Raw genomic sequence first — 57,671 nt, 5'->3', positions numbered from 1 at the left:
CATAGCCCCAGGCGCGGTACATCCCTTCGCTGTTGAACGGCAGGGCCACGTTGCCTTCACGATCCACCGCGATGAGTCCACCCTCACCGCCCAGCGCGGGCAACTTTTCCATCACCACACGCTCGCAGGCCTCACTCAGGCTGAGCCCGCCGTAATCCATCAGGGCGGTAATGTCGTACGCCGCAAGGGTGCGAATAAACACTTCGCCGGTCCCAGTGCAGGAGACCGCCGCCGTGGCATTATTGGCATAGCACCCGGCGCCCGGCAACGGACTGTCGCCCACCCGCCCCGGTAACTTGTTGGTCATACCGCCGGTTGAGGTGGCCGCCGCCAGATTACCGGCTTTATCCAGTGCCACCGCGCCAACCGTGCCCATTTTGGTGGTTTCATCGAGCGGTGCAGAATGATCCAGCTGCGTCATGCCCGCCGTACGGGCTGCCAGCAGCTGCTGGTAGCGCTCGTCAGTGGAAAAAAGATCCGGTGATACCCGCTCCATCCCGTGTTCGAAGGCAAAGTTTTCCGCCCCGACGCCCGTCAGTAGCACATGAGGACTCTCCTCCATCACCCGTCGCGCCGCCAGAATCGGGTTGCGCAGATGACTCACGCCCGCCACGGCCCCTGCTTTCAGGGTGACGCCATCCATCACGCAGGCATCCAACTCGTGCGTCTCGTCACGCGTATACACGGACCCTATCCCCGCATTGAACAGCGGACACTCTTCCAGCAGACGCACCGCTTCGGTCACCACATCCAGCGCGCTTTCGCCCGCCTCCAGCATTCGCTGGCCCGTTTCAACAATGGCGTAGAGCGCATCAATGTAGCGCTTCTCCTGCTCAGGAGTGAGCTGTGCACGGGTAATAGCCCCGGCGCCGCCATGAATTGCGATTACCGCATTAACCATTTCGCCTCACCTGTCAGCCTGCATGGCGGCTTTTTCTATAAATATCATTATCGTTGATGATTCTTCAGATAATTTTTGAATATAGAAAGACGCAACTGCGATGTAAAGGGTACTCATGGTGGGTCATACAGTTAGCCGCACTTTTCTGCCATAATGAGCGCTTTCGTTGTTACTGTGCTGGAGCCCACCATGGATTTTACCGCCGGACTGATGCCGCTTGAGACGGCACTCACGCAGATGCTTGATCGACTTTCCCCGCTGCACGACGTTGAGACGCTGCCGTTAGCGCACTGCTTTGGCCGTATTGCCGCGCGCGATATTGTCTCTCCGCTTAACGTGCCGGGGTTTGATAACTCCGCGATGGACGGTTACGCGGTACGCCTGGCGGATCTCCAGACGGGTCAGGCGCTGCCTGTCGCGGGTAAAGCCTTTGCCGGTCAACCATTTGCCGGTGAATGGCCTGCGGGCACCTGCGTGCGCATCATGACCGGCGCGCCAGTCCCCGCAGGCTGCGATGCGGTGGTGATGCAGGAAGAGACCGAACAGACCGTTGACGGCGTGCGCTTTACCGCCAGCGTCAGAGCAGGCCAGAACATCCGCCGTACCGGCGAAGATATTGCTCTTGACGCAACGGTATTCGCTGCGGGGCAGAAGCTGACGGTGGGTGAACTGCCGGTACTGGCCTCGCTCGGTATCGCGGACATTGAGGTGATCCGTCAGGTGCGCGTGGCGCTCTTTTCTACCGGTGACGAACTGCAGCTTCCGGGCCAGCCGCTGCAGGACGGGCAGATTTACGACACCAACCGTCTGGCGGTACACCTGATGCTGGAGCAACTGGGGTGTGAGGTGATTAACCTTGGCATCATTCCTGATGACCCGGAAAAACTGCGCGCCGCCTTTATTGAGGCAGACAACGCGGCCGACGTGGTGATCAGCTCCGGCGGTGTTTCGGTGGGTGAAGCGGATTACACCAAAACCATCCTGGAAGAGCTGGGTGAAATCGCCTTCTGGAAGCTGGCCATCAAGCCGGGCAAACCGTTCGCTTTTGGCAAGCTTAAGCACAGCTGGTTCTGCGGCCTGCCGGGTAACCCGGTCTCTGCCGCCCTGACCTTCTACCAGCTGGTGATCCCGCTGCTGGCGAAGCTTTCGGGTAACCGTGCCAGTCCGCTGCCGGTACGCCAGCGCGTGCGTGCTGCTACGCGCCTTAAGAAATCCCCCGGTCGTCTCGATTTCCAGCGCGGTATTCTGACGCGCAACGCGGAGGGCGAGCTGGAAGTGAGCACCACCGGCCATCAGGGCTCGCACATTTTCAGCTCCTTCAGCCAGGGTAACTGCTTTATCGTGCTGGAGCGCGAGCGTGGCAATGTGGAAGCTGGCGAATGGGTTGAGGTGGAGCGCTTTAACCACCTGTTCGGAGGCTGAGATGGCGGCGGAACTGAGCGATGAAGAGATGATGCGCTATAACCGCCAGATTGTGCTGCGCGGTTTTGATTTTGATGGTCAGGAAGCACTCAAGGCGGCCAGTGTGCTGGTCGTCGGCCTGGGCGGTCTGGGCTGCGCCGCCGCGCAATACCTCGCCGCGGCGGGCGTGGGCAAGATGACGCTGCTGGACTTTGATACCGTGTCGGTGTCAAACCTGCAGCGCCAGACGCTGCACAGCGATGCGACACTTGGCCAGCCGAAGGTGGACTCTGCCCACGCAGCGTTAACGCGTATCAACCCCCACGTTCAGTTCACCCCGATTAACGCGATGCTGGATGACGAGGCGTTATACGCGCAGATCGCAAAGCACGATCTGGTGCTGGACTGTACCGATAACGTTGCCATCCGCAACCAGCTAAACGCAGGCTGTTTTACCCACAAAACGCCGCTGGTTTCTGGCGCGGCAATCCGCATGGAAGGACAGATCAGCGTCTTTACCTATGCTGAAGGCGAACCGTGCTATCGCTGTCTGAGCCGCCTGTTTGGCGAGAATGCGCTCACCTGCGTCGAGGCGGGCGTAATGGCGCCGTTAGTCGGCGTGATCGGGTCACTGCAGGCGATGGAAGCGATCAAAGTGCTGACCCGTTACGGTACGCCAGCGGCGGGGAAAATTGTGATGTATGACGCAATGACCTGCCAGTTCCGCGAGATGAAGCTGATGCGTAATCCGGGGTGTGAGGTGTGCAGCGGTTAAACCTCGTTGCGGCCTGATGCCCTCACCCCGGCCCTCTCCCCACAGGGAGAGGGAGATAACGCGTCAGAGAGCCGTCCGTCCAAACGCCCCCTGCCAGTCCTGCTCAAACTTCACGATCGCCGCATCCACCGCCGGAGAGGTAATGAACTGCTGCGCCACGTCCAGCGGCAGCGTAATGGACTCACAGCCGGCCAGCAGGCAATCCAGCGCCTGACGCGGGGTTTTGAAGCTCGCCGCCAGCACTTTTGATTGCGGAGCATGCAGCGTCAGCAACTGCTGTAATTCCACAACGGTCTGGATCCCGTCTCCGCCCTGCGCATCCACGCGGTTAACGTAAGGCGCGACATACTCTGCCCCCGCCAGCGCGGACAACATCCCCTGTGCAGCACCATATACTGCGGTCCCCAGCGTCGGGATCCCTTCTGCTTTCAGCATTTTGATCGCCGCCAGCCCTTCCGCCGTCACCGGCACTTTCACCACCAGGTCGTTAATGATGGTACGCAGCTTACGCGCATCGTCCACCATGCCTTCGGCGGTGGTGGCCATCACCTGCGCGAACAGACGGCCTTTGCCACCCAGCGCGTCGTGCAGTTCTGGCAGCAGAACCTCAAGCGGCGTTTTGCCTGCCGCCACAATGCTGGGGTTGGTGGTTACGCCCGCCAGCGGGAAGATGCGTGCGAGCTTTTTCACTGCCGCAACGTCAGAAGTGTCGAGATAAAGTTCCATGATGTCGCCCTCAATTTTAGCCTGCACTTACCCTATCACGACAAAACCTGCTCAGGAGTTGACCTGCATCAAGATAACTTTCATTCGAAAGTAATTTAATATTCATATGCAAGATGAGAGGCAAAATCATGATCTTCAATATTCAGCGTTACTCTACCCACGATGGCCCCGGGATCCGTACCGTGGTGTTCCTGAAAGGCTGCTCGCTGGGCTGTCGCTGGTGCCAGAACCCGGAAAGCCGGGCCCGCACGCGGGACGTGCTGTTTGATGCACGTCTTTGCCTGGACGGCTGCGATCTGTGCCAGCAGGCGGCACCGGGCTGTATCGAACGTGCGCTGAACGGGCTGGTCATCCACCGTGAGAAACTAGACGAACAGACGCTTAACGCCCTTACCGACTGCTGCCCGACGCAGGCGCTCACCGTGTGTGGTGAAGAACGTCAGGTGGAGGAGATCATGGCGACCGTCCTGCGCGACAAGCCGTTTTACGACCGCAGCGGCGGCGGAATCACCCTCTCCGGCGGCGAGCCGTTTATGAACCCCGATCTGGCACTGGCGCTGTTTAAAGCCAGCCATGAACAGGGTATTCATACCGCCGTCGAAACCTGCCTTCACGTGCCGTGGCACTATATCGCGCCTTCACTACCGTATATCGATCTGTTCCTCGCCGACCTGAAGCATGTGGATGCAGAGGTGTTCAAACAGTGGACGGACGGCTCGGCAAAACGCATCCTGGACAACCTGAAACGCCTGGCGGCCGCCGGGAAAAAAATCATCATCCGCGTGCCGCTGATCCCGGGCTTTAACGCCGATGAAGCCTCTGTTACCGCCATTACCAATTTCGCCGCCGACGAACTGAACGTTCGCGACATTCACTTTCTGCCGTATCACACGCTGGGCATGAACAAATACACCCTGCTCGGCCAACCCTACTCTGCCCCTGACAAACCGCTGGATAACCCTGCGCTACTGGATTTTGCACAGCAGTATGCCTGCCAGAAAGGGTTAACCGCGACCTTACGAGGATAAAACGATGACTACCCTGAATCTCAACACCCTCAGCGAGCGCATTAAAGCGCACAAAATGGCCCTGGTGCATATCGTGAAGCCGCCGGTCTGTACCGAGCGCGCGCAGCACTACACTGAAATGTACCAGCAACATATGGATAAACCGATCCCGGTGCGTCGCGCGCTGGCGCTGGCGCATCATCTCGCGCAGCGCACCATCTGGATCAAACACGATGAGCTGATCGTCGGTAACCAGGCAAGTGAAGTGCGCGCCGCGCCGATCTTCCCGGAATATACCGTCTCCTGGATTGAGAAAGAGATTGACGATCTGGCGGACCGCCCCGGCGCAGGCTTTGCGGTCAGCGAAGAGAATAAGCGCGTCCTGCATGAGATCTGCCCGTGGTGGCGCGGCCAGACGGTGCAGGATCGCTGTTACGGCATGTTCACCGACGAGCAGAAAAGCCTGCTGGAAACCGGCATTATCAAAGCCGAAGGCAACATGACCTCCGGCGACGCGCACCTGGCGGTAAACTTCCCGCTGGTGCTGGAAAAAGGGCTCGACGGCCTGCGCGCTAAAGTGGCCGAGCGCCGCTCGCGCATCAACCTGACAGTACTGGACGACCTGCACGGCGATCAGTTCCTGAAAGCGATTGATATCGTGCTGGAGGCGGCAAGTCTGCATATCGAACGTTTCGCAGCCCTGGCGCGTGAAATGGCGGCCACTGAAACCCGTGAAAACCGCCGCGACGAGCTGCTGGCGATAGCGGAAAACTGTGACGCGATTGCCCATGAACCGCCAAAAACCTTCTGGCAGGCGCTGCAGCTGTGCTACTTCATTCAGCTGATCCTGCAGATTGAGTCCAACGGCCACTCCGTGTCGTTCGCCCGTATGGACCAGTATCTCTACCCGTACTACCGTCGCGACGTAGAGCTGAACCACAGCCTCGACCGCGAGCACGCCATCGAGCTTCTGCACAGCTGCTGGCTGAAGCTGCTGGAAGTGAACAAGATCCGCTCCGGCTCGCACTCCAAAGCCTCCGCAGGCAGCCCGCTGTACCAAAACGTCACCATCGGCGGTCAGAAGCTGGTCAACGGTGAGCCAATGGACGCGGTCAACCCGCTCTCATACGCGATTCTGGAATCCTGCGGTCGTCTGCGCTCCACCCAGCCAAACCTGAGCGTGCGTTATCACGCAGGGATGAGCAACGACTTCCTCGACGCCTGCGTGCAGGTGATCCGCTGCGGCTTCGGCATGCCGGCGTTCAACAACGATGAAATCGTGATCCCGGAATTCATCAAGCTCGGCGTGGAAAAAGAAGATGCGTACGACTATGCCGCCATCGGCTGCATCGAAACCGCCGTTGGCGGCAAGTGGGGCTACCGCTGCACCGGCATGAGCTTTATCAACTTCGCCCGCGTGATGCTCGCCGCGCTGGAAGGCGGCCGCGATGCCACCAGCGGGAAAGTGTTCCTGCCGCAGGAAAAAGCGCTCTCTGCCGGTAACTTCAGCAATTTCGACGAGGTGATGACGGCCTGGGATACCCAGATCCGCTATTACACCCGTAAATCCATCGAGATTGAGTATGTCGTGGACACCATGCTGGAAGAGAACGTCCACGATATCCTCTGCTCGGCGCTGGTGGATGACTGCATCGAACGGGCGAAAAGCATCAAGCAGGGCGGCGCGAAGTATGACTGGGTCTCCGGCCTGCAGGTGGGGATTGCCAACCTCGGTAACAGCCTGGCGGCGGTGAAGAAACTGGTGTTCGAGCAGGGCGTCATCGGTCAGCAACAGCTGTCGGCGGCGCTGGCGGACGATTTCGACGGATTGACCCACGAGCAGCTGCGTCAGCGTCTTATCAACGGCGCGCCGAAGTACGGTAACGACGACGACAGTGTGGACATGCTGCTGACCCGCGCTTATCAGACCTACATTGACGAGCTGAAGCAGTATCACAACCCGCGTTACGGCCGTGGCCCCATTGGCGGTAACTACTACGCGGGCACGTCCTCCATCTCCGCAAACGTGCCGTTTGGTGCAGCGACAATGGCGACGCCGGACGGACGCAAAGCGCACACCCCGCTGGCGGAAGGCGCCAGTCCGGCCTCCGGTACCGATCACCTCGGTCCAACGGCGGTGATCGGCTCCGTGGGTAAACTGCCGACCGAAGCCATTCTTGGCGGCGTGCTGTTAAACCAGAAGCTGAACCCGTCGACGCTGGAAAACGACAGCGACCGTCAGAAGCTGATGGTGCTGCTGCGTACCTTCTTCGAGGTGCATAAAGGCTGGCATATTCAGTACAACATCGTCTCACGCGAAACGCTGCTGGACGCGAAGAAACACCCGGACCAGTATCGTGACCTCGTGGTACGCGTCGCAGGCTACTCGGCGTTCTTCACCGCCCTGTCGCCGGATGCGCAGGACGATATCATTGCGCGTACGGAGCATACGCTGTAACGAAGTATCCCCTCTCCCACCGGGAGAGGGAGAAAAGACTTAAAGCGGCAACGTCGGTTGCCGTTTTGCTTTTACTTTCGAATGAAATTAAATTTGTGCTCCCCGTCACCTTGTTATTAGAATGTTTCAAAACGCAGTGACCCAGGAGCACAGTATGACCGTTAAAGTTATCGTCACCGATATGGACGGAACTTTCCTTGATGATGCCAAGCAGTACGATCGTGACCGCTTTCAGGCACAGTTTGAGCAGCTTAAAGCCCGTAATATTGAATTTGTTGTCGCCAGCGGTAACCAGTATTACCAGCTCATCTCCTTCTTCCCGGAACTGAAAGATCAGATCTCCTTTGTGGCGGAAAACGGTGCGCTGGTCTTCGATCACGGTGAACAAATTTTCCACGGCGAGCTGACGCGTCATGAGTCGCAAATCGTTATTGGCGAACTGCTGAAAGACAAAGGGCTGAACTTTGTGGCCTGCGGTCTCGACAGCGCTTACGTCAGCGACCAGGCCCCGGAGGCGTTCGTGGCGCTGATGTCAAAGCACTATCACCGCTTAAAGCGTATCAGCGACTACCGCGACATTAACGACGTGCTGTTCAAGTTCTCCCTGAACCTGCCGGACAGCGATATCCCGAATCTGGTCGATAAACTGCATGTCTCCCTGGACGGCATTATGAAGCCGGTCACCAGCGGCTTTGGTTTTGTCGATTTGATTATCCCCGGCCTGCACAAAGCCAATGGCATCAGCCGTCTGCTGAAACGCTGGAAAGTCTCCCCGCAGGAGTGCGTGGGTATTGGCGACAGCGGCAACGACGCGGAGATGCTGAAGCTGGTGAAATACGCCTTTGCGATGGGCAACGCGGCTGAAAGCATTAAAGCGGTGAGCCGCTACAGCACCGACGACAACAACCACCAGGGCGCGCTGAACGTTATTCAGGCGGTGCTTGATCACCACTCCCCGTTCGACGCCTGATTCCCTTCCTGCCGGAGCCGCGCTCCGGCCCCCCTCACTCTTTTTCCATCCTGTGCTACCCGTCAAGTTTTTAAACTTGCATTAACCAATTTTTAACTTAAAGTATCACTTGTAGACATTTTTACTTTCGAATGAAAGATGCGAGGCAGTTATGACGTTTACCAGTGAAACTTTGCCGGCGGATCACAAAGCCGCAATCCGTGAGATGAAGCGCGAGCTACGGGCGCAAATCGGCGATGTGCAGGCGGTGTTCGATAAGCTCAGCGATACTATCGCGACCCGCGTGGCGGAAATTAACGCCCTGAAAAACAAAGGCGAGCCCGTCTGGCCGGTGATCCCGTTTGCGGATGTGAAAAATGGCACCATTAGCGATGCTCAGCGCGAGGCGATCAAACGCCGGGGTTGCGCGGTGATCAAAGGTCATTTTCCGCGCGAGCAGGCGCTGGCATGGGATCAATCGATGCTCGACTACCTCGCTCTCAACCAGTTTGATGAAGTCTATAAAGGGCCCGGCGATAACTTCTTTGGTACCTTAACGGCGTCTCGCCCGGAGATTTACCCTATCTACTGGTCACAGGCGCAAATGCAGGCGCGCCAGAGTGAAGAGATGGCGCAGGTGCAGTCGTTTCTGAACCGTCTGTGGACATTCGAGAGCAACGGCAAACAGTGGTTCGACCCGGACGTCAGCGTGATTTACCCGGATCGCATCCGCCGCCGTCCGCCGGGAACCACCTCGAAAGGGCTGGGCGCGCATACCGACTCCGGCGCGCTGGAGCGCTGGCTGCTTCCGGCTTATCAACAGGTCTTCGCCCGCGTCTTTGACGGCAACGTCGATAAGTACGATCCGTGGAACGCCGCGCACCGTACCGAAGTGGAAGAGTACACCGTGGATAACACCACCAAATGTTCGGTGTTCCGCACCTTCCAGGGCTGGACGGCGCTGTCGGACATGATCCCGGGCCAGGGGCTGCTGCACGTGGTGCCAATCCCGGAAGCGATGGCTTATATTCTGCTGCGTCCATTGCTGGATGACGTGCCGGAGGACGAACTGTGCGGCGTCGCGCCGGGGCGCGTTCTGCCGGTGTCAGAGAAATGGCACCCGCTGCTTATCGAAGCGCTCACCAGCATTCCGGCGCTGGAGGCGGGTGATTCGGTGTGGTGGCACTGCGATGTGATCCACTCCGTCGCGCCGGTTGAGGATCAGCAGGGCTGGGGCAACGTGATGTACATTCCTGCCGCGCCAATGTGTGAGAAGAACCTCGCCTACGCGAAGAAGGTGAAAGCGGCGCTGGAAACCGGGGCATCACCGGGTGATTTCCCACGCGAGGATTATGAAAAAACCTGGCAGGATCGCTTTACCGTGGCCGATCTCAATATCCACGGCAAGCGTGCGCTGGGCATGGCTTAACTGTCGTACAGCCCTTCCCGCTCAACGGCGGTGCGTCGTTTGCCCTGACGTATCCGCCGGACCGATTCCCGCACGGTCAGGGTGCCGTTAAGCAACAATGTTCCCACCGGCGCCTCCGGGCGCATCAGCCGCTGCTGGAGCATATGCACCGCTTCGGTGCCCAGCTCATCGCGTGGAACATGCACCGCGGTTAACGGTACATCCTGAATCGCCGCCAGATTAAAGCCGTCAATGCTCATCACCGAAATATCCTGCGGTACGCGCAACCCCTGTTTTTGCAGGGCGCTGATGGTGCCCGCCGCCATAAAGTCGCCCCCCACCAGAAACGCGGTAGGCAAATCTTTTCCCTGCATGTGGATCAGCCAGTCGGTGACCAGTTGCTCCGTTTCGCGTGCGCTGAAGCTCGGCGCCACCAGCAAATCGCGTTTATCGTTGAACGTCAGATTGTGTGACTGCCACGCATCGCGGATCCCGGCGAGGCGCAGCTCCATGGTGTAACGCCGCAGGCAAAGCACGTTCATCACCTCACGGTGCCCCATTTCAAACAGATAGTCCGCCGCCCGCTCGCCAATGGCCCGATGGTCCGGCGCGACGGCAGGCAGGCGCATATGCCGGTCGCGGCAGTTAATCAGCATGCAGGGTTTACCGACATCCACCGCCAGGTCGTGGATATGCGGATCGTCGATGCCGAGGAGGATGGCGGCCTGGGTGTCCGGCTCGTTCATTCGCGCCAGAAACAGCTGGGCGTCGCTGTCGTTCTCCTCCAGCGCGCAGTAGCGCAGACGCACATCGTACGAGGCCAGGCCTTTGCTCACGCTCTGGATCACACGGTAGTAAAAGATGTCAGACCGCTCGTCAAAGGCGCGCTGTGGGGCGAACACAACGAGACTGTTGAGCAGCAAACGGCCCGCAGCCATTCCGTCCAGCACCCCCAGCTCGCGCGCGCATGCCAGCACCTTCGCACGTGCTTTTTCACTGGTGTTCGCCTTCCCGGCCAGGACCCGCGAAACGGTGCTGATGGAGAGCTGGGTCCGGGCGGCGATTTCGGTGATTTTTAGCCTTTTGTCCATTTTGTGATCTGGCTCCATTTGCGAAATGACAAAATTTTCATAGCGTGCATATCAGGCAATAGCTGATGTCAAAGCCATGATGCCAAATGATGATGTTCAGTTATGAGAAATTTTGCACAAAATCCACTATTGCCCACTCATTTTCTCCCTTAAGGTGAACTTGTCACACAACTTCCATACTAGTTGTATAGCAACTTAAGCATTCTAAACGGATAGAAATCAAAGGCATAACAAACTGTGTGACACCTGAACCTCCGTCCCCTTACCGTCCGTCTTGTGGAGAGTAAAATGAGTCAGGACATTAATAACACCGTTGCGGCAAGCAAAACCCGTCGCGTCATTAAAAACCTGCGCTGGTATGTGCTGGTGCTGTTCTTACTTGGCGTCACCGTTAACTACATCACCCGAAACTCACTTGGGATCCTCGCCCCGGAACTGAAAGAGAGCCTCGGGATCACCACCGAGCAGTACTCCTGGATCGTCGGGGCATTCCAGATCGCCTACACCATTTTCCAGCCCCTGTGCGGCTGGCTGATCGACGTGATCGGTCTGAAGATTGGCTTTATGGTCTGCGCCGGGATTTGGGCGCTGATGTGTATCTTCCACGCGGGTGCCGGAAGCTGGCTGCACCTGGCGATCCTGCGCTTCTTTATGGGCGCCTCTGAAGCCGCCGCCACGCCCGCAAACGCCAAAACCATTGGTGAATGGTTCCCGAAATCGGAACGTCCTGTGGCCGCCGGCTGGGCCGGCGTGGGCTTCTCCATCGGCGCGATGCTGGCCCCGCCTATCATTTACTTTGCTCACGCCTCGTTCGGTTGGCAGGGCGCGTTTATGTTTACCGGCGTGCTGGCGCTGCTGTGGGTGATCCTGTGGTGGGCGTTCTACCACAACCCGGAGCAGCACCCGAACCTGAGCAAGGACGAACTGGCGTTTATCAAGCAGGATAACGAGCCGCCTGCGGTAAAGCTGCCCTTCCTGACCGCGCTGAAAACCGTCTCAAAAAATAAACGCTTCTACGGTATCGCCATCCCGGCCTTTATGGCGGAACCGGCCTGGGCGGTACTGAGTTTCTGGGTGCCGCTGTATCTCGCCAAGGAGCACGGCATGGACCTGAAGCAGATCGCGATGTTTGCCTGGCTGCCGTTCCTGGCCGCCGATCTCGGCAGCGTGGCGAGCGGTTACCTCACCCGTCTGTATACCCGCCTGTTTGGCTGCTCCCGCGTCAACTCCGTGGTGGCAAGCTCCGTCACCGGCGCGTTCCTGATGATCTCTCTGGCGGTGGTCGCCATTACCCGCGACCCATACATCACCATCGTGCTGATCTCCATCGGCGGTTTCGGGCATCAGATCATCTCCTGCATGCTCAGCGCCCTGGTGGTGGAGTCGTTCGATAAAGGCCAGATGGCGACCGTTAACGGTATGCGCGGCTCGGCGGCGTGGATCGCCAGCTTCCTGTTCTCGCTGTTGATTGGTGTGACCGCCGACAAAATCGGCTTCAACCCGCTCTTTATTGCCATGGGTTTCTTTGACCTGATTGGCGCTGTTTTCCTGGTGGCATTTATTGCTGAACGTCGCGCCAAGCGCGCCTGATAGTGGATGTATTGCATATGAAAACCCTGAAAAACTGGACCGTCGATAAGCAGTCGGCCAACCATCTGGAACTGCTGGTGGATAACCAGCACCGCCTGTGCCTGTATGTGCTGGAAGAGAACCTGTTCCGCGTACTGATCAAACGTAAAGGTGAGCTGGCGCTGGACCGCACCTGGAGCATCGCCCCGGAAGAAGATGTACCGTGGGAAGGCCGTCGTCGCGACGATCTGAGCGGCTTCACCTGCCCTGCCTGGACGCTAAGCCAGCAGGATGAGGGGCTGACAATTGCCACCGAACAGCTGCGTGTGACCGTTCATCAGCCGCTGTGGCTGGAGTGGCATTATCGCAATGACGCCGGTGAATGGCAGCCGCTGGTCAATGACCGCCCGACCAGTGCCTATCTGTTGAACGCTCACGGTGACGGGGTGGCGCACTACCTGAGCCGTCGCAAGGACGAGCGTTTTTACGGCCTGGGTGAGAAAGCGGGCGACCTGCAGCGCAACGGTAAGCGCTTCGAGATGCGCAACCTCGACGCCATGGGCTACAACGCGGCCAGCACCGACCCGCTGTACAAACACATCCCGTTTACCCTTACCCGCCGCGATGATGTGAGTTACGGCCTGTTCTACGACAACCTGAGCAGTTGCTGGCTGGATCTGGGCAACGAGATTGATAACTACCACACCGCCTATCGTCGCTGGCAGGCGGAAGCGGGTGATATCGATTATTACCTCTTTACCGGCAAACGGGTGCTGGACGTCACCAAAGCCTTTGTGCGCCTGACCGGGAAAACGCTGTTCGGGCCAAAGTGGAGCCTGGGCTACAGCGGGTCGACCATGCACTACACCGACGCGCCGGACGCGCAGAACCAGCTGATGAACTTTATTCGCCTGTGCGAAGAGCATGCGATCCCGTGCGACTCGTTCCAGCTCTCGTCGGGTTATACCTCGATCAACGGCAAGCGCTACGTCTTTAACTGGAACTACGACAAAGTGCCGCAACCGAAGGTAATGACCCAGTCATTCCACGACGCGGGGCTGCGGCTGGCGGCGAACATCAAGCCGTGCCTGCTGCAGGACCACCCGCGCTACAGCGAAGTGGCGGAAAACGGCCTGTTCATTCGTGATTCAGAAACCGACGCACCAGAACGCTCCAGCTTCTGGGATGACGAAGGTTCCCACCTCGACTTTACCAACCCGCAGACGGTGAAATGGTGGCAGGAAGGGGTCACCACGCAGCTGCTGGAGATGGGGATCGACTCCACCTGGAACGATAACAATGAGTACGAAGTGTGGGACGGCGAAGCGCGCTGCCATGGTTTTGGCAAGGAGATCGCCATTAAACACATCCGCCCGGTGATGCCGCTGCTGATGATGCGCGCCTCGCTGGAAGCGCAGCAGCGGTTTGCCCCGGAAAAGCGCCCGTATCTGATCTCCCGTTCCGGCTGCGCCGGGATGCAACGTTACGTTCAGACCTGGAGCGGCGATAACCGCACCAACTGGGAAACCCTGCGCTATAACATCCGCATGGGGCTGGGTATGAGCCTGTCCGGGCTGTTTAACGTTGGTCATGACGTGGGCGGTTTTTCTGGCGACAAACCCGACGCCGAGCTGTTTGTCCGCTGGGTGCAGAACGGCGTGATGCACCCGCGCTTTACCATTCACTCCTGGAATGACGATCACACGGTAAACGAGCCGTGGATGTATCCGGGCGTCACCCCCGCTATTCGCGGTGCCATTGAGCTGCGCTATCGTCTGCTGCCGTATCTCTACACCCTGCTCTGGCAGGCACATGCTGACGACGAACCGATGCTGCGCCCAACCTTCCTCGACCACGAACACGATGCGCAGACCTTTGAAGAGTGCGACGAGTTCCTGCTGGGCCGTGACCTGCTGGTGGCAAGCGTGGTGGAGGCCGGACAGCGCGAGCGCCGTCTCTGGCTGCCGGATAACGAAACCGGCTGGTACGATTTTTACACCCACGCGTGGTACGCGGGCGGGCAGTGGATCGCTCTGGATGCGCCGCTGGAAAAACTGCCGCTGCTGGTGCGCGCCGGGGCCGGTCTGCCGCTCAGCGAACGCATCACTCACGTCAGCGCGGAAAAAGACGACACCCGCGAGCTGAAGCTGTTCCCGGTCAAAGGCGTGGGCACCAGCAGTGGTCTGCTGTTTGAAGATGACGGTGAAAGCTGGGGCTATCAGAACGGCAATGCGCTGTGGGTGGAGTGGGTAATGGTGTGCGATGGGGCGACCATCAACCTGAAGGTCAATGCGCGCGGGGATTATCGTCCGGCGTGGAAAGCACTGAAGGTGTCATTACCGGCGGGGGAAAAACGTACGCTGCGGGTGAATGGTGTTGAAGGGAGTGAGTGGGTGGTGTAGTGCGGCCTGATGCCCTCACCCTCTCCCACCGGGAGAGGGAATAAAAGCACTACATCTTTCCCTAAGTATTTCGCGCTGCAGGAAGGCGGCAAACCAGTGAATCCCCCGGGAGCTTACATAAGTAAGTGACCGGGGTGAACAGGTGAAGCCAACGCATCTGCAGCGTGAAAGACGACGGGAAATTAGCTTTCGATACCTTTACTGCGCAGATAATCTTCATAGTTACCGGTGAAGTCCACCACGCGCTCTGGCGTAATTTCAATCACGCGGGTCGCCAGCGAGCTGACGAACTCACGGTCGTGAGAAACGAAGATCAGGGTGCCCTGATACATCTCCAGCGCCATGTTCAGCGATTCGATAGATTCCATATCCAGGTGGTTGGTGGGTTCGTCCATCACCAGAATGTTCGGTTTTTCCATCATCAGCTTGCCGAACAGCATACGGCCCTTCTCTCCACCGGAGAGCACTTTGGCAGGCTTCTTGATGTCGTCCTGGCTGAACAGCAGACGCCCCAGAATACTGCGCACCGCCTGCTCATCGTCCCCTTCCTGCTTCCACTGGCTCATCCAGTCGAAGACGGTCAGGTCGTTTTCAAATTCATACTCGTGATCCTGCGCGTAATAACCAATTTGCGCGTTTTCGGACCATTTCACGCTCCCGTTGTCCGGCTGCAGTTCGCCGACCAGGGTTTTCAGCATGGTGGATTTACCCACGCCGTTGGCACCCAGAATGGCGATCTTCTCGCCCACTTCCAGCAGCAGGTTGAAGTTCTTAAACAGCGGGCCTTCATCAAAACCTTTGGTAAGGGCTTCCACTTCCAGCGCGTTACGGAACAGTTTCTTGTCCTGCTCGAAACGGATGAATGGGTTCTGACGGCTTGAAGCTTTAACCTCTTCCAGCTTGATTTTGTCAATCTGGCGGGCACGCGATGTTGCCTGACGGGATTTAGAGGCGTTGGCGCTAAAGCGGCTGACGAAGGACTGCAGGTCCGCAATCTGCGCTTTCTTCTTGGCGTTATCCGCCAGCAGACGTTCACGCGCCTGGGTGGCCGCCGTCATGTATTCGTCGTAGTTGCCCGGGTAAACGCGCAGCTCACCGTAGTCCAGATCCGCCATGTGCGTACAGACCATGTTCAGGAAGTGACGGTCGTGCGAGATGATGATCATGGTGCTGTCACGGTCGTTGAGCGTCTGCTCCAGCCAGCGGATGGTGTCGATGTCCAGGTTGTTCGTCGGTTCATCGAGCAGCAGAATGTCCGGGTTAGAGAACAGCGCCTGCGCCAGCAGCACACGCAGCTTCCAGCCAGGTGCCACTTCGCTCATCGGGCCGTAATGCTGTTCGACCGGAATGCCCACGCCCAGCAGCAGCTCGCCCGCACGCGCTTCTGCAGAGTAACCGTCCATTTCGCCGTATTGCGTCTCCAGATCGGCCACTTTATAGCCATCTTCTTCGCTCATTTCGGCCAGCGCGTAAATACGATCGCGCTCCTGCTTCACTTCCCACAGCTCCGCGTGCCCCATGATCACGGTGTCGAGCACGGTGAACTCTTCGAAGGCGAACTGATCCTGACGCAGCTTACCGATACGCTCGTTAGGGTCGAGCGACACGTTGCCGAGCGTCGGCTCCAGGTCACCGCCGAGGATCTTCATAAAGGTGGATTTACCGCTACCGTTGGCACCAATCAGGCCGTAACGGTTGCCGCCGCCAAATTTGACGGAAATGTTTTCGAACAGCGGCTTACTGCCAAACTGCATAGTGACGTTGCTGGTAACTAACACGGGGAGATTCCTGCGAAAAGTGTGATAAACACGGCATTATGCCACAATTCCGAATTGAGATCCCGTGTTGCGACGCTCCGCTAAACTTTAACAAAATCGAAAAAAATGTGATTTCGTACACATCTGAATTCCCTGTTAGCGGGAATGCACATATAATGCGCTCCCATCACAGATTCAGACTTATCAACTCACGCCTGAATGGCTTAGATACCTCGCACAACATGAACATGAAATTAACAACGCTTTTTGCGGCGGCGTTAGCCGTAGTAGGTTTTTGCAAAACCGCTTCTGCGGTGACTTATCCGCTGCCGACAGACGGTAGCCGTCTGGTGGGTCAAAACCAGGTGGTGACGGTGCCTGAGGGTAACACTCAGCCGCTGGAGTATTTCGCAGCACAGTACCAGCTGGGCCTGTCTAACATGCTGGAAGCGAACCCGGGCGTTGACCCGTATCTGCCAAAAGCGGGTACCGTTCTCAACATCCCTCAGCAGCTGATCCTGCCGGATACCGTTCATGAAGGTATCGTGATCAACAGCGCGGAGATGCGTCTCTATTACTATCCGAAAGGCACCAACACGGTAATCGTGCTGCCAATCGGTATCGGTCAGTTGGGTAAAGATACCCCGCTGAACTGGACCACCAAAGTTGAACGTAAGAAAGCAGGCCCAACCTGGACCCCAACGGCGAAAATGCACGCGGAATACATCGCGGCAGGTGAACCGCTGCCGGCCGTGGTTCCGGCAGGCCCGGATAACCCAATGGGTCTGTACGCCCTGTACATCGGCCGCCTGTACGCCATCCACGGTACCAACGCTAACTTCGGTATCGGCCTGCGCGTCAGCCACGGCTGCGTGCGTCTGCGTAACGACGACATCAAATTCCTGTTCGAAAACGTGCCGGTCGGTACCCGCGTCCAGTTCATCAACGAACCGGTTAAAGCGACCTCTGAGCCAGACGGCAGCCGTTACATTGAAGTGCACAACCCGCTGTCCACCAGCGAAGATCAGATCAACAATAACGAAATCGTGCCGATCACCCTGAACAGCGCGGTGCAGTCCGTGACCTCTCAGCCGGACGTGGAAACGACTATCGTTGACCAGGCTGTGCAGAACCGTTCCGGTATGCCGGTGCGTCTGAACTAATCGCGACGCAGCGAAAAAAGCGGGCTTCGATGCCCGCTTTTTTTTATCCGTTATTCACGATCACAATCCCGCCGTGGTCGTAACGATAATGACAGTGCGCATACTCCAGCGGCGTGCCGTCTTCCAGATAGATCACCTGCTCCACCTCCAGCACCGGGTCGCTCTCCTCGCAGACCAGATGCTGCATATCCAGCGCATTCGGCTTTAGCGCCCGCACCACGCGGTACGATCCCATAATTTTCAGCCCCAGCGTCTCCTGCACATAGCGAAACACCGAGCTTTCAAGATGGCTTTTGTTCAGGCCGGGCACCAGATTAAGCGGCATTACGGTCGCGTCCAGCGACATGGGTTCACCGTTGAGCAAACGCAGACGAATGAAGTCATAGACCGGCGTATCGGCATTGATCATCAGCGAGGCCTGCTCTTTGTCGTTCGGGAAGCGCAGTTCAAAATGCACCACCTGGCTCGTTACCGTGCCCAGATGCTCCCAGGTTTTGGTCGCGCCAAAGTAGTCGCTGCCGGAGAGATCCCACTGCGACAGCTGAAGAAAGTTTTTGCGGATGAACGTCCCCTGCCCCTGACGGGTATACACCAGCCCTTCGACGATCAGCTGACGCATGGCCTGCTGAATGGTCATCCGGCTGGTATTGAACTCCGCCGCCAGCGCGAACTGGTCCGGCAGCGGTTCATTGGCGGCATACTGCTGGCTGATGATGCGTTTTTTGATTTCACGCGCTATGGTGATGTACTTCGCCGCCATCGTCCTTCCTTCTGTTTAATGTTCTATCCCACTGTTTTTCAACGCCACTCGCTCGGCAATTTTGAGGAAAGGCAGGTAGAAGAATACACCAAATACGATGATTGCCAACTGCACCACCACCGCTCGCCAGTCCCCCGCCGTTGCCAGCCAGGCGCTCAGAATTGGCGGCGTAGTCCACGGGATCATCACCACGCAGCGCGACATTAATCCCAGCGTGGTGCAGAGCCAGGCGAAGTAAATGCCGATGGCGGGCAACAGGACAAACGGGATCATTAAGGGCAGGTTAAACACAATCGGCAAGCCGAAAATCACCGGCTCGTTGATGTTGAACAGACCCGGTGCCAGCGACAGACGTGCCACCTGTTTCGCCGATTGTTGCCGCGAGAAGATAAAGATGGCGATCAGCAGTGAAAGGGTGCTACCGGTACCGCCTACCATGCCAAAGGTCGGCACGAAAATGTTGTTGATGATATGCGGGATCGGCTGGCCGTTGGCAAAGGCCAGCATGTTCTCATTGGTGTTAATCAACAGGAACGGCTCCAGCACCACGCTGTTGACTACCGACTGATGAATACCCAGCGTGAAGAGGAAGTTACCAAAACTGTAGATAAAAATTGTCCCCGGCAGGCTGGTATTGATGAGCCGCAGCGGCTGCTGGATAAAGGTGGTGATCAGGTGAATCAGATCCGTATGCAATACGTTCGCCAGCAGCGCGGCGAGAACGGCAAACAGTGAGAGCGTCAGGATGGTCGGGATCAGGGCGGTAAAAGATTTACTGACCGCCGGCGGCACGTTTTCCCCCAGTGATATTTGCAGCGCCTTGAGCCGCGAGATGGCGATAAACAGCTCCGTCGAGAGCAAGCCAATCAGCACCCCGGCGAAAATCCCGGTCGAACCAATGTTGGCGAAGGTCAGCACCTGAGTGACATTCACCGTGGTGTCGCTGCCGACGGGCGTGAGCTGCAGACGCATCGGCATCATGATAATAAAGCTGCTGACAGCGATAACCACTGCCGAGACCGGATTGTCGAAATCCTTGTTGCGCGCCAGCGACCAGGCAATCATCGGCGCCAGCAGCAGCGCGGCGATATTCAGCGTGCCGTTGATGATCGCCTCGCCCCATACCTTGAAGTGCGTGAGCGTGTCGCCGTCAAAAATCCATGGGAACACCACATTGTTCACCAGCACCGCCAGTCCGGCGAGGATGAAAATCGGCATCACCGTGGCGAAGGCATCGCGCAGGGAGCGAAGATGCACCTGGTTTGCCAGGCGCGCCGAGAACTCAACAAATTTATCGACAAACGACTGCATATGCGGTGTGATTTTTGTTTCAGACATAGCGGATAGTTCCCATCAATCAGTCACAAAAACGGCCCGGCAGCGTACGGCTTACATCTCGCGTCCGTTGGTATGGATAACCTGTTTTAACCACGCGTAGCTCTTCTTCGGCACGCGTTTCAGGTCCTTCAGGTCGTGGTTTTCACGGTTGACGTAGACCACGCCGTAGCGCTTACGCATGTCGCCCTGGGAGCTCAGAATGTCGATCAGCCCCCAGCCGAGATACCCCATCACCTCTGCGCCATCCTCGAATATGGCGGCTTTCATGGCCTCGATATGCGCCCGGTGATAGTCGATGCGGTAGGTATCCTCAATCGGGTTCACGCCATCCCAGGATTCAATCACGCCAATGCCGTTTTCAATCGGGAACACCGGCATGCGCCAGTCGTTGGCGTAGCGGGTGATGATGATGCGAAAACCGAGCGGATCGATCTGCCAGTTCCATTCGGTGGCTTTCAGGTACGGGTTATTTTTATCGCCGTACAGCAGGTAATTGTTCACCGGGGCTCCCTGCGGAATGGCATCGCTGTCCAGCGTTTTACTGGCGTAGTAGCTGAAGGCCATAAAGTCGTTTTGGGTTCTTGCGAACAGGGCCAGATCCTCGGCACGGTAGATATCGCCAAATCCTTCCTGCTCCACCACCGCCATCACTGCCGGGCTATAGCCCTGGCCGGCAAAGACGCGCAGCAGGTTCTGGTTGAGGAATTCGTCATACTGCTGGGCACAGAAGATATCGCGTGGTTTGCAGGTGGCCGGATAAACCAGCTGATGCGCCAGCATACCGCCCATCAGCTGACCTGGCCGGGTCTGATGCAGGTACTCGGTCAGCGTCATATGCGCCACCATGGTGTGATGCTGCAACTCGTACAGCTCGCGCAGGGTTTTCTCGCCTTTCATGTAGCCGGAAATGCGGAATGCTTCCGGCATATGGAAGATGTTCTGCTCGTTGAAGGTCAGCCAGTATTTCACCCGGTCGCCGAAGCAGTCGATCATTTTTTTGCCATAGCGGATAAAGGCCTCCATGACGCGACGATCGTTAAACCCGTTGTACTCCTGCGCCAGCGCCAGCGGCATATCGAAGTGATAGAGGCAGATCATCGGCTCGATACCGCGGGCGATGAGATCGTTAATAAAGCGGTCGTAAAAGGCGATGCCCTCATCGTTGAACTCGCCGTCGCCCTGCGGACAGACCCGGCTCCAGGAGATTTGAAAGCGGTAGCAGTTCATGCCCAGATCCTGCATCAGGTCGAAATCTTCCCGGTAGCGGTGGTAGGAATCGGTCGCCACTTTCCAGTCGGAGATGTTTTCCCCCGCTTCGCGAATGTCGTACACCGACATCCCCTTCCCGCCCTCATTCCATGCCCCTTCCGTCTGCATGCTGGATACCGAGTTGCCCCATAAAAAGTTGGCTGGCAGTGATTGATTCATGGTCTCTCCCTATATGACTAGTCATTTAAATTTCATGACTAGTCATATAGGCGAAGATGTAAAAGCGATCAAAGAGGTGGATCGAATTTTGTGAGCAGAGCAGGAAAAAAAGCCCCGGCAAGCGGTGCGCCACCGGGGAAAGGAGGGTTATTGCTGTGCGAGCTGATTACGACGATATTCCCCCTGCCGCTCCAGCATCCAGCCCGGATATTCGCGCGGCAGTGCGCTGACGGCATCAAGCTGTTTAAGCTCGTCTTCGCTTAAACGGATCCCGGTTGCGGCGATGTTGTCATCCAGTTGATCGACCCGTTTGGCACCAATGATGACGCTGGTCACCACCTTCTGATGCAGCAGCCACGCCAGGGCGATCTGCGCGACGGAGACGCCTTTGCTTTCGGCAATAGTGCGCATCACATCCACACAGTCGAAGGCGCGCTCTTTTTCCACTGGCGGGAAGTCAAATTCCAGACGACGGCCACCGGCTTCACTCTGCCCGTCGCGGCCATATTTTCCGCTCAACAGGCCACCCGCCAGCGGGCTCCAGACCATCAGCCCGACGCCTTCGCTCTGCATCATTGGCACCAGTTCGCGCTCCAGATCGCGTCCGGCGATGGTGTAATAGGCCTGCAGCGACGCGAAACGGGCCAGACCCAGCCGCTCGGAAATGCCCAGCGCTTTGGCGATCTGCCATGCGGCCCAGTTAGAGACACCGATGTAGCGCACGTGGCCGTGCTGCACCAGGTTATCCAGGGCATAAAGCGTCTCTTCCATCGGCGTTGCGGGGTCGAAACCGTGAAGCTGGTAGAGATCGATATGGTCGAGCTGCATGCGGCGCAGGCTCTCTTTCACGCTGCTGATAATGTGATAGCGTGAGCTGCCGCGTGAGTTCACCCCCGCCGTGCCCGTTTCGCCAAACACTTTGGTGGCAACCACCACGTTTTCGCGCGGGATTTTCAGGTTCTTGAGCGCCTGGCCGGTGATCTCCTCCGAGCGGCCTTCGGAATAGACGTTCGCGGTGTCGATGAAGTTGATCCCGGCATCCAGCGCACGGCCCACCAGTTGCTCGGCTTCACTCTGCTGCAGCTGGCCAATCTTGCCCCACATGCCACCTTCACCGCCGAAGGTCATGGTGCCAAGGCACAGTTCAGAAACAAACAGACCGGTATTGCCCAGTTTTTGATAACGCATAAGATAGTCCTCACATGTCGTTTGATGGGTGCCTGATAGTTATACCCGCCCCGCAGCCAACGCGAATGTGGCGTTCCTGTCCGTTTCTTGCCCAATCCTCTGAATTTTATCCGCGCGGGGCCTCGCCAAAGACGGCGTAATCCGGTAACTGCACCTGCTGATACGGCTCCCAGCCGCCGCCAAGCGCCTTATAGAGCGCCACCAGATCAAGCGCGCTCTGCACCTGCGCCTGGGCACGTTGCTGCTCGGCCTGCGCCAGCTGTCGCTGGGCGTCGAGTACGTCGATAAAGCTGGCAATCCCCTGCCTATAGCTGTCGCTGGCCAGATCAAAGGCGTTTTGCAGCGCATTGATGGTCTTCGCGAGACCCGCTTCACGCTGCTGATCGGTGCGGTAACTTACCAGCGCATTCTCCACATCCCCCAGCGCGGTCAGTACTGTCTGGCGATAGTCCAGCACTGCCGCCCCCTGTTGCGCGCGCGCCACTTTCACGCTGGAGACCAGCCGTCCGCCCTGGAAGATGGGAATCGAAACCTGTGGACCAAAACTGTAGAAGTGGCTGCTCCAGTCGGTGAGCCAGTTGGATTCGCTGTTGCGCAGGCCAAACTGCCCGGAAAGGGTAAAGCTCGGGAACAGCTCGGCCACCGACACGCCAATTTGCGCTGTGGCGGCATGGAGATTCGCTTCCGCTTCGCGCACGTCCGGACGACGTCGCGCCAGCGTGGATGGAATACCCGTTTGCACGATATCCGGCAGCGCGGGCATCGGCTGCACGCTTTGTAGTTCCGCATCCAGCGCCCCCGGCGGCTTGCCGAGCAGGATCGCCAGGCCGTTCATCGCCTGCCGCTCCTGCGCCTGATATTGCGGCAGTTGTGCTTCAAGGTTGCCCAGCTGCGCCCGCGCATTTTCTACGTCCATCTGCGGAGACAGCCCACCCCGCTGGCGACTTTCGGTCAGATCCAGCGTTTGCTGCGCGCTTTTAATCTGGGTGTTCAGCGTGGCAATAATGCTCTGCGCCCCGCGCAGCTGGAGCCAGGCGCGCGCCACTTCGGCTTCAAGGGAGACAAGTGCGTCGTTACGCTGCTCAATAGCGGCTTTCTGCTGCGCTTCAGCAGCTTCAACCTGACGACGAACTTTGCCCCAGAGATCAATTTCCCACTGGGCGTCGAAGCTGCCCTGGTAGAGGTTGATCGGCTGCGTCAGCGGCCCTAACGCGCCCCTGAGTTCCGGATCGACGTTATCAAGCTGGTCGTAGACCCCGTGAGACTTCAGCTCACCTTCCAGGCCGAGCTGCTGGCGCGTCGCCTGCAGATTACCGTTGACCGACGGATAAAACGCCCCGCCCGCCTGGTTAATCTGTTCGCGCGCGACAGCGATGCGCAGCACCGTTTGCTGCAGGGACAAATTCCCGGCGATGGCGCGTTCAATCAGGCTATCGAGCTGCGGCGAGCCGAACGTTTTCCACCAGCGCGGGTTAGTCGCAGCGGAGGTGGTGTGTGATTTCACCGTGCTGTCGCCTTTATCGTTCCAGTGCGTGACGGCAGGCGGTGCAGGCGGCTGGTAATCCGGCCCCACGGCGCAGCCTGCCAGCAGCATCATTATCATCAGGGGGTGTAAACGTCTGTGTATCATCAATGTGCTCCTGCACTCCCCTCGCTCTTAACCGGCGAGAGCAACAAACAAAACGGAATCAGGACCAGCGCCACCACGCTCAGAATGGTGAACACGTCGATATAGGCCAGGAAGCGCGACTGCTCAATCATGGTCTGGTACATGCGGCCGGTGGCGATGCCGGTCGGGTCACCGACCTGAGTGGTAAAGTTCTGGATCGCCTGCGCGCTTTCGCGGATGGCCTGCTGGAACTGCTCGTTAAACGGCGAGGCGTGGTATGCAAGGTGCGCACTGTGGGCCTGCGCGCGTTCGGTAATGGCCGCCGTCGAGAGCGATATGCCAATCGAGCCCGCAACGTTACGGAACATGGTGAACAGCGCCGCGGCATCCGCGTTCAGCCGCCTCGGGATAGAAATAAACGCAATGGTGGTCAGCGGGACAAACAGGAACCCCAGCCCAATCGACTGGGCGCTGCGGAACAACACCAGCGTTTCGAAGTCGATATCCGGGGTGAGCGTGCGCGACCAGAAGAACGACACCGCCAGACAGGTAAAGCCAAAGGCGATGATCCAGCGCGTCTGCACCACCGGCATCAGCTTCAGGACCAGCGGGATGGTTAACACGATCAACACTGCGCCGGGCGACAGCACCAGCCCGGACCAGGTGGCGGTATAGCCCAGATCCTGCTGCGCCAGCTGCGGGATCACCACCGAACTGCCGTAGAGGATCATCGCCATCCCCGCCATCAGCAGGCTGGAGATGGTAAAGTTGCGGTCCTTCATGCAGTGCAGATCGACAACCGGTTTTTTGGCATACATCAGCCAGTAAATGGCGCCAATGATGCCGATCAGCGTTAACACCGCAAAGGTGCGAATAAAGTTCGAGTAGAACCAGTCATCATCCTCGCCCCGGTCGAGCATCACCTGCAGACAGCCGAGGCCAAGCGCGATCAGGCCGATCCCCGTCCAGTCGATCGTCAGCTTCTCTTTTGATTTGCTCTCCCAGGGTGGATCTTCCAGCAGCTGGTAGATCGCCAGCACCGTCACAATCCCCACCGGGATGTTGATAAAGAACACCCAGCGCCAGGAGTAGTTGTCGGTGATCCAGCCCCCCAGCGTCGGGCCAAGCACCGGCGCAACGATAATCGCAATGGAGGAAAGGCCAAACGCTTTGCCCCTGTCTTCCGGTTTAAAGTAGTCAAGCAGCACCGACTGCTGCGTGGGCTGCAGGCCGCCGCCAAAAAAACCCTGCATCACACGGAACAAGATGATTTGCCACAGCTCGGTGGCAATCCCGCACAGGAACGAGCAGACGGTGAACATCACGATGCAAATCAGGAAGAACTGCTTGCGGCCAAACACCCGGCTCAGAAACGCCGAGATGGGCAGGACGATGCCGTTAGCCACCAGGTAGCTGGTTAATACCCAGGTGGACTCGTCATAGCTGGACGAGAGCGAGCCCGCCACGTGCGGCAGCGCCACGTTGACGATGGTGGTGTCGAGGATCTCCATAAACACCGCCAGCGTGACGACAATCGCCACCGCCCACGGATTGCTGGCGGGCTTCCAGTTGTCGTGGCTGTGATCCGTCATTCCACCGTGACCTTCGGCTCTACCGACAGCCCCAGCGGCAGCGGTTTGTTCGGATCCAGCCCTTTATCAATCACGATTTTCACCGGCACGCGCTGGACAATTTTAACAAAGTTGCCGGTGGCGTTTTCTGACGGGAACGCCGAGAAACGCGAACCGCTGCCTTGCTGGATACTGTCAACATGACCTTCAAGCGCCATATCTGGCCAGGCATCGACGGAGACGTTCACCTTATCGCCCGGCTTCATGCGCTCAAGCTGAGACTCTTTAAAGTTGGCCACCACCCAGACGTTGGGTGAGACCAGCGAGAACAGCGCCGTGCCTGCCTGCACCAGCGTACCTGGCTGCACGTTACGCTTAGTGACAAACCCGTCGAACGGGGCGCGAACTTCGGTGTAAGAGAGGTTGAGGTTAGCGGTTTCCAGCTGCGCTTTAGCCTGATCGACCTGGCGCTCACGCGCTTCGACGTTGGTCTCCTGCTGGCGGATCTGCAGCTGTACCTGCTCCGCCACTTCCAGCTGGGCCTGCGCACTTGCCAGAGCGGCCTGTGCGCTTCGCAGCTGGGCGTTGGCGGAATCAATGCTTTGTTGGGTAGTGGCACGCGGATCGACCCCGCGCTGGCGGCGATACTCCGCCTGCGCGTTGGCGAGGTCTGCCTGCGCTTTCAGCACCTGCGCTTTGGCTTCGTCGCGCTGGGCAGGGTACTGCACTTTCGAGAGCGCCAGCTGTGCCTGGGCCTGATGCAGCTGCGCAATAGCCAGGCCAAGCTGGGCCTGAGCCTGATCGCGCTGGGCGATGGTATCACGCGGATCGATAACCACCAGCAGATCGCCCTTTTTCACGCGCTGGTTATCACGCACGTGCAGCGCCGTGACATACCCCGCCGTTTTAGGGGCAATCGTCACCACATCACCGTCGGTAAAGGCGTCGTCAGTTGTCTCTTCGTTACGGGTTAAAAACCACCAGATCAGCGCCACAACGACCATCACCACCACGACAATGCCGAGGATAATTAACGGCTTTTTGCCCGGTCGCTTACGCTCATTATTGTTTTTGTCCTGCTCGTCAGCAGGCGTGTTTTGTTCTTCAGCCATAGTTCAGCAACGGTCCTGTCAGTGAGCGGCATCACACTATGCCGTTCACTAAAGCTAGGACGTTGCTATACGTTTGCCAGGAAAAACTGACAAATTGCGCACTATATGAGAAGGAATAATCCGAAACCGATCGCCGCAGCCCAGACCAGCATGGGGATCGACCAGAGATGGAAGCGCCACCAGATGCGGCGATCGTTCGCCATCCGCAGGGCAATCAGGTTGGCCAGTGAGCCGGGCAGCAGACCAAACCCACCGATGTTAACCGCCCAGGCCAGCAGCGTGTCCGGCGGAACATAGTTGAGCAGTAAAATGGTAGAAGGCACGTTGCTGATGAACTGCGACAGGCCAATCGCCGTCAGCCACAATCCGGGCTGCGACAGACCGCTGACGCTGTGCAGTATGTTTTGCAGCACCGGGAGCTGGATAAGCAGATGCACGTCGATGAACATCACCATAAAGACCAGCAGCAGGGTCCAGTCCACGCTCACCAGCACGCGTCGCGCCAGCACGACAAAACCAGCCGCCACGAGCAGCACGCCCGCCAGTTCATACTTCAGCTCCAGCGCAATCAGGAAGACGATATACAGCCCCAGGCAGCTCCAGACCAGACGAGGCTGCCACTGCGGGCCGGTTGTGCCGCTGTGGTATTGCAGTTTTTTATCCGGGAAGGCAAACCAGCAGACCACCAGCAGCGACGCCATCATCACCAGCGCCAGCGGCGCCATCTGCCAGGTAAAGGCGGCGAACGATAACCCTGAACGTCCCCAGAGGAGAATGTTTTGCGGGTTGCCGATAGGGGTTAACAGCGAGCCCGCGTTAACGGCCAGCGCTTCAAAGATAATCAGCCGACTCACCGGGATCTCGCAAAGCTTACGCAGGGTGAGCGTCAGCGGCACGATGATAAACAGCGCCACATCGTTGGTCAGAAAGGTCGACAGCACTGCGGCGGAGAACACCATAAACAGCGACAACCTGCGTTCGGTGGCAAACCGGCGCACCATTTTGCGCCCCAGCACGTCAAAGTAGCCGCTCAGCTCCACCCCTTTGGTGAGCATCATTAATCCGCTCAGGGTAATGATGGTGCGCCAGTCAATCGCCGCAGGCCAGATCTTGGGCGCAAACGGCACAAAAAGGCTAAGTCCTGCGCCAATAATCAATAAGAGATGAAAGAAGCGATCGCGCGTGAGGGCCTGCAGTCCAGGGATTTTCATTCAGCGGAGGGACCATATTTAAGCGTAAATTCACGAAACTTCACCAGCGTCTCTTCGCTGACGTGGTGTTCCATACCTTCCGCATCCCGGCGGGCAATCTCCGGGCTTACGCCCAGCACCAGCAAAAAGTTTTCCACGAGCTGATGGCGCTCGCGACTCTCCTGCGCCAGTTTCTCCCCTTCCGGCGTCAAAAAAACGCCGCGCCAGGGGATCATTTCAATTAAGCCGACGGACGCCAGACGTTTTAACATCTTCGCCACGGTTGGCTGCGAAACCCCCAGCCTGGCCGCCATATCAACCTGGCGTGCTTCGCCAACCTCGCGGATCAAGTCGGAAATCAGCTCAACATAATCATCAATCAGTTCACGTCGGTGGGCTTCACGTACCTGACGAAAACCTTCGACATGCTCTTCCACATTCACCAGTTGCGTCGTTTTTCTGATTGTTGGCTTACCTGCGCGACGGTTCATTGTACTTCCTCAGTGGGGTGACGCTTCCAGCGCCCGGTATCGAGAGCGCACATTGTAAACCATAGCTCTACAAGCACAAAAAATTAACGAAATAGCCATAGCTATACAATATAGCCTGTGCTATATCTGTATGTAATGCAGTCACCCTTCACGGATCGAAGGGATCAAAACTCAGGAGGTCTTATGAACGAATTCAAGAGGTGTATGACCGTGTTTACTCACTCTCCTTTTAAAGTGCGCTTAATGCTGTTGAACATGCTGTGCGATATGTTTAACAACAAACCGCATCAGGACGACAAACCTTCCCACTAAGCGGCGTTGCGGTACGCCGCTTCATTTTTCCGTCATATTCCCGCTGTAAACTGGCCTTAAGCCGCCCTATTCCTGATTTTTTTTACGGATTTGCAATCCCCTTCGCAAAACATCTGCTTAGCAACTGTTGATATTATTTAGCGCTCGCACTATCTTCTTGCAGCCCTGCACAATTTGCGGCTCGCTGAAGCGGACCCTCATTCCCTCTCCACGCACTGTCAGGCAGGTTATGACCCTTGACGCCAGGGTGAGCACATGGCGTTTTTATGCATGATAGTGACCTATGAATTTAACCCTGATAGACACCGTTGTTACCCGCAGTCGGGCCTTAAGTCCGTGGACGGGATTCTACTTTTTACAATCATTACTGATTAACTTTGCGCTGGGTTATCCCTTCAGCCTGCTTTATGCCGTTGCGTTCACCTGCATTTTGCATCTGCTGTGGCGTACCGCGCCGCGCGCGCAAAAAACGTTAATCGGTATCTGCTCCCTGATTGCCGCCCTCTATTTCCCGTTTGGTCAGGCCTATGGTTCGCCAAACTTTAATACGCTGCTGGCGCTGCACTCGACCAATATGGAAGAGTCGACCGAGATCCTGACGATCTTCCCGTGGTACAGCTACGTGGTCGGCCTCTTTATTTTTGCGCTTGGCGTAATCGCAGTGCGCCGGAAACCAGAAGAGAAAAAAGCGTGGGGAAAAATGGAGACGCTGTGCCTGGCATTCAGCGTGGTGACCTTCTTTGTCACCCCCGTGCAAAACCTGGCCTGGGGCGGCGTGTTCAAGCTGAAGGATACCGGCTATCCGGTGTTCCGCTTTGTAAAAGACGTTGTCGTCAATAACCAGGAAGTTCTCGACGAGCAGGCGCGCATGGCTGAGCTCTCCAATATGAAAGACACCTGGAACGTGCTGGCGGTGAAGCCGAAGTACCATACCTATGTGGTCGTCATCGGCGAAAGCGCACGCCGCGATGCGATGGGCGCGTTCGGCGGACACTGGGATAACACGCCGTTCGCCAGCTCCGTCAACGGTACCCTGTTTACCGATTATATTGCGGCCAGCGGCTCGACGCAGAAATCACTCGGCCTGACGCTGAACCGCGTTGTCGACGGGAAACCGCAATATCAGGATAACTTTGTCACGCTGGCAAACCGTGCCGGTTTTCAGACGTGGTGGTTTTCCAATCAGGGGCAAATTGGCGAATACGATACCGCTATTGCCAGTATCGCTAAGCGTGCTGACGAAGTGCAGTTCCTGAAAAGCGGTGATTTTGAAGCCGATAAAAATACCAAAGACGAAGCATTGCTCAAGATGACGGCCCAGGTCTTTGCCACGCAGCGTACGCAGCCTCAGCTGATCGTCCTGCACCTGATGGGTTCCCACCCGCAGGCCTGCGACCGTACCCAGGGGAAATACGCAGAGTTTGTGCAATCCAAAGAGACCTCTTGCTATCTCTATACCATGACGCAAACGGACGAACTGCTCAGCAAGCTGTACGATCAGCTCCGCAATACAGGCGACAGTTTCTCACTGGTCTATTTCTCGGATCACGGGCTGGCGTTCAAAGAGCGCGGTAAAGAGGTGCAGTATCTGGCGCACGACGACCAGTTCCAGCAGAACTTCCAGGTGCCGTTTATGGTGCTGTCGAGTGATGACAAGAAGCATCGTATTATCAAAGCGCGTCGTTCGGCGAATGATTTCCTGACGTTCTTCTCGCAGTGGACAGGGATTTCTGCAGAGCAGATAAAAAATACTTACCCGTTTATCTCAAACAAGAAAGCACCCCCAGCGTACGTTACCAACTTCAAGTTACAGAAAGTTGACTATAACCATCTGGGGACGGATATTTTCGATATTAAGAGTAAGTAAGCTGTGCGGTCTGATGCCCTCACCCTGGCCCTCTCCCACGGGAGAGGGATCCCCACACAAAAAGCGTCTACGGACGGCCCCCTCTCCTCTTAGGGGAGAGGGGGAACATACAGCTCTGGTGGTCATTCCGTTCACTTTATGTTCCTTGCTACTCTGTAACAACATGACCCGTGAACGTGCCAGGGTGGCTCAATCGCCACCACCCTGGCGACCCGGGCTCCCGGCGGTAAATCGCCGCTTCGCGGTACCTTCGGCTTATTCCTTCCGGCTTATCGGGGACGGGCGGATGTAACATCCCTGTAAAGCCGCCCTCTCGGCGCATCCATGCGCCTCGCCCCGGCCTGCAGGAAACGCCTCAGCGATTTACAGCCGGACCAGGGCATCGCTGAATGCCCTCAGTCATTCTGAAGGCAGCGTTATTGCTTCTGTTTGTGAATGACTGGGGAACCGTCAGCCCACAGGGATAGAGAAAAAGGTTAAAAAAAATCCGCCACATGGGCGGATTTTTTACTGGCTCACCGAAGTGATTAGAAGCGGTAACCTACGCCCGCGATCCAAGTGCCAACGTCAACGTTGCGGATACGGCTCTGCTCATAGGAGAAGTCCAGAGCAACGTCTTCGATTGGGTTGAACTGCAGACCCGCGCCATAGGAGAAGCCGTAGTCGCTGTTGCTTGCAGTGCGGTTCAGACCCTGGTTTTCGGTCTGCTGGAATTTACCGTAGCCAACACCTACAACACCGTAGATGCTTGCCCAGTCGTTCAGACGGTATGCTGGACCAGCGGTGATGCCGTAGTACTGGCCTTTGTTGTATGCGCCGTTTTCAGAACGATCTTTCTCGGTGTAGGTGAAAGAACCGATCACGCCCAGTGGGTTGTTATCCTGCTCGTAACGATACTTCAGGTTGAAACCGTTAGCTTTGTTCATTACGCCCTGCATATCGCTCTGAGCGTAACCACCGGTCACAGTGGAAGTAGCAGCTACAGCGGTACCTGCGGAAACAGCCAGTACAGCGGCCAGTGCTGAAAGACATGCAATTTTTTTCATAACCACCTCAAATGTGCTTCAAGTAAATCCGTAAGTTTTAAATATATCAAAAAAATTTGCGAAACTCTTTGAGATTCGTGATGTCTAATGAAACCTTTCCTGTAACAGAACGTTTCCAGCATCAGTTATCTTATTCAAATCACAGAGAATTTCTGTTGCAAAACACCCATACTGCGCGTCAATGTCTCTACATTCATCCAGATTATTCCTAATCTGACAGGCGATAAAACCAGCAACGCTAATCCATTTTACGGATTTTCCCTGGTTTTTTTTCAACAGTAGCTCAACCGTGACGCCATATTTCCATTACACTGCGGCTTTTACCCTATTTGACAAAAATTGACAGGAGAAAGGATGCCAGGGTTATCCCGCAGGTCGTCGGTCTGGATGCCGGTTGCTGTAATTCTGATCGCGATGTTGTCCATACAGAGCGGAGCGTCGCTCGCGAAATCACTCTTTCCGCTGGTGGGCGCACCGGGCGTCACTGCCCTGCGTATCGCGTTAGGGACCCTGATCCTGGTGGTCATCTTTAAACCCTGGCGGTTGCGGGTTAAAAAAGAGCAGCGACTCCCGCTGCTTTTCTACGGACTGGCGCTGGGCGCCATGAACTATATGTTCTATCTCTCTATCCAGACCATTCCTCTGGGTATTGCCGTCGCACTGGAATTTACCGGCCCGCTGGCCGTGGCGCTTTTCGCGTCCCGACGGCCTGTCGATTTTATCTGGGTAATCTTAGCGGTGCTTGGGTTATGGTTCTTGTTACCGCTGGGTCAGAGCGTCTCTGAAATTGACCTGACGGGGGCCGCGCTGGCTCTGGGCGCAGGAGCCTGCTGGGCGGTCTATATCCTCACGGGTCAGCGCGCCGGAGAAGAGCACGGCCCGGCAACTGTCGCGCTGGGCTCGTTAATTGCCGCCATCATCTTTGTGCCACTCGGAATGGCTCAGGCCACGGAATCCATCTGGCAATGGTCAGTGATGCCGATTGGGCTTGCTGTCGCCATCCTCTCCACCGCCCTGCCCTATTCGCTGGAGATGATTGCCCTGACGCGGCTGCCGACGCGCATTTTCGGCACGCTGATGAGCATGGAACCCGCACTGGCCGCCATCTCCGGTATGGTATTCCTCGGTGAAACCCTCACGTTTACCCAGACGCTGGCGCTGTGCTCAATCATTGCAGCGTCTATGGGGTCAACGCTCACCATGCGCCCCGAGTCAAAAGTTGAGAAAGTCGACATCAGCTAATGCCGTATATTCTGCATGGCTTCATTGCCATGCAGAATAAAGGCCAGTTCTGAGATTTTTATAATTTCTTACATTCTTCGTCATCGAAAAGTCATATTTCTCTCGCCCTTAATGGGAAATAGAGAATTAAGATTGATCTGTGTCAATTTTAAAAAATACCATCTAATTCAATCAATTAATAATTCAACTCCCTTCTTGCTATTAAACCAATAGGCACAGCCAAACCGCAGGGAAAAAATCCGGTGCTATACTTAGTTCCGTAATTACCTGGGACATAAACATCAAGAGGATATGAGATTATGAGTACCGCTAAACTGGTGAAAACGAAAGCGTCTAATCTGCTTTATACCCGTAACGATGTATCGGACAGCGACAAAAAAGCAACGATTGAGTTGCTCAATCGCCAGGTGATCCAGTTCATCGATCTTTCGCTGATCACCAAACAGGCCCACTGGAATATGCGCGGTGCAAACTTTATTGCCGTTCATGAAATGCTGGATGGCTTCCGCACAGCACTGGTCACCCACCTTGATACCATGGCCGAACGCGCCGTGCAGTTAGGCGGTGTGGCGCTGGGTACCACGCAGGTGATTAACAGCAAAACGCCACTGAAAAGCTATCCGCTGGATATTCACACCGTTCAGGATCACCTGAAAGAGCTGGCAGACCGTTATGCAATTGTGGCTAACGACGTGCGTAAAGCGATTAGCCAGGCAAAAGACGAAGATACTGCGGACATCTTCACCGCCGCATCTCGCGACCTCGATCAGTTCCTGTGGTTTATCGAATCTAACATCGAATAATCCATATGAATTTTCTATCAAACCCTCGCCTCCGGTGAGGGTTTTGCACATTTGTGGTGCACACTTTTCCCCTGAGACGCTGCAAAAGTGAAGAAAATGTAATAATCACCTCACACAACCGTTAATGGAAGATTGTTTTTTCGTCATTATTTGCGCTAAATATCTCCCCGTCAGTTGAGCCAAACGACACGCACCAAAACGGTGCTTCATCTTGGTGCAATCAGACATCATTGCCACGTTTATTGTGCAATGCATGACATCCTCCCCTTTGCAAAACAACAGCTTGTAAAGTTGGCACGATTTTTTCATTGTGCCAGTCGTTCTCGCAGGGGATCGCCCCGTGGATATAAAAGGAAATGCTATGAAGTCTGTATTAAAAGTTTCACTGGCTGCACTTACCCTGGCTTTTGCGGTCTCTTCTCAGGCCGCCGACAAACTGGTTGTGGCAACCGACACGGCGTTCGTTCCGTTTGAATTCAAACAGGGTGATAAATACGTTGGTTTTGATGTGGATCTGTGGGCCGCTATCGCAAAAGAACTCAAACTGGATTACACCCTGAAGCCAATGGACTTCAGCGGTATTATCCCGGCACTGCAAACCAAAAACGTTGACCTGGCACTGGCAGGCATCACCATTACTGAAGAGCGTAAAAAAGCGATCGACTTCTCTGACGGCTACTACAAAAGCGGCCTGCTGGTGATGGTGAAAGCTGACAATAACGATGTAAAAAGCGTGAAAGATCTCGACGGTAAAGTGGTGGCGGTGAAGAGCGGCACTGGCTCCGTAGATTACGCGAAAGCGAATATCAAAACGAAAGATCTGCGCCAGTTCCCGAATATCGATAACGCCTATATGGAACTCGGCACCAACCGTGCTGACGCCGTTCTGCACGATACCCCGAACATCCTGTACTTCATCAAAACCGCGGGCAACGGCAAGTTCAAAGCGGTCGGTGATTCTCTGGAAGCACAGCAGTACGGTATTGCCTTCCCGAAAGGCAGCGACGACCTGCGTACGAAAGTTAACGGCGCGCTGAAAACCCTGAAAGAGAACGGCACGTACAACGAAATCTACAAAAAATGGTTCGGTACCGAGCCTAAATAATTTTACCTGAACTCAGGTTTGTAACGCCCGGTGGCGCTCACGCTTACCGGGCCTACGTTTTTCGTTTTTCACCACGGTATACAGGAATACATCATGCAGTTTGACTGGAGCGCCATCTGGCCTGCCATTCCTCTCTTGCTTGAAGGCGCTAAAATGACCCTGTGGATTTCGGTCCTCGGTCTGGTTGGCGGGTTGATTATCGGTCTTGTCGCCGGTTTCGCCCGCACCTACGGTGGCTGGATTGCAAACCACATCGCACTGGTATTCATCGAAGTGATCCGCGGCACCCCGATTGTCGTGCAGGTCATGTTCATCTACTTCGCCCTGCCAATGGCCTTCACCGACCTGCGCATTGACCCGTTCAGCGCCGCCGTCGTGACCATTATGATCAACTCCGGTGCCTACATCGCGGAAATTACGCGCGGTGCGGTGCTGTCGATTCATAAAGGCTTCAGTGAAGCGGGTCTGGCGTTAGGCCTTTCGCGTCGCGAAACCATCCGTCACGTGATTCTGCCTCTGGCACTGCGCCGCATGCTGCCGCCGCTGGGCAACCAGTGGATCATCAGTATCAAAGACACGTCACTGTTCATCGTTATCGGCGTTGCTGAACTGACCCGCCAGGGCCAGGAGATCATTGCTGGCAACTTCCGTGCGCTGGAAATCTGGAGTGCGGTAGCCGTGGTCTACCTGATTATCACTCTGGTTCTGAGCTTCGTTCTGCGTCGTCTTGAAAGAAGGATGAAAATCCTGTGATTGAATTTAAAAACGTCTCCAAGCACTTTGGCCCAACCCAGGTGCTGCACAATATCGATCTGAGCATCAAACAGGGTGAAGTGGTCGTCATTATCGGCCCATCCGGTTCCGGTAAATCAACCCTGCTGCGCTGCATCAACAAGCTGGAAGAGATCACCAGCGGCGATCTGATTGTCGACGGCCTGAAGGTGAACGACCCGAAAGTGGACGACCGGCTGATTCGCCAGGAAGCGGGCATGGTGTTCCAGCAGTTCTACCTGTTCCCGCACCTGACGGCGCTGGAAAACGTGATGTTTGGCCCATTGCGCGTGCGCGGTGCCAGCAAAGCGGCAGCGGAAGCACTGGCCAAAGATCTGCTGGCGAAAGTAGGCCTCGCAGAACGTGCCCACCACTACCCTTCTGAGCTTTCCGGTGGACAACAGCAGCGAGTGGCGATTGCCCGCGCGCTGGCGGTCAAACCGAAAATGATGCTGTTTGATGAGCCGACATCCGCACTCGACCCGGAGCTGCGCCACGAGGTGCTGAAAGTCATGCAGGATCTGGCAGAAGAAGGGATGACGATGGTTATCGTGACCCACGAAATCGGCTTTGCCGAGAAAGTGGCGTCCCGCCTGATCTTTATTGATAAAGGCCGTATTGCTCAGGACGGTAACCCGCAAGAGCTTATTGCTAACCCGCCAGGGCAGCGTTTGCAGGAGTTCCTGCAGCACGTCTCCTGATCGCCGTTCATCCGCTACACAGAGCCGGGCATGCCCGGCTTTTTTACGCCAGATTGTTCCCAAAAATCCCTCTGCGCGCCCCGACTTCTATACTTATCATTTTGTTCGACATTTTCACCGGAGGACGCCGTGCCGTGGATCCTGCTGTTGTTGTTTAGCCTGTTTAGTGCGCCATCATTCGCCGTCGCGATCCCCGGCGTCACCACCGGAACCACCGCGACGAAGGAGAGTACGCCACCACCAGAGCCCGATGTCGAACAGAAAAAAGCCGCCTACAGCGCCCTGGCCGATGTGCTGGAAAACGACACCTCCCGGCAGGAGCTCATCGATCAACTGCGAAAAGTGGCCGCCACGCCGCCGCAGGAGCCCGTTCCGACCATCACCCCGCCGCAGGTTGAGGAGCAAAAAACGGTGCTGGAAAACGTGACCGACGTTAGCCGCCACTATGCTGATGCCCTCTCCTCGCGCTTTGCCCAGCTCTATCGCAACCTGATTGGCTCTCCACATAAGCCCTTTAACCCCCAGACGTTTACCACTGCCGCCACGCAATTTTTAATGCTGGCGGCGGCGGTATTCATTTTTTACTGGCTGGTGCGCCTGTGCGCGTGGCCGCTGTACCGGAAGATGGGACAATGGGGCCGCAAGAAGAATCAGCAGAAAAGCAGCTGGTTACACCTGCCGCTGATGATAGCTGCCGCGTTTATCATCGATTTACTGCTGCTGGCGCTGACGCTGTTCACAGGACAAGTGCTGGCTGACAAACTGAATACCGGCAACAAAACCATCGCCTTCCAGCAGGCACTTTTCCTGAATGCTTTTGCGGTCATTGAGTTCTTTAAGGCCCTGCTGCGACTGATATTTTGCCCGCACGTACCGGCACTTCGTCCTTTCTCCATACAGGATGCCAGCGCCAGATACTGGGCGCTGCGTCTGAGCGTACTCAGCGGGTTAATTGGCTATGGTCTGCTGGTTGCCGTGCCGATCATCTCCAACCAGGTGAACGTCCAGTTTGGTGCTCTGGCAAACGTGCTGATTATGATCTGCATTACCGTCTGGGCGCTGTACCTTATCTTCCATAACAAGAAGACCATTACGGAGAGCCTGCTGCACCTGGCCGATCGTTCCCTCTCGTTCTTTAGCCTCTTTATTCGCGCTTTTGCCCTGGTGTGGCACTGGCTGGCCAGCGCCTATTTCATTGTGCTGTGCTTCTTCTCGCTGTTCGATCCCGGTAATAGCCTGAAGTTTATGATGGGGGCAACATTTAAGAGCCTGGCCATTATTGGCGTGGCAGCTTTTGTCTCCGGCCTGCTCTCCCGCTGGATATCCAAAACCATTACCCTGTCGCCACAGGTACAGCGCAGTTACCCGGAGCTGCAAAAACGGGTGAACGGCTGGCTCTCGGTCTCGCTGAAGGTGGCGCGTATTCTCACCGTCTGTGTGGCGATTATGCTGTTGCTCAATGCCTGGGGACTGTTCGATTTCTGGAACTGGCTGCACAACGGCGCAGGGGAAAAGACCGTCGATATTTTGATCCGTATCGCGCTGATCCTGTTCTTCTCTGCCGTGGGCTGGACGCTGCTGGCCAGCCTGATTGAGAACCGCCTGGTCTCTGACATTCACGGCAGGCCGCTGCCGAGCGCGCGCGCCCGCACATTGCTGACTCTGTTCCGCAACGCGCTGGCGGTCATCATCAGCACCATCACGATTATGATTGTGCTCTCGGAAATCGGCGTGAATATCGCGCCGCTGCTGGCGGGGGCGGGGGCACTGGGTCTGGCTATCTCCTTCGGCTCGCAGACGCTGGTGAAGGACATTATCACCGGTATCTTTATTCAGTTTGAAAATGGCATGAACACCGGGGATCTGGTGACGATTGGGCCACTCACCGGCACCGTTGAGCGAATGTCGATTCGATCCGTCGGTGTGCGCCAGGACACCGGGGCGTACCACATTATTCCGTGGTCATCGATTACCACCTTCGCCAACTTCGTCCGGGGTATTGGCTCGGTGGTGGCGAATTACGATGTCGATCGTCATGAAGATGCTGATAAAGCCAAACAGGCGCTGCGGGATGCAGTCGATGAGATGATGGCCATGGAGGATATACGCGGGCTGGTAATTGGCGAGCCATCGTTTGCCGGTATTGTCGGGCTGACCAACACGGCGTTTACCCTCCGCGTGTCCTTCACCACCCAGCCGCTTAAACAGTGGACGGTGCGCTTTGCCCTCGACAGCATGGTGAAAAAACACTTTGATCTCGCGGATGTGCGCATGCCGGTGCAGACATATCAGGTATTGCCGCCACCCGCCTCGCCGCTCCCGCCGCAGGAGCCTACGCTGTAACCGAGCCGGGTAGCGGCTTCGCCTTACCCGGACTACAACGGCGTGCTATTTGCGACGTTTGTTATCGTCCATAAACGACCAGGCGATAAAGCGGCTCTGTTTCTGGCCTTGCGCCATCTCTTTTTTCACCACCTTCACGGCGCCAGCTTCGGTCAACGCGCGGTAAAGCGGCGGCAGGTTATCGCCGCGGGAAACCAGCGTCGTGAACCATTTTACCTGGCGGGCAAACTGTTTGCTTTCCGCGATCATGCGCAGAATGAACGCCACCTCGCCCCCTTCGCACCACAGCTCCTGCTGCTGGCCGCCGAAGTTCAGCGCGGCGTCTTCAGCCTGACCCAGATTACGGCGCTTACGCTCACTGCCTGCACGGGCGGCGGCGGCCGAATCATGGAACGGCGGATTGCACATCGTCGCGTCATAGCTTTCGTTTTTGTGAATAATGCCGTTGAAGATCGACGTCACCTCTTTCTGACGACGTAAGCGAATCGACCGGCTTAAGCCTGGATTGGCGTTAATGATCGCCTGCGCGCTGGCAAACGCCTCCGCACCAATTTCACTCCCGGTAAAGCGCCAGTGATATTCATGTACGCCGATCAACGGATAAATCAGGTTCGCCCCGGTACCGATATCCAGAACAGTGGCCTGCTGAGGAATAAGGCCGTCACGATCGTCAGCCAGAAGATCGGCAAGATAGTGAAGATAATCGGCACGCCCCGGTACGGGTGGGCAGAGAAAGCCTTCCGGAATATCCCAGTGCGCGACACCGTAAAAATGCGCCAGCAGGGCTTTGTTCAGCATTTTTACCGCCTGCGGATCAGCAAAGTTGACCGAAGGTTCACCGGCAGGCGTCTGCACAATGTAATCCTGCAGCGGAGGACAGCTCTGGCATAACGCATTCATGTCGTAGCGGCTGCGGTGGCGATTTCGTGGGTGCAATCCCGGCTTGTGGGAAGTCATGGCATTCTCCTTTAAACAGCGGCGTAAGATACCCTGTGCGGGCGCAACGGTAAATATCTCTCTGCTCCGCGCAAAAAATCGCCAAAAATCAGGGACCTTTATGTCTATGATCTGTCAGCGAATTGTCAATTTATATCGTTCAAAAAATAAGCAGATCATCATCAAATTTTTGCGCTAAATCACACTCGTCAGGCTTCTAAACTTAAAGGGAATCACCTGTTGTTTCCCCCTGAGGATGTGATTATGAAAAAATACCTGACCCTTGTTGTTATTGCTGGCGCACTGGCCAGTGCATCATTTTCTGCCATGGCCGTTCAGTCCCTGACCGAAAGTACCGATACCAGCCAGCTACGGCCTGCGGGAACCGTCTCGGTGAGCCGTGCAAGTAACCTTGATGACCTGCAAAACAAACTGGCCGAAAAAGCCCGCCAGGAAGGTGCGAAAGGTTTCGTGGTGAATTCCGCCGGTGGCGATAACCATATGTATGGCACAGCAACCATCTATAAATAAGTTCCTCTTCTGAGAATCACTGCATCTGGCTGACAGATGCAGTTCTCACCTCTTCTCTTGACTGTTCGTTTTTTGACCCCATCTTTATAAGAGACACACCCCACGTGAGGACAAGGCCATGGCTTCCGGATGGGCGAATGACGACGCCGTGAACGAACAGATCAACAGTACCATTGAAGATGCAGTTGCCCGCGCTCGCGGTGAAATTCCGCGCGGGGAAAGTTTGACGGAATGCGAAGAGTGTGGAGAAACGATCCCGGAGGCGCGCCGTAAAGCCATTCCTGGTGTACGGTTATGCATCCACTGCCAGCAGAATAAAGATTCGAAAAACAGTTCACATTCGGGATATAATCGCAGAGGATCGAAAGACAGCCAGTTACGTTGACTTTCCTTTACCTAAGTTAACCGCGCAAGCGCTTTCCTTTACGCTCACGATTTTTTGCCAGGCGCGTAGCAAAATGTGCCCTTCATCACACGTCTGTAAACCGCAGCGACAAGAAATGTAAATCGCCCTTCTGAATTTATTAATATTCAATAAGTTATTTGTCATTCAATATTTTTGAGCAACCACGTCAATTCTCTTCGATTTTATCTGCCGAAAAAAAACGTGATACTTATAACATCGACGGAACATCGTCCCTTTAACAGAAAAACCTGCGAGAGATTAATTATGAAAACCATCAAATATGCTGTTGCTGCTGTTGCCCTGTCCGCTCTGTCTTTTGGCGCTTTCGCTGTAGAGCCAGTTTCTTCTGCTCAGGCACAGAACATGAATAAAGTAGGTGTGGTGAGTGCTGATGGCGCAACCACGCTGGACGGTCTGGAAGCCAAACTGGCTGAGAAAGCGGCAGCGGCTGGCGCAAGCGGATACACCATCACCTCCGCTAACGGCAATAACAAGCTGAGCGGCACTGCGGTTATCTACAAATAATCGACTGAATTAATGCTCCACCCTCACCGTACCCTCTGGTGAGATGCTCCAACCCTCATTGACCCTGTTGTTACCCTTGCTTGCCCGTCCGCCACTGGACGGGCTTTTTTTTGCCTAAAACATCTCTTCCACGCGGGCTAACCCTGCCTGGACGGAATCCACTTCCCCGGTTGCCAGCAGGCAGCAGGCCATCTGCAGTTTAATGGCGTGCGGAACCGGAACATTACCGGCAAGACACTGTTCAATCCAGTGCGCGGTGGTATGCGGATCTTTTGCTTCCGGGACTATCACATCAGCAGCCTCGTCCTGACGCTCCAGCACAGGTCGCGTGCCGGCAGGATCAATCAGCACTAACTGCGGACAGCGCTGCGGATTGGCGTAAACTTCACCTTCGGTGCCGTGCATCAGCAGCGCCCGGCCGCCGATATCTTCAAAGAACTTGCCCACCCGCGCCACGTACTCCGGATGCGACACGCTGGAGAGACGCAGGGCATCCGCTTCGCCAAACGGCGTCGCCAGTTTCGCAAGCGTGTGCGCACTGTTGCGCACCCCCATGCGCCAGCGCATATCCAGCTGCTTTTCCAGCGGCGGGCAGAGCGCCTTAACCGGAATATAGACCGGCTGGTGACCATCCAGCTTCGCCTGCGCCTGCCCGGCGTGCAGGGTCGGTTCGATACCTAACATGCCGAAGATGGTCTCCGTCAGTACCCGGGTCGGATCTTCGCTGACACCATGGACCACCACCGGGAACCCCAGCTTATGCAGCAGAATAGCCAGCAGTGGCGTCAGATTCGCCTGTTTACGCGCGCCGTTATAAGTGGGAATGACAATCGGCATTGGCTTCGCCACCGGGGGCGTTAAGCGCAGCGTTTGCGCCTGCATCGCTTCATAGAAGCCACGCATCTCCGCTTCGCCTTCACCTTTGATACGTAGCGCAATCAGGATACCGCCCATCTCCAGATCGGGTACGTCGCCATTGAGCATATGGGTGTACAGCACACGGGCAGTTTCCTGATCCAGGTCGCGGGCATGGTTTTTTCCACGCCCTACCTCTTTGATAATTTTACGATAATCCACGACATCTCTCCTTGCGGCTCTTTGCAGATACTATAGCCCTGATAAATGCCTGGCGGGTAATCATTTTCCTTTCTCTCCCGACACCCGGACAAACGCCCTTCGAGGGTAAAAATGGTCTGAAGATAAATTGAACGAAAAATAATTCTCAGCGATAGTTCCTGCCGAATTAATCAGCCAGGTGATGATTAATACCTGAAGTACCAAACTTTCATTCAGAGGATTAAAATGAAAAAATTAATTATTGCGGGGATCGTCGCCGGGATGGCGTGTGCTTCCGTTTCTGTATTTGCATCCAGTGGTGAAGGTCAAATTAATTTCACAGGCGAAATTATTGACTCTGCATGTACTGTGGTGAACGGTTTAAGTAATCCACTTAATGTGTCATTAGGTAAGGTTTCTAAATCTGCATTTACCGGAAGTGGTTCGACGACGTCGACAACCCGTTTTAGTATTCAACTTAAAGATTGTCCTGACACGGTGACCAGCGCCTCGGTAACGTTCGGCGGAACGCCTGACAGTAACAATAAGGATATCCTTGCTGTGACATCAGGAACCGGTACGGCATCGGGAGTAGGTGTTCAGTTGCTTGATAAAACTGAAAACCCACTGAGTTTATATACGGCCTCTGCGGCGTATACGCTCACACCAGGCACCACAACGAACGATTTGCAGTTTGGTGCACGCTATATCCAGACCGGACCTGCTATTTCTGCCGGACTGGCGAATGCCGCCTCGACCTTCACTATCATTTACAACTAATAAAACGGATATTAGCTACCCCAGTGGCTAATATCTGTTATTGCTTTATTACGGTATTACTATGCGAAAATATCTTCTGGCCTCCTCCTTTTTATTTATTGCTTCTGTCGCCCATGCCGGCATTACCATCGGCGGCACACGCGTGGTCTATCTCGAAAATAAAAAAGAATCTTCCATTGGGATCACCAACCCGGACAACCTCGACTACCTTGTGCAGTCATGGGTCGAAACGGAAGATAATGCCCGCGAGAAAGCACCGTTTCTGATTACACCGCCTCTGTTCCGCCTTGATGCGAAACAAGAAAACGTTCTGCGCATCATCAGAACCGGGGGAAATTTACCAGCGGATCGCGAATCACTGTTCTGGTTAAATATTAAATCCATTCCCTCTTCTGCGCGTAATGAGAGCGTTAATACGTTGCAGATCGCGATTAAAACCCGCATTAAACTGCTTTATCGTCCGTCGGGTATTACGGGCAAACCGGAAGATGTCACCACGCAATTAGTCTGGCACACGCGGGGTAATCAACTTATTGTCGACAACCCCACGCCGTTTTATATGAATTTCCAGGAAATAAAACTCGACGGTAAAAAAGTGGATAAAGCCACCTATGCCGGACCTAAAAGCGAAACGCATTTCGCGTTGCCAGCCAATATCACAGCACACACCGTGTCCTGGAAAATCATCAATGACTTTGGCGGCATTAGTCAGTCATATACCGCACAGATTAAATAACTTCCGGAATTTCTGAATATCATTATGCGCTGGGAATACACCACCAAACCACCGAAACAGCACGGACGATCAATGCTTATCGCATTAGGTTGTGCCCTGTTGGGTGTTTGCGTGCAAAAAGTTCTCGCCGATGATTATTTCAATCCGGCGCTGCTGGATATCGACAACCCGGGTCAGGGTAAAACCGACCTCAGTATTTATGAGATTGGTCCCGGTCAGGCTCCCGGTAAATATCACGTTGACGTCTACGTCAACAATAATAAAGTGGCAAGCAAAGAGATTGAGTTTTTGCTGAAGAAAGACGCCAGCGGAAAATCAACCCTGCAGCCGTGCCTGAGCACGGCCCAGCTAAAAAGCTTTGGTATTAATATCGATAAATTCAGGATAGATGATAAGGCTCAGTGCGTTGACCTGAGCGTTATCCCTGCCGCCAGCGCAACGTTTCATGTTAATCCGCAGCAGCTGCTGTTAAGCATTCCGCAGAGCGCGATTACCCAGGTACCGCGTGATTACGTCGACCCGCAGGAGTATGACGAGGGAATTAACGCCCTGCTGCTCAATTACAGCTTCACCGCCGGGGACAACCGCGGCAAAGGTGAAAACGGTACCGATCAGCGCAGCGAGTTTCTTAACCTGCGTCCGGGTCTTAATCTCGGGGCATGGCGTTTTCGTAACTACTCCACCTGGAGCAAAGCCAGCGGTGACGGTGACGCAGAGAGCCAGTTTTCGTCGGTCTATACCTATGCCCAGCGGGATATTATCGCCCTTGGCGGGAACCTCAAAGTAGGGCAAAGCTCTTCCCCTTCCGACGTGTTTGACAGCGTCTCTTTCACCGGGGCGCAGATCGCTTCGGATGACGACATGCTCCCGGACAGCATGAAGGGCTTTGCGCCGGTGATCCGCGGGACGGCGCACAGTAACGCCCAGGTGATCGTCCGCCAGAACGGTTACGTCATTTACCAGAACTATGTCGCCCCCGGCGCGTTTGAGATCAACGACCTCTACCCCACCGGCGGAAGCGGCGATTTAAACGTCACCGTCAAAGAGACGGACGGCAGCGAACAGCACTTTGTGGTGCCTTATGCATCAGTGCCGGTGTTGCAGCGTGAAGGCCGCTTCAAATACAGCCTCACCGCGGGACGCTATCGCAGCTATGACAACGACGTCGAGAAAACCCCGTTTATGCAGGGTACGGCAATCTACGGATTGCCTTACGGCTTTACCGCCTACGGCGGCGTACAGGCAAGCCAGTATTATGATGCACTGGCGCTGGGAGTCGGTAAGAACATCGGCGATCTCGGGGCCTTCTCGGTGGATGTCACCGACGCCAAATCAGAGATGCAGGACCAGGCCCCCACTGACGGACGCTCCTGGCGCATCCGCTACAGCAAAGATTTCGCCACCACCGGCACCCATTTTTCCATTGCTGGCTATCGCTATAACAGCAAGGGGTTCTACACCCTTCAGGACACCCTGGATTCCCATACCCGCAATGATGACTGGGAAACGCCGGACACCCGACGCAGCCGCGAAGAGGCCACTGTCGATCAGTCCCTGGGCGGCTCGTTGGGTTCGCTGACGTTAAGCCTGGTCAAAGAGAGCTACTGGAATTCAAACGAGGGGATGACCTCGATGAACCTCGGGTACAACAACACCTGGCACGGGATCAGCTACGGTCTGAGTTACGGACTGGATAAAAACACGCGTGACAGCGGGTATGATAATAATGAGAAAACCAGCGAGCAGACGATCGCGTTTAACGTCTCCGTTCCGCTCGATCGCTGGCTCAGCAACACCTGGGTGAACTACAACCTGAACAGCACGAAGCACGAAACCACCCAAAGCGTGGGCCTGAACGGCACCGCGCTGGCCGGCAATAACCTCAGCTGGGGTGTTCAGCAGGGCCACAGTCAGAGCAGCGGCGACAGCACCAGTCTGAATGCCGATTACAAAGGCACCTACGGTGAAGTGAGCGCCGGGTATTCGCAGGATAACCAGCAGCAACAGCTCAACGTCGGTCTTCAGGGCAGCATGATCGCCCATGCTCACGGCATCACCCTTGGTCAGCCAATGGGTGAGACCGTCGCACTGATCGAAGCGCCGGGCGCTGACGACACGAACATCACTAATCAGACAGGCGTGAACACCGATTTTCGTGGCTACGCCATTGTGCCGTACGTTTCGCCTTACCGTCATAACACCCTCGCACTGAATACCGAGACGTTGCCAGGAAATGCTGATATTGACCAGGCAGCCAGAACGGTGACACCGACGCGCGGCGCCATCGTGCGAGCACATTATGAAACGCATGTCGGCAGCCGGGTGCTGATGACCTTAAAACGTGCGGATGGTCGTCCGATACCGTTTGGGGCAACGGCCTCTCAGGCCCGTCAGGAGGGTGAATTTATCGTTGGGGATGGCGGCCAGGTGTATCTGACCGGTATGCAGGAGACAGGCACGATTAACGTCAGCTGGGGGAAAACCGCCGACAGCCACTGCACCGCAGCGTATCACCTGCCGGTAAAAGACCAGAATCCGGTCCTTAACATTACGGCGCAGTGTGTATGAACCTTTCCGAGGAAAAAATGAACATGTTGAGATATGCCTTTGCGTTGCTGGTCTTGCTCACGAGCGTGGGTCTGGTACCGCATGCCCATGCAGCGACAACCTGTAACAGCAACGATCTGCCTTATACCCTGGATGCCGGCACGCTTTCTGTACCCACGACCCTCAATATTGGCAGCGTTATCCCGGGTTCAGCAAAAACACATACTGTTAACGGCAGCTGTACCGGAACGCTCACCAGTCACACCATTATTTCCTGCTATTACGGAACGGGAACGGAAGTGCCGGGCATGCCGGGTGTTTACACGACCAATATTGACGGCATCGGCATTGAGCTCCTGAACAGCAACGGGCAGATCATTCGCGGAACCGGTTACTCATGCGACAGCACCGCAACCCCCATAGGAACAGTCAGCAGCGACAGCGGACAAACGTTTTCTTTCAGCTATACCCAGCAGTTAATCAAAACGGCGACACATATCGGGACCGGAACCCTTTCGGTTTCGCAGGATCCCTACGGATTCGGTGTTTTTAATTCGGTTGGGATTTCTGGCGAAGGCAATAAAAGCCGCTATTCCGCCACCGTCAGCGAAAGAACGGCGACCTGTTCTGTCGATCCCTTAAATCTGACGGTCACGCTCGGCGATTTCCCGGTGTCACAATTTACCCACGTGGGCAGCTATACACCCTGGAAGTATTTCAATATCACCGCCACCTGCACGGAAGAGGTCAACCTCACGGCCTCGGTGACCAGCGCAAATGGCATCAATAGCCAGTATGCGGATGTACTGAACCTCACGCCCGGCAGCGACAGCGCCACGGGCGTCGGGGTGAGAATGCTGCTTGACGGTGTCGATCTGAGATATGACTACCCTATCCCGGTCGGTGGAAGAGCCGAACCTGACGTTCCGGATGTGATCCCCTTCGCCGTGCAGTATTACCAGACGGATGCCACCGTCACTGCGGGAAAAGCCAACACGATTGCCACAATCGATTTTGAATATCAGTAACGGAGCGATGATGAAAACATTCCCCCTTTTACTCGCGCTGACGAGCCTCTCTGCGGGCGCGACCGACGTCACGCTCAATATCGAAGGGAATATTTACGAGAGCACCTGCCAGGTAGACAGCGCCAGCCAGAATACGGTGGTGGATCTGGGACAGGCCGTCGCCACTGATTTCAAAAATATCGGCGATACCGGCCCCTGGAAAAATTTCGATTTAACACTCACGAACTGTCCGTCCACGCTGACGGTTGCCACCATTTCCGTTGACGGCCCGCGCGATACGGACCACCCCTTTAAATTCGCCAATAGCGGTACCGCCAAAGGCGTGGCGTTAGAGCTGGCCGATCGTCTGGATTATATCGTGCTTGCCCCCCAGGCCCGATTCAGCGTGGTGATTGATGGCGGCACCCACACCGCGGACTTCCCCATGGCGGCACGCTATTACGCGACCGCCATGCCCGTGACGGCGGGCACGTTCAGCAGCGTTGTTCAGGCCACCTTTACTTACCAGTAGGACCGCGCCCCTTAGCACGGATGCTTTTTTTACGCCCGGCGGCCAGTTTTGCCGGGCGTTTTTTCACTTCCGGTACCTCTGGCTGTTCTATCGGGAATACCGGCAACGCATTCAGCAAGCGCTGCCCGTAGTTTTTGGTGAGCAGACGTTTGTCATAGATCACCACTTCCCCCCAGCAGCCGTGGCTACGGATAAGACGCCCCACCTGCTGAATGAGGTTAAACGAGGCTGCCGGTAAACTTTGCACTTCAAACGGATAGCGGTTGAGGCTTTTGAGCCACTCACCTTCGGTGATCACCACCGGGCTGTCGATGGGCGGGAAGGCAATTTTATGAATGTGCACCTGCGTCAGGTAATCGCCTTTTAAATCGAGTCCTTCAGCAAAAGACTGCAGCCCCACCAGCACGCTGCGCTCACCGTTATCGATGCGCTGGCGGTGGAGTTCCACCAGCCGGTAGCGCGGCTGATCGCCCTGCACCAGCAGCAGTAACCTCAGATCGGTAACATGTTCCAGAAAGCGCTGCATGGCGCGTCCGCTGGCAAACAGTACCAGCATGCCGGGGTATTTTTTACTCTCGACCTGTTCGCGGAAATAGGCGGCCATTTCGGCTATGTGCTGCTCTTCGTTATCGATAAGCGGCTCATAATTCATGCGCGGGATCACCAGCTTGCCCTGCTCGCAGTGGTTAAACGGCGAGTCCAGCGCCACGAAGCGGTCACCCGCTTTTTCTTTCAGGCCACTCATCTCCTGCAGCCGCGAGAAGCTGTTGAGGGAACGCAGGGTCGCAGAGGTCACCACCACGTGTGGCACGCTGCGCCAGATCAGCTTTTCCAGCTGATCGGCCACGCGGATCCCCACACAGTGGAAAAAGAGATGTACCTGCCCGTCTCTCACTTCCCGGGTGGCCCATTTGGTCACCGGCGCGCCGGACGCCTGCGCCATCGAAGCCAGCCGCCAGAGTTTGCTCTGTGCTTCAAACATGCCCAGCGCACGGTTCATCTGCAGCAGAATACGGTGCAAACGCACCACGTCATGAGTGCCGGTCTTTTCACTGAGATCGTTTAAGAACATCTCTGCCAGGCCGCGCAGCTTTTCCAGATGCTTCGCCAGCTGCTGGCAAATCTCCATCACCTCGTCCGGCAGCTCCCCCATGGCAAAACGGTGCTCGGCCTCCTGGGTCGCCGGAAGATACAGATTAAGGATGTTGTTCAGCGACGAGATAAGGCTGTAGACCTCTTCGCAGTGTTCGCTCAGACGCTCGGGCACCGCCAGCGGCGGCGTGGTTTTCGGGCGGAACTGCTCCATGCAGGTGGCCACCAGCTTGCAGAACAAATCGAGCTGCAGGCGGAACCACGGCGCCGTGATTTCAGCGCTCATCTCCAGCGCATCCCGCGCCACGTCGGGCAGATGGTGGCCTTCATCAAGCACCAGCAACAGGTTTTTCGGCTCCGGCAGCACCGCTTCGCTCTCCAGCGCCGCCATCACCAGCGCATGGTTGGCGACCACCACTTCCGCTTCCTGGATCTCCCGCCGGGCGACAAAAAACGGGCACTCACGGTAATAGTGACAGTTGCGGTTAAGACAGCTGGCTTTATCGGTGCTGAGCCTGCGCCATAAGTCATCGCCGATTGCCTGGCTGGTGTGATCGCGCAAACCGTCCCACTTGTAGCTGTCGAGATCGGCTTTCAGCTTCGCGCACTGTTCCTGCTCCGCCTTGTTGTTTGGCGTCAGTTCGTCATCAAGAAACGCCAGCAGATCCTGCTGGGTGGGCTCACTGCTGGCGAGCGCCGCCAGGTTACGCGGGCAGACATAACGTCCGCGGCCAAAGGCGGCGGTAAAACGCAGCTCGGGGATAATTTTGCGCAGCAGCGGCAGGTCTTTGCTGAAGATCTGATCCTGTAGCGCCACGTTAGCGGTGCTGACCACCAGCGTCTTTTGTTCTTCCCGCGCAATAGCGATGCCCGGGATTAAATAAGAGAGGGTTTTACCGACCCCGGTTGGCGCTTCAATCGCCAGATGTCGCCCGTCGTCACCGGCGAGCGTTTTTGCCACATCGGCAATCATCTGCCGCTGTGGTGCCCGGGGGATAAAGTCGGGGATCTGCTGCTGGAGTGCCTTATACCAGGCACCAATCTGCGCTTTCAGCGCCGCGGTTAAAGCCATCGGAAAACCTGAAATACTGTATAAACAGCCACTATTGTGGCACTTTCTTTTCGTCGCCGCAAAAAGAAAAGCCCGGCTTTACGGCCGGGCTTCCAGATTACTGTGGGTTAGCCGGTTTACGCGGACGGCGACGGCGCTGCCCTTCCCCTGCCGGTTTCCCTTCGCTGTCGCGGCGAGGCGGTTTATTGCCCGACTTCGGCGCGCCGCCTTCGGCACGGCGTGGCTGCTGCTGACCACGGCCGCCGCCCTGACCGCGTCCACCGCCGCCACGCTGCTGGCGACCGTTCTGAATTGGCTCCGCTTTAATGGACGGATCCACTTCGTATCCCGGCGTTTCAATACGCGGGATCTCTTTCTTCAGCAGGCGTTCGATATCGCGCAGCAGTTTGTGTTCATCCACGCAGACCAGAGAGAGCGCCTCACCGGTGGCGGCCGCACGACCGGTACGGCCGATACGGTGAACATAGTCTTCCGGCACGTTTGGCAGCTCGTAGTTCACCACGTGCGGCAGCTCTTCAATGTCCAGACCACGGGCAGCGATGTCGGTTGCCACCAGCACGCGGATATCACCGGATTTAAAGTCCGCCAGCGCACGGGTACGCGCCCCCTGGCTCTTGTTACCGTGGATAGCCGCACTGCGAATACCGTCTTTGTTCAGCTGTTCCGCCAGGTGGTTTGCACCGTGCTTGGTACGGGTAAAGACCAGCACCTGCTGCCAGTTGCCCTGACCAATCATCTGGGAGAGCAGTTCCCGCTTACGCTTTTTATCAACGAAGTGCACGTGCTGGGTCACCTGCTCAGAGGCGGTGTTGCGGCGCGCCACTTCAACTTCCAGCGGGTTATGCAGCAGCTTTTCAGCCAGCGCCTTGATCTCGTCGGAGAAGGTCGCGGAGAACAGCAGGTTCTGACGACGCGGCGGGAGCTTAGCCAGTACGCGGCGAATATCGTGGATAAAGCCCATGTCGAGCATGCGGTCGGCTTCGTCCAGCACCAGAATTTCGACGTTATCGAGTTTCACGGCGTTCTGGTGTTCCAGATCCAGCAGACGGCCCGGCGTTGCCACCAGCACGTCCACGCCGCCGCGCAGTTTCATCATTTGCGGGTTAATGCTCACGCCACCGAAAACCACCAGCGAACGAATGTTGAGATAGCGGCTGTAGTCACGCACGTTCTCGCCAATCTGCGCCGCCAGCTCGCGGGTTGGGGTGAGGATCAGCGCACGAACCGGACGACGTCCCTTCGCGTGCGGCTGATTTTTTACCAGCAGCTCTAACAGTGGCAAGGTGAAGCCTGCGGTTTTACCGGTCCCGGTCTGGGCACTGGCCATCAGGTCACGGCCCTGCAGAACGGCAGGGATCGCCTGCTGCTGGATTGGGGTTGGCTCAACGTAGCCCTGCTCTGCGATCGCGCGCAGAATTTCCGGGTTCAGGCCAAGGGAATCAAAAGACATAAAAACTCCGAACCGCCCCGACCATCACAGGTGTAGTTTTCAGGGAGATATAACAATTAGGAGGACAAAAACCACAATGTCGCGAAGGGGCGGAGTGTAGCAGCTTTTGTGACGTGGCGCATAAAATATCCCTCCACCTTCCCTCGACGATTTCGCTAATCAGGCATAATCTTAATCAATCGATTGATTAATTTTTAATGCCGCTATGAATACAACCCCGACAACCTCTAAAGGCGAACAGGCCAAAAGCCAGCTTATTGCTGCCGCGCTGGCGCAGTTTGGTGAGTATGGCTTGCATGCCACCACCCGGGATATCGCGGCGCAGGCCGGGCAAAACATTGCGGCTATCCCCTACTATTTTGGCTCAAAAGAGGATTTATACCTCGCCTGTGCGCAGTGGATCGCCGATTTTATTGGCACGCAGTTTCACCCGCACGTGGAGGAAGCCACCGCGCTGCTCAGCCAGCCGTCGCCCGATCGTGAGGCCATCCGCCAGCTGATCCTCAATGCCTGCCATAACATGATTCGCCTGCTGACGCACGACGACACGCTGAACCTGAGTCGATTTATCTCCCGTGAACAGCTCTCCCCTACCGTCGCCTACCAGTTGGTGCACGACCAGGTGATTGCCCCGATGCACACGCACCTGACCCGGCTGATCGCGGCCTATACCGGGCAAGACGCCAACGATACCGCAACGATTTTGCATACCCACGCCCTGCTGGGTGAGATTCTGGCCTTCCGTCTGGGGCGAGAAACGATTCTGTTACGCACCGGCTGGACACAATTTGATGAGGATAAAGCCGCGCAGATTAGCCAGGTGATCACCTGTCATCTCGATCTGATCCTGCAAGGCTTAACGCAAAGGAGCCTGAAGTCATGAAAAAACCTGTCGCCATCATTCTGGTGGTTGTTGTTTTGCTTGCCGCCGGCGTCGGTGGCTGGCTGTGGTATCAAAGCCATCAGGATCGCGGCCTGACGCTGTACGGTAACGTTGATATTCGCACCGTGAATATGAGCTTCCGCGTCGGGGGGCGGCTGGCGTCGCTGAACGTGGATGAGGGCGACACCATCAAAACCGGGCAGACGCTGGGGATGCTGGATAAAGCGCCCTACGAGAACGCGCTAATGCAGGCAAAAGCCGGGGTTTCCGTCGCCCAGGCGCAATATGATCTGATGCTGGCCGGTTATCGTGACGAAGAGATTGCCCAGGCTGCTGCCGCAGTTAAACAGGCGCAGGCGGCCTATGACTATGCGCAGAATTTCTATGCCCGCCAGCAGGGGCTGTGGAAAAGCCGCACCATTTCGGCCAACGATCTGGAAAACGCCCGTTCATCACGCGATCAGGCTCAGGCAACGCTGAAATCCGCGCAGGACAAACTGAGTCAGTACCACACCGGTAACCGCCCGCAGGATATCGCCCAGGCCAAAGCCAGCCTTGAACAGGCGCAGGCCCAGCTGGCCCAGGCGGAGCTCGATCTGCACGACACCACGCTGGTGGCACCGTCAGACGGCACGCTGATGACCCGCGCCGTGGAGCCCGGCAGCATGCTCAACGCCGGCAGCACCGTTTTAACCCTGTCGCTCACCCGTCCTGTGTGGGTGCGCGCCTACATTGATGAGCCAAACCTCGGCCAGATGCAGCCGGGTCGCGAGCTGTTGCTCTATACCGATGGCCGTCCGGATAAGCCGTATCACGGCAAAGTGGGCTTTGTTTCGCCCACCGCTGAATTCACGCCAAAAACGGTGGAAACGCCGGATCTGCGTACCGACCTGGTGTATCGCCTGCGCATCATCGTCACTGATGCGGACGACGCGCTGCGTCAGGGCATGCCTGTCACCGTAAAAGTGAACAACGGGGAACGACATGAATGACGCGGTTATCCGGCTCGACAATCTGGTCAAACGCTTCGCGGGCATGGAAAAACCGGCCGTCGCGCCGCTGAACTGTACCATCCAGAAAGGCTATGTGACCGGGCTGGTTGGCCCGGACGGCGCAGGCAAAACCACGTTGATGCGGATGCTGGCAGGCCTGCTTAAGCCCGATGAAGGGGCGGCCAGCGTGCTCGGGCTCGATCCGATTAAAGATGACGGTGCACTGCACGCCATGCTCGGCTATATGCCGCAGAAGTTTGGTCTCTATGAAGACCTGACGGTGATGGAGAACCTTAATCTGTACGCCGATCTGCGCAGCGTGACCGGTGAAACCCGTCAGCAGACTTTCGCCCGTCTGCTGGCCTTCACCTCCCTCGGTCCCTTCACCGATCGCCTGGCGGGCAAGCTCTCCGGCGGGATGAAGCAAAAGCTGGGGCTGGCCTGTACGCTGGTCGGCGAGCCGAAAGTGCTGCTGCTGGATGAGCCCGGAGTGGGCGTGGACCCCATTTCACGCCGCGAGCTGTGGCTGATGGTGCACGAGCTGGCCGGTGACGGAATGCTGATCCTCTGGAGCACCTCCTATCTGGATGAAGCCGAGCAGTGTCGCGATGTGCTGCTGATGAACGAAGGCGAGCTGCTTTATCAGGGAGAACCGACGAAGCTGACGCAAAGCATGGCCGGACGCAGTTTTCTGCTTCACAGCCCGCAGGAGTCGAACCGCACGCTGCTGCAGCGGGTACTGAAACTGCCCCAGGTCAGCGACGGGATGATTCAGGGCCGTTCGGTGCGCGTGATCCTGACCAAAGAGGCGACCGAAGCGGATATTCGTCACGCGCCGGGCATGCCTGACATTGAGATGGAAGAGACGGCTCCCCGCTTTGAGGACGCGTTTATCGATCTGTTGGGCGGAGCGGGCACCTCAGAATCACCGCTCGGGGCGATCCTGCACACGGTGGAAGGCACGCCGGGTGAGACGGTGATCGAAGCCAAATCCCTGACCAAAAAGTTTGGTGATTTCGCCGCCACCGATAACGTCAATTTCGCGGTGAAGCGCGGTGAAATTTTTGGCCTGCTCGGGCCGAACGGCGCCGGGAAATCCACCACCTTTAAGATGATGTGTGGCCTGCTGGTGCCTACGTCCGGCAAAGCGCTGGTGCTGGATATGGATTTGAAAGTCAGCTCCGGCAAGGCGCGACAGCATCTGGGGTATATGGCGCAGAAGTTCTCGCTGTACGGCAACCTGACGGTCGAGCAGAACCTGCGCTTTTTCTCCGGCGTTTACGGTCTGCGAGGGCGCGCCCAGGACGAGAAAATCCACCGCATGAGCGAGGCGTTTGGCCTGACAGCTATCGCTTCCCACGCCACAGATGAGCTCCCCCTTGGCTTCAAACAGCGGCTGGCGCTGGCCTGCTCATTGATGCACGAGCCCGATATTCTGTTTCTGGATGAACCCACCTCAGGCGTTGATCCCCTCACCCGCCGCGAGTTCTGGCTGCACATCAACAGCATGGTGGAGAAAGGGGTAACGGTGATGGTAACCACCCACTTTATGGACGAGGCGGAGTATTGCGACCGCATCGGGCTGGTCTATCGCGGCAAGCTGATTGCTCACGGCACGCCGGATGACCTGAAAGCCCAGGCCGCAGACAACGAGGTACCGGACCCGACCATGGAGCAGGCGTTTATCACCCTCATCCACGACTGGGATAAGGAGAATGCCGATGCGCAATAAGGCGATTTCCTGGCGCCGGGTGCGCGCGCTGTGCATCAAAGAGACGCGTCAGATCGTGCGTGACCCCAGCAGCTGGCTGATTGCGGTGGTCATCCCGCTTCTGCTGCTGTTTATCTTCGGCTACGGGATCAACCTCGACTCCAGCAAACTGCGGGTCGGCATTTTACTGGAGCAGCAGAGCGAAGAGGCGCTGGATTTCACCCACGCCATGACCGGCTCGCCCTACATTGACGCCACCATCAGCGACAACCGGCAGGAGTTGATTCAGAAGATGCAGGCCGGGAAAATCCGCGGTCTGGTGGTGATCCCGGTCGATTTCGCCGCCAACATGGCGCGGACAGATACCGCTGCGCCGATCCAGGTGATCACTGACGGCAGCGAGCCGAATACCGCCAACTTTGTCCAGGGCTACGTGGAGGGGATCTGGCAGCTCTGGCAGATGCAGCGCGCCGAAGACCGGGGCGAAACGTTCGAACCGCTGATCGACGTACAGATGCGCTACTGGTTTAACCCTGCCGCCATCAGCCAGCATTTTATTATCCCGGGTGCGGTCACCATCATTATGACGGTGATTGGCGCAATCCTGACCTCGCTGGTGATTGCCCGTGAGTGGGAACGCGGCACCATGGAGGCGCTGCTTTCAACCGAAGTGACGCGCCTTGAGCTGCTGCTGTGTAAGCTTATCCCCTACTACTTCCTCGGCATGCTGGCGATGCTGCTCTGTATGCTGGTCTCGGTGTTTATCCTCGGGGTGCCGTACCGCGGCTCGCTGGTGCTGCTCTTTTTCATCACCAGCCTGTTCCTGCTGAGCACGCTGGGCATGGGGCTGCTCATCTCCACCGTCACCCGCAACCAGTTTAACGCCGCGCAGGTGGCGCTGAACGCTGCCTTTTTACCGTCGATTATGCTGTCCGGGTTTATCTTCCAGATAGACAGCATGCCCGCGGTGATCCGTGCTGTGACCTACATTATTCCGGCGCGCTATTTCGTCAGCACGCTGCAAAGCCTGTTCCTGGCAGGGAATATTCCGGTAGTGCTGATTATCAATACCCTGTTTTTGCTGGCGTCGGCGGCGATGTTTATTGGGCTGACGTGGATGAAAACCAAACGGCGTCTGGATTAAGGAGCGAACATGTTTCACCGTTTATGGACGTTAATACGCAAAGAGCTGCAATCGCTGCTACGCGAGCCGCAAACCCGCGCCATTCTGGTGTTACCGGTGCTCATCCAGGTGTTTCTGTTCCCTTTTGCCGCCACGCTTGAGGTAACCAACGCCACCATCGCGATTTACAACGAAGACAACGGTAAACATTCCGTCGAGCTGACCCAGCGCTTTGCCCGGGCGAAGGCGTTTACCCATATCCTGCTGCTGAAAAGCCCGCAGGCGATCCAGCCGACCATCGATACCCAGAAAGCGCTGCTGCTGGTGCGTTTTCCGGCCGATTTTTCCCGCAATCTGGACACCTTCCAGCCCGCGCCCATGCAGTTGATCCTCGACGGGCGTAACTCCAACAGCGCCCAGATTGCCGCGAACTACCTGCAACAGGTGGTAAAGGATTATCAGCAGGAGCTGATGGAGGGAAAACCGAAGCCCAACAACAGCGAGCTGGTGGTACGTAACTGGTACAACCCAAACCTGGACTACAAATGGTTTGTGGTGCCCTCGCTGATCGCCATGATCACCACCATTGGGGTGATGATCGTCACCTCCCTGTCCGTCGCCCGCGAACGCGAGCAAGGTACGCTCGATCAGCTTCTGGTCTCCCCGCTGGCGACCTGGCAAATCTTCGTCGGTAAAGCGGTTCCCGCCCTGATTGTTGCCACGTTCCAGGCCACGATCGTGCTGGGCGTAGGGATCTGGGCCTACCAGATCCCGTTTGCCGGGTCGCTGGCGCTGTTCTACTTCACGATGGTGATCTACGGGCTGTCGCTGGTCGGGTTTGGCCTGCTGATTTCCGCGCTCTGCTCCACGCAGCAGCAGGCGTTTATTGGGGTGTTTGTCTTTATGATGCCGGCCATCCTGCTCTCCGGGTATGTTTCGCCAGTTGAGAATATGCCGGTGTGGTTACAGGATCTGACGTGGATAAACCCGATTCGTCACTTTACGGATATCACCAAGCAAATTTATCTGAAGGATGCGAGTCTGGATATTATCTGGGGAAGTTTGTGGCCGCTACTGGTCATAGCGGCCACGACGGGTTCAGTGGCGTACGCGATGTTTAGACGCAACATTGCGTAGCTTTTTCTCTTTGGCCAGCAAAGAGACCACCGCAGGCCCTGCAAGAATGGCCAGACCGGCCAGCGCCAGCAGCAGGTTGTTTTGCAGCACGCGGGACAGCAGCCACAGCACAATCATCGCGGCACCAAAATACCAGGTGGTGGTGAGCTCTTCGAGCACATCACCCACCTCGCGCCAGCGCGCTTCATGATGGCGCTGCAGGAACAACATCGACAGCACGGTGACGCCATAGAGGACGCATAGTCCTAAGCCAACACGCACCAGCGTGCCGCTCATCCAGCCCATCACCAGTACGACCACGACCAGTAAATGCAACATTATCTGCCAGCAACTTAGACCTGTTGCGACACGAACACGTTGTTGCCACTTCATGGCTTCTCTCCTGAAGGATTTTTCTCTGCTTAATCAGACTACCGCACTTTACGGAAAATTCCGTAACACCGCATCTTTTTGTGACGACGACTACACTTTATTTTCATCGGGATAGTCACTCAGGAAGGAGCTTATGACCAAAAAAATGCAGCATTTCTCGCTTAAAGTGCTGACGATAAACATTCATAAAGGCTTCACAGCATTTAATCGCCGCTTCATTTTACCGGAGCTGCGCGACGCGGTTCGCACCGTCAGCGCGGACATTGTCTGCCTGCAGGAAGTGATGGGCGCGCACGAGG

General features: G+C 56.4%; 49 protein-coding genes and 1 pseudogene (2 of these 50 cut by a window edge). 31 read left to right on the top strand and 19 right to left on the bottom strand.

The window, feature by feature from the left end:
* Positions 1–901, bottom strand: a pseudogene (iaaA, locus tag ACTJJI_RS03005) (beta-aspartyl-peptidase) (it extends 63 nt beyond the left edge of the window).
* A gap of 189 nt (positions 902–1,090) precedes the next feature.
* Here iaaA and moeA point away from each other — a divergent pair.
* Together moeA and moeB are read left to right on the top strand one after the other, a co-directional pair.
* A complete protein-coding gene (gene moeA / locus ACTJJI_RS03000; protein ID WP_440652986.1) occupies positions 1,091–2,323 on the top strand; it encodes a molybdopterin molybdotransferase MoeA in 1,233 nt (410 codons plus the stop codon).
* A 1-nt stretch (position 2,324) separates the two neighbouring features.
* Positions 2,325–3,077, top strand: coding sequence for a molybdopterin-synthase adenylyltransferase MoeB (gene moeB / locus ACTJJI_RS02995; RefSeq protein ID WP_248041753.1), 753 nt, complete (start codon positions 2,325–2,327; stop codon positions 3,075–3,077).
* A 63-nt stretch (positions 3,078–3,140) separates the two neighbouring features.
* On the opposite strand, the gene fsa is transcribed toward moeB, so the two are convergent.
* Positions 3,141–3,803 (bottom strand): fructose-6-phosphate aldolase, encoded by a 663-nt coding sequence (fsa, locus tag ACTJJI_RS02990; protein WP_153908386.1) that lies wholly within the window; start codon positions 3,801–3,803, stop codon positions 3,141–3,143.
* Positions 3,804–3,931: 128 nt separating this feature from the next.
* Here fsa and ACTJJI_RS02985 point away from each other — a divergent pair, with 128 nt between their 5' ends.
* The 4 genes from ACTJJI_RS02985 to ACTJJI_RS02970 all read left to right on the top strand — a co-directional run bounded on the left by ACTJJI_RS02985 (position 3,932) and on the right by ACTJJI_RS02970 (position 9,646).
* Positions 3,932–4,831 (top strand): glycyl-radical enzyme activating protein, encoded by a 900-nt coding sequence (locus tag ACTJJI_RS02985; protein ID WP_040020702.1) that lies wholly within the window; start codon positions 3,932–3,934, stop codon positions 4,829–4,831.
* 4 nt (positions 4,832–4,835) lie between these two features.
* A complete protein-coding gene (locus tag ACTJJI_RS02980) occupies positions 4,836–7,268 on the top strand; it encodes a formate C-acetyltransferase/glycerol dehydratase family glycyl radical enzyme (protein ID WP_440652983.1) in 2,433 nt (810 codons plus the stop codon).
* Positions 7,269–7,422: 154 nt separating this feature from the next.
* The gene (locus ACTJJI_RS02975; protein ID WP_014831196.1) at positions 7,423–8,238 is read left to right on the top strand and encodes a Cof-type HAD-IIB family hydrolase; all 816 of its coding nucleotides are present in this window, start codon (positions 7,423–7,425) and stop codon (positions 8,236–8,238) included.
* 151 nt (positions 8,239–8,389) lie between these two features.
* The gene (locus ACTJJI_RS02970) at positions 8,390–9,646 is read left to right on the top strand and encodes a DUF1479 domain-containing protein (RefSeq protein WP_440652981.1); all 1,257 of its coding nucleotides are present in this window, start codon (positions 8,390–8,392) and stop codon (positions 9,644–9,646) included.
* Here the strand turns inward: ACTJJI_RS02970 and ACTJJI_RS02965 are convergent.
* The gene (locus ACTJJI_RS02965) at positions 9,643–10,716 is read right to left on the bottom strand and encodes a LacI family DNA-binding transcriptional regulator (RefSeq protein WP_046888102.1); all 1,074 of its coding nucleotides are present in this window, start codon (positions 10,714–10,716) and stop codon (positions 9,643–9,645) included. The two genes, ACTJJI_RS02970 and ACTJJI_RS02965, sit on opposite strands and share 4 nt — an antisense overlap.
* Positions 10,717–11,004: 288 nt before the next feature.
* Between ACTJJI_RS02965 and ACTJJI_RS02960 the strand changes: the two genes are divergently transcribed.
* Positions 11,005–12,306 (top strand): MFS transporter, encoded by a 1,302-nt coding sequence (locus ACTJJI_RS02960; protein WP_014831193.1) that lies wholly within the window; start codon positions 11,005–11,007, stop codon positions 12,304–12,306.
* A gap of 17 nt (positions 12,307–12,323) precedes the next feature.
* Positions 12,324–14,687: a TIM-barrel domain-containing protein gene (locus ACTJJI_RS02955; RefSeq protein WP_440652978.1), complete on the top strand. Its 2,364-nt coding sequence runs from the start codon at positions 12,324–12,326 to the stop codon at positions 14,685–14,687.
* Between the two features lie 182 nt (positions 14,688–14,869).
* Here ACTJJI_RS02955 and ACTJJI_RS02950 read toward each other — a convergent pair whose 3' ends face one another.
* Entirely contained in the window at positions 14,870–16,465 is a 1,596-nt protein-coding gene (locus tag ACTJJI_RS02950; protein WP_014831191.1) for an ABC-F family ATPase, read from the bottom strand.
* Between the two features lie 221 nt (positions 16,466–16,686).
* Here ACTJJI_RS02950 and ldtB point away from each other — a divergent pair, with 221 nt between their 5' ends.
* Positions 16,687–17,607, top strand: coding sequence for a L,D-transpeptidase (gene ldtB / locus ACTJJI_RS02945; protein WP_014831190.1), 921 nt, complete (start codon positions 16,687–16,689; stop codon positions 17,605–17,607).
* A 43-nt stretch (positions 17,608–17,650) separates the two neighbouring features.
* Here ldtB and ACTJJI_RS02940 read toward each other — a convergent pair whose 3' ends face one another.
* From ACTJJI_RS02940 to mntR, 9 genes are all read right to left on the bottom strand, one after another.
* Positions 17,651–18,367, bottom strand: coding sequence for a GntR family transcriptional regulator (locus ACTJJI_RS02940; protein WP_046888100.1), 717 nt, complete (start codon positions 18,365–18,367; stop codon positions 17,651–17,653).
* A 15-nt stretch (positions 18,368–18,382) separates the two neighbouring features.
* On the bottom strand, positions 18,383–19,705 hold the full coding sequence (locus ACTJJI_RS02935; protein ID WP_046888099.1) for a PTS sugar transporter subunit IIC: 1,323 nt from the start codon (positions 19,703–19,705) through the stop codon (positions 18,383–18,385).
* Positions 19,706–19,756: 51 nt separating this feature from the next.
* Positions 19,757–21,133 (bottom strand): glycoside hydrolase family 1 protein, encoded by a 1,377-nt coding sequence (locus ACTJJI_RS02930; RefSeq protein ID WP_440652975.1) that lies wholly within the window; start codon positions 21,131–21,133, stop codon positions 19,757–19,759.
* Positions 21,134–21,280: 147 nt separating this feature from the next.
* Positions 21,281–22,321, bottom strand: a complete 1,041-nt coding sequence (locus ACTJJI_RS02925; protein WP_014831186.1) for an aldo/keto reductase — start codon at positions 22,319–22,321, stop codon at positions 21,281–21,283.
* 106 nt (positions 22,322–22,427) lie between these two features.
* On the bottom strand, positions 22,428–23,951 hold the full coding sequence (locus tag ACTJJI_RS02920; protein ID WP_440652972.1) for an efflux transporter outer membrane subunit: 1,524 nt from the start codon (positions 23,949–23,951) through the stop codon (positions 22,428–22,430).
* Positions 23,951–25,522 carry a DHA2 family efflux MFS transporter permease subunit gene (locus ACTJJI_RS02915; protein WP_047362361.1) on the bottom strand — a complete coding sequence of 524 codons (1,572 nt, stop codon included), beginning with the start codon at positions 25,520–25,522 and terminating at the stop codon, positions 23,951–23,953. The genes ACTJJI_RS02920 and ACTJJI_RS02915 overlap by 1 nt, the downstream gene beginning before the upstream one ends.
* Positions 25,519–26,613 (bottom strand): HlyD family secretion protein, encoded by a 1,095-nt coding sequence (locus tag ACTJJI_RS02910; protein WP_440652970.1) that lies wholly within the window; start codon positions 26,611–26,613, stop codon positions 25,519–25,521. The genes ACTJJI_RS02915 and ACTJJI_RS02910 overlap by 4 nt, the downstream gene beginning before the upstream one ends.
* Before the next feature lie 101 nt (positions 26,614–26,714).
* A complete protein-coding gene (locus ACTJJI_RS02905; RefSeq protein WP_440652969.1) occupies positions 26,715–27,824 on the bottom strand; it encodes an anion transporter in 1,110 nt (369 codons plus the stop codon).
* Entirely contained in the window at positions 27,821–28,294 is a 474-nt protein-coding gene (gene mntR, locus ACTJJI_RS02900; RefSeq protein WP_014169260.1) for a manganese-binding transcriptional regulator MntR, read from the bottom strand. The genes ACTJJI_RS02905 and mntR overlap by 4 nt, the downstream gene beginning before the upstream one ends.
* 183 nt (positions 28,295–28,477) lie before the next feature.
* On the opposite strand from mntR, the gene mntS reads away from it, so the two are divergent.
* Both mntS and ACTJJI_RS02890 read left to right on the top strand, forming a co-directional pair.
* Positions 28,478–28,606, top strand: coding sequence for a manganase accumulation protein MntS (mntS, locus tag ACTJJI_RS02895; protein ID WP_014831181.1), 129 nt, complete (start codon positions 28,478–28,480; stop codon positions 28,604–28,606).
* A gap of 283 nt (positions 28,607–28,889) precedes the next feature.
* Positions 28,890–30,473: a phosphoethanolamine transferase gene (locus tag ACTJJI_RS02890; protein WP_014831180.1), complete on the top strand. Its 1,584-nt coding sequence runs from the start codon at positions 28,890–28,892 to the stop codon at positions 30,471–30,473.
* 527 nt (positions 30,474–31,000) lie between these two features.
* Here ACTJJI_RS02890 and ompX read toward each other — a convergent pair.
* Positions 31,001–31,519 (bottom strand): outer membrane protein OmpX, encoded by a 519-nt coding sequence (gene ompX, locus ACTJJI_RS02885; RefSeq protein WP_014831179.1) that lies wholly within the window; start codon positions 31,517–31,519, stop codon positions 31,001–31,003.
* A gap of 354 nt (positions 31,520–31,873) precedes the next feature.
* On the opposite strand from ompX, the gene rhtA reads away from it, so the two are divergent.
* From rhtA to ybiO, 6 genes are all read left to right on the top strand, one after another.
* Entirely contained in the window at positions 31,874–32,761 is an 888-nt protein-coding gene (gene rhtA / locus ACTJJI_RS02880; protein WP_014831178.1) for a threonine/homoserine exporter RhtA, read from the top strand.
* Between the two features lie 299 nt (positions 32,762–33,060).
* Positions 33,061–33,564, top strand: coding sequence for a DNA starvation/stationary phase protection protein Dps (gene dps, locus ACTJJI_RS02875; RefSeq protein ID WP_013097463.1), 504 nt, complete (start codon positions 33,061–33,063; stop codon positions 33,562–33,564).
* 361 nt (positions 33,565–33,925) lie between these two features.
* Positions 33,926–34,669, top strand: a complete 744-nt coding sequence (gene glnH / locus ACTJJI_RS02870; RefSeq protein WP_014831177.1) for a glutamine ABC transporter substrate-binding protein GlnH — start codon at positions 33,926–33,928, stop codon at positions 34,667–34,669.
* A 93-nt stretch (positions 34,670–34,762) separates the two neighbouring features.
* Positions 34,763–35,422, top strand: a complete 660-nt coding sequence (gene glnP / locus ACTJJI_RS02865; RefSeq protein WP_003858462.1) for a glutamine ABC transporter permease GlnP — start codon at positions 34,763–34,765, stop codon at positions 35,420–35,422.
* A complete protein-coding gene (glnQ, locus tag ACTJJI_RS02860; protein WP_096928640.1) occupies positions 35,419–36,141 on the top strand; it encodes a glutamine ABC transporter ATP-binding protein GlnQ in 723 nt (240 codons plus the stop codon). Before glnP ends, glnQ begins: the two co-directional genes overlap by 4 nt.
* Before the next feature lie 129 nt (positions 36,142–36,270).
* Positions 36,271–38,484 carry a mechanosensitive channel protein gene (gene ybiO / locus ACTJJI_RS02855; RefSeq protein WP_014831175.1) on the top strand — a complete coding sequence of 738 codons (2,214 nt, stop codon included), beginning with the start codon at positions 36,271–36,273 and terminating at the stop codon, positions 38,482–38,484.
* 45 nt (positions 38,485–38,529) lie between these two features.
* Here ybiO and rlmF read toward each other — a convergent pair whose 3' ends face one another.
* On the bottom strand, positions 38,530–39,441 hold the full coding sequence (rlmF, locus tag ACTJJI_RS02850; protein ID WP_014831174.1) for a 23S rRNA (adenine(1618)-N(6))-methyltransferase RlmF: 912 nt from the start codon (positions 39,439–39,441) through the stop codon (positions 38,530–38,532).
* A 243-nt stretch (positions 39,442–39,684) separates the two neighbouring features.
* Here rlmF and mcbA point away from each other — a divergent pair, with 243 nt between their 5' ends.
* The 3 genes from mcbA to ybiJ all read left to right on the top strand — a co-directional run bounded on the left by mcbA (position 39,685) and on the right by ybiJ (position 40,882).
* A complete protein-coding gene (gene mcbA / locus ACTJJI_RS02845; RefSeq protein WP_046888742.1) occupies positions 39,685–39,951 on the top strand; it encodes a DUF1471 family periplasmic protein McbA in 267 nt (88 codons plus the stop codon).
* A gap of 118 nt (positions 39,952–40,069) precedes the next feature.
* Positions 40,070–40,336: a DksA/TraR family C4-type zinc finger protein gene (locus ACTJJI_RS02840; protein WP_046888741.1), complete on the top strand. Its 267-nt coding sequence runs from the start codon at positions 40,070–40,072 to the stop codon at positions 40,334–40,336.
* Between the two features lie 285 nt (positions 40,337–40,621).
* The gene (gene ybiJ, locus ACTJJI_RS02835; protein ID WP_013097471.1) at positions 40,622–40,882 is read left to right on the top strand and encodes a DUF1471 family protein YbiJ; all 261 of its coding nucleotides are present in this window, start codon (positions 40,622–40,624) and stop codon (positions 40,880–40,882) included.
* A 114-nt stretch (positions 40,883–40,996) separates the two neighbouring features.
* Here the strand turns inward: ybiJ and ybiB are convergent, their stop codons facing one another.
* Positions 40,997–41,959 (bottom strand): DNA-binding protein YbiB, encoded by a 963-nt coding sequence (ybiB, locus tag ACTJJI_RS02830; protein ID WP_219280298.1) that lies wholly within the window; start codon positions 41,957–41,959, stop codon positions 40,997–40,999.
* A 225-nt stretch (positions 41,960–42,184) separates the two neighbouring features.
* On the opposite strand from ybiB, the gene ACTJJI_RS02825 reads away from it, so the two are divergent.
* The 5 genes from ACTJJI_RS02825 to ACTJJI_RS02805 all read left to right on the top strand — a co-directional run bounded on the left by ACTJJI_RS02825 (position 42,185) and on the right by ACTJJI_RS02805 (position 47,540).
* Positions 42,185–42,718, top strand: a complete 534-nt coding sequence (locus ACTJJI_RS02825) for a fimbrial protein (protein WP_125364521.1) — start codon at positions 42,185–42,187, stop codon at positions 42,716–42,718.
* Positions 42,719–42,779: 61 nt separating this feature from the next.
* Positions 42,780–43,454 carry a fimbrial biogenesis chaperone gene (locus ACTJJI_RS02820; protein ID WP_440652962.1) on the top strand — a complete coding sequence of 225 codons (675 nt, stop codon included), beginning with the start codon at positions 42,780–42,782 and terminating at the stop codon, positions 43,452–43,454.
* A 72-nt stretch (positions 43,455–43,526) separates the two neighbouring features.
* A complete protein-coding gene (locus ACTJJI_RS02815; protein ID WP_440652960.1) occupies positions 43,527–46,022 on the top strand; it encodes a fimbria/pilus outer membrane usher protein in 2,496 nt (831 codons plus the stop codon).
* A 17-nt stretch (positions 46,023–46,039) separates the two neighbouring features.
* Positions 46,040–47,029, top strand: a complete 990-nt coding sequence (locus ACTJJI_RS02810; RefSeq protein WP_043951748.1) for a fimbrial protein — start codon at positions 46,040–46,042, stop codon at positions 47,027–47,029.
* Positions 47,030–47,039: 10 nt separating this feature from the next.
* Complete coding sequence (locus ACTJJI_RS02805; protein WP_153908271.1) at positions 47,040–47,540, top strand: fimbrial protein; 501 nt, start codon at positions 47,040–47,042, stop codon at positions 47,538–47,540.
* Here the strand turns inward: ACTJJI_RS02805 and dinG are convergent.
* The gene (dinG, locus tag ACTJJI_RS02800) at positions 47,527–49,704 is read right to left on the bottom strand and encodes an ATP-dependent DNA helicase DinG (RefSeq protein WP_096928644.1); all 2,178 of its coding nucleotides are present in this window, start codon (positions 49,702–49,704) and stop codon (positions 47,527–47,529) included. The genes ACTJJI_RS02805 and dinG overlap by 14 nt on opposite strands.
* Positions 49,705–49,801: 97 nt before the next feature.
* On the bottom strand, positions 49,802–51,154 hold the full coding sequence (gene rhlE / locus ACTJJI_RS02795; RefSeq protein ID WP_063412255.1) for an ATP-dependent RNA helicase RhlE: 1,353 nt from the start codon (positions 51,152–51,154) through the stop codon (positions 49,802–49,804).
* Between the two features lie 205 nt (positions 51,155–51,359).
* On the opposite strand from rhlE, the gene cecR reads away from it, so the two are divergent.
* The 5 genes from cecR to ACTJJI_RS02770 are packed head-to-tail and all read left to right on the top strand — an operon-like array spanning position 51,360 to position 57,000.
* Positions 51,360–52,037 carry a transcriptional regulator CecR gene (cecR, locus tag ACTJJI_RS02790; protein WP_046888735.1) on the top strand — a complete coding sequence of 226 codons (678 nt, stop codon included), beginning with the start codon at positions 51,360–51,362 and terminating at the stop codon, positions 52,035–52,037.
* On the top strand, positions 52,034–53,029 hold the full coding sequence (gene hlyD / locus ACTJJI_RS02785; protein WP_020684987.1) for a secretion protein HlyD: 996 nt from the start codon (positions 52,034–52,036) through the stop codon (positions 53,027–53,029). Before cecR ends, hlyD begins: the two co-directional genes overlap by 4 nt.
* On the top strand, positions 53,022–54,761 hold the full coding sequence (locus ACTJJI_RS02780) for an ATP-binding cassette domain-containing protein (RefSeq protein WP_440652956.1): 1,740 nt from the start codon (positions 53,022–53,024) through the stop codon (positions 54,759–54,761). Before hlyD ends, ACTJJI_RS02780 begins: the two co-directional genes overlap by 8 nt.
* Positions 54,751–55,884 (top strand): ABC transporter permease, encoded by a 1,134-nt coding sequence (locus ACTJJI_RS02775; RefSeq protein ID WP_020684986.1) that lies wholly within the window; start codon positions 54,751–54,753, stop codon positions 55,882–55,884. Before ACTJJI_RS02780 ends, ACTJJI_RS02775 begins: the two co-directional genes overlap by 11 nt.
* 9 nt (positions 55,885–55,893) lie before the next feature.
* Complete coding sequence (locus ACTJJI_RS02770) at positions 55,894–57,000, top strand: ABC transporter permease (RefSeq protein WP_014831156.1); 1,107 nt, start codon at positions 55,894–55,896, stop codon at positions 56,998–57,000.
* Here the strand turns inward: ACTJJI_RS02770 and ACTJJI_RS02765 are convergent.
* A complete protein-coding gene (locus ACTJJI_RS02765) occupies positions 56,962–57,372 on the bottom strand; it encodes a YbhQ family protein (RefSeq protein WP_440652953.1) in 411 nt (136 codons plus the stop codon). The genes ACTJJI_RS02770 and ACTJJI_RS02765 overlap by 39 nt on opposite strands.
* A 133-nt stretch (positions 57,373–57,505) precedes the next feature.
* Here ACTJJI_RS02765 and ACTJJI_RS02760 point away from each other — a divergent pair, with 133 nt between their 5' ends.
* A protein-coding gene (locus tag ACTJJI_RS02760; RefSeq protein WP_014831154.1) for an endonuclease/exonuclease/phosphatase family protein crosses the window boundary here: on the top strand, positions 57,506–57,671 show its 5' portion. Its footprint extends 596 nt past the window's final position; 166 of the gene's 762 nt are visible here — the first part of the coding sequence; the start codon lies at positions 57,506–57,508; its stop codon lies beyond the right edge, outside the window.

The organism is Enterobacter sp. 22466 (assembly GCF_052044775.1).
GTDB classification, from domain to species: Bacteria; Pseudomonadota; Gammaproteobacteria; order Enterobacterales; family Enterobacteriaceae; genus Enterobacter; species Enterobacter dissolvens.
This window is presented reverse-complemented; position numbering and strand designations above follow the sequence as displayed.

Excerpts from the sequence above, each read along its gene's own strand:
- ACTJJI_RS02960 (WP_014831193.1), top strand. The coding sequence starts at position 11,005 with ATGAGTCAGGACATTAATAACACCGTTGCGGCAAGCAAAACCCGTCGC.
- mntS (WP_014831181.1), top strand. The coding sequence starts at position 28,478 with ATGAACGAATTCAAGAGGTGTATGACCGTGTTTACTCACTCTCCTTTT.
- moeA (WP_440652986.1), top strand. The coding sequence starts at position 1,091 with ATGGATTTTACCGCCGGACTGATGCCGCTTGAGACGGCACTCACGCAG.
- cecR (WP_046888735.1), top strand. The coding sequence starts at position 51,360 with ATGAATACAACCCCGACAACCTCTAAAGGCGAACAGGCCAAAAGCCAG.
- ACTJJI_RS02980 (WP_440652983.1), top strand. The coding sequence starts at position 4,836 with ATGACTACCCTGAATCTCAACACCCTCAGCGAGCGCATTAAAGCGCAC.
- ACTJJI_RS02765 (WP_440652953.1), bottom strand. The coding sequence starts at position 57,372 with ATGAAGTGGCAACAACGTGTTCGTGTCGCAACAGGTCTAAGTTGCTGG.
- fsa (WP_153908386.1), bottom strand. The coding sequence starts at position 3,803 with ATGGAACTTTATCTCGACACTTCTGACGTTGCGGCAGTGAAAAAGCTC.
- ACTJJI_RS02905 (WP_440652969.1), bottom strand. The coding sequence starts at position 27,824 with ATGAAAATCCCTGGACTGCAGGCCCTCACGCGCGATCGCTTCTTTCAT.
- ACTJJI_RS02825 (WP_125364521.1), top strand. The coding sequence starts at position 42,185 with ATGAAAAAATTAATTATTGCGGGGATCGTCGCCGGGATGGCGTGTGCT.
- ACTJJI_RS02810 (WP_043951748.1), top strand. The coding sequence starts at position 46,040 with ATGAACATGTTGAGATATGCCTTTGCGTTGCTGGTCTTGCTCACGAGC.
- ACTJJI_RS02910 (WP_440652970.1), bottom strand. The coding sequence starts at position 26,613 with ATGGCTGAAGAACAAAACACGCCTGCTGACGAGCAGGACAAAAACAAT.
- ACTJJI_RS02975 (WP_014831196.1), top strand. The coding sequence starts at position 7,423 with ATGACCGTTAAAGTTATCGTCACCGATATGGACGGAACTTTCCTTGAT.
- ldtB (WP_014831190.1), top strand. The coding sequence starts at position 16,687 with ATGAACATGAAATTAACAACGCTTTTTGCGGCGGCGTTAGCCGTAGTA.
- ACTJJI_RS02925 (WP_014831186.1), bottom strand. The coding sequence starts at position 22,321 with ATGCGTTATCAAAAACTGGGCAATACCGGTCTGTTTGTTTCTGAACTG.
- ACTJJI_RS02985 (WP_040020702.1), top strand. The coding sequence starts at position 3,932 with ATGATCTTCAATATTCAGCGTTACTCTACCCACGATGGCCCCGGGATC.
- ACTJJI_RS02840 (WP_046888741.1), top strand. The coding sequence starts at position 40,070 with ATGGCTTCCGGATGGGCGAATGACGACGCCGTGAACGAACAGATCAAC.
- dinG (WP_096928644.1), bottom strand. The coding sequence starts at position 49,704 with ATGGCTTTAACCGCGGCGCTGAAAGCGCAGATTGGTGCCTGGTATAAG.
- ACTJJI_RS02940 (WP_046888100.1), bottom strand. The coding sequence starts at position 18,367 with ATGGCGGCGAAGTACATCACCATAGCGCGTGAAATCAAAAAACGCATC.
- ACTJJI_RS02965 (WP_046888102.1), bottom strand. The coding sequence starts at position 10,716 with ATGGACAAAAGGCTAAAAATCACCGAAATCGCCGCCCGGACCCAGCTC.
- ACTJJI_RS02955 (WP_440652978.1), top strand. The coding sequence starts at position 12,324 with ATGAAAACCCTGAAAAACTGGACCGTCGATAAGCAGTCGGCCAACCAT.
- ACTJJI_RS02775 (WP_020684986.1), top strand. The coding sequence starts at position 54,751 with ATGCGCAATAAGGCGATTTCCTGGCGCCGGGTGCGCGCGCTGTGCATC.
- ACTJJI_RS02970 (WP_440652981.1), top strand. The coding sequence starts at position 8,390 with ATGACGTTTACCAGTGAAACTTTGCCGGCGGATCACAAAGCCGCAATC.
- ACTJJI_RS02915 (WP_047362361.1), bottom strand. The coding sequence starts at position 25,522 with ATGACGGATCACAGCCACGACAACTGGAAGCCCGCCAGCAATCCGTGG.
- ACTJJI_RS02820 (WP_440652962.1), top strand. The coding sequence starts at position 42,780 with ATGCGAAAATATCTTCTGGCCTCCTCCTTTTTATTTATTGCTTCTGTC.
- ybiJ (WP_013097471.1), top strand. The coding sequence starts at position 40,622 with ATGAAAACCATCAAATATGCTGTTGCTGCTGTTGCCCTGTCCGCTCTG.
- ACTJJI_RS02920 (WP_440652972.1), bottom strand. The coding sequence starts at position 23,951 with ATGATACACAGACGTTTACACCCCCTGATGATAATGATGCTGCTGGCA.
- ACTJJI_RS02770 (WP_014831156.1), top strand. The coding sequence starts at position 55,894 with ATGTTTCACCGTTTATGGACGTTAATACGCAAAGAGCTGCAATCGCTG.
- dps (WP_013097463.1), top strand. The coding sequence starts at position 33,061 with ATGAGTACCGCTAAACTGGTGAAAACGAAAGCGTCTAATCTGCTTTAT.
- rhtA (WP_014831178.1), top strand. The coding sequence starts at position 31,874 with ATGCCAGGGTTATCCCGCAGGTCGTCGGTCTGGATGCCGGTTGCTGTA.
- ompX (WP_014831179.1), bottom strand. The coding sequence starts at position 31,519 with ATGAAAAAAATTGCATGTCTTTCAGCACTGGCCGCTGTACTGGCTGTT.
- mntR (WP_014169260.1), bottom strand. The coding sequence starts at position 28,294 with ATGAACCGTCGCGCAGGTAAGCCAACAATCAGAAAAACGACGCAACTG.
- moeB (WP_248041753.1), top strand. The coding sequence starts at position 2,325 with ATGGCGGCGGAACTGAGCGATGAAGAGATGATGCGCTATAACCGCCAG.
- rlmF (WP_014831174.1), bottom strand. The coding sequence starts at position 39,441 with ATGACTTCCCACAAGCCGGGATTGCACCCACGAAATCGCCACCGCAGC.
- glnH (WP_014831177.1), top strand. The coding sequence starts at position 33,926 with ATGAAGTCTGTATTAAAAGTTTCACTGGCTGCACTTACCCTGGCTTTT.
- glnP (WP_003858462.1), top strand. The coding sequence starts at position 34,763 with ATGCAGTTTGACTGGAGCGCCATCTGGCCTGCCATTCCTCTCTTGCTT.
- ACTJJI_RS02935 (WP_046888099.1), bottom strand. The coding sequence starts at position 19,705 with ATGTCTGAAACAAAAATCACACCGCATATGCAGTCGTTTGTCGATAAA.
- rhlE (WP_063412255.1), bottom strand. The coding sequence starts at position 51,154 with ATGTCTTTTGATTCCCTTGGCCTGAACCCGGAAATTCTGCGCGCGATC.
- ACTJJI_RS02890 (WP_014831180.1), top strand. The coding sequence starts at position 28,890 with ATGAATTTAACCCTGATAGACACCGTTGTTACCCGCAGTCGGGCCTTA.
- ACTJJI_RS02805 (WP_153908271.1), top strand. The coding sequence starts at position 47,040 with ATGAAAACATTCCCCCTTTTACTCGCGCTGACGAGCCTCTCTGCGGGC.
- mcbA (WP_046888742.1), top strand. The coding sequence starts at position 39,685 with ATGAAAAAATACCTGACCCTTGTTGTTATTGCTGGCGCACTGGCCAGT.
- ACTJJI_RS02815 (WP_440652960.1), top strand. The coding sequence starts at position 43,527 with ATGCTTATCGCATTAGGTTGTGCCCTGTTGGGTGTTTGCGTGCAAAAA.
- ACTJJI_RS02780 (WP_440652956.1), top strand. The coding sequence starts at position 53,022 with ATGAATGACGCGGTTATCCGGCTCGACAATCTGGTCAAACGCTTCGCG.
- hlyD (WP_020684987.1), top strand. The coding sequence starts at position 52,034 with ATGAAAAAACCTGTCGCCATCATTCTGGTGGTTGTTGTTTTGCTTGCC.
- ACTJJI_RS02930 (WP_440652975.1), bottom strand. The coding sequence starts at position 21,133 with ATGAATCAATCACTGCCAGCCAACTTTTTATGGGGCAACTCGGTATCC.